Raw genomic sequence first — 57,671 nt, forward strand, 5'->3', positions numbered from 1 at the left:
TCATCCTTGCCTTATTTGCCCAGAAAATGAATGTGGCATTTCTTGTGGCCCTCGCCTTCGCTGTCGCAGCAAGTGCGAACCTGCCGATTATTCTGCTCACGATTTTCTGGAAAAGGTTTAATACGGCAGGAGCCGTTTCCGGGATGTTAACCGGGCTATTAAGCTCTCTCATTCTTGTAGCCGTCAGTCCGAATTTATGGTCACCGGAAGCAGGAGCGGCCATTTTCACCGGCACTCCGCTGATCACTCTGACGAATCCTGGTATTATCTCGATTCCATTAGGCTTCATCGGCGCTTTCCTCGGAACCGTCATTTCGCGCAAAAAAGAATCGGAGCGGAAGTTCGATGAAATTGTCGTGAGGGCTAATACTGGTATTAAAGGAGACTATAATTAACCGTCAAAAACCCCCTCGCGCTCTTTCGCGAGGGGGTTTTCTTGCTAATAGGGCTGCTCTTTTTCTAATGGCCTCCTAAATACGCCATTTTCACCTGTTCGCTTGCATTCAGCTCATCCGGATGACCGGAAATCACGACTTTTCCTGTTTCCAATACATAAGCCATATTAGCAATAGAGAGGGCCATATTGGCGTTTTGCTCGACAAGCAGGATGGTCGTTCCGCTTTTATTAATCTCTTCAATGATCCGGAAAATCGTTTTGACAAGCAATGGCGCGAGACCCATGGAGGGTTCATCAAGAAGCAGGAGTCTTGGGCGGGCCATTAATGCCCGTCCCATAGCAAGCATTTGCTGCTCCCCTCCGGACAGTGTTCCGGCCTGCTGCTTAATCCGTTCCTGAAGACGGGGAAACAGGTCATAAACCATGTCAAAATCGTCTTTAATTCCCTTTTTATCTTTTCTAAGGTAAGCTCCAAGCTCGAGGTTTTCTTCAACAGACATGTTAGCAAAGATCCTTCTGCCTTCAGGAACATGGGATATTCCCTGTTTTACGATGGTCTGTGCGGCTTTTCCGTTAATATTCTTTCCTTCAAACTGGACCTCGCCATTTTTAGCTTTTAAAAGCCCTGAAATGGTTTTGAGAAGCGTGCTTTTTCCGGCTCCGTTTGCTCCGATCAGTGTCACAATCTCTCCCTGGCGGATTTCAAGCGAAACCTCCTTCAGAGCCTGAATGTGGCCATAATACACGTTGATTCCTTCTACCTTCAGCATTATGAAACCTCCTCGCCCAGATAAGCCTCGATGACTTTAGGATTGTTCCGAACTTCTTCCGGGCTTCCTGATGCAATCATTTGACCGTGATCCAGCACGTAAATACGCTCGCAAACTCCCATTACAAGCGGCATATCATGCTCAATTAATAAAACAGTCAGGTTAAATTCTGTTCGGATAAACCGGATCAGCTCCATCAAATCTCTCGTTTCCTGCGGATTCATTCCGGCAGCCGGCTCATCGAGCAAAAGAAGCTTTGGGCGGGCTGCAAGGGCTCTGGCAATCTCCAGCCTCCGCTGCTGTCCATATGGAAGGTTTTTAGCCTTTTCATCCCGGTAACCATCTAATTTAAATATCTTCAAAAACTCCAGTGCTTTTTCTTCCATTTCCTTCTCGCCGCTGAAATGGCGCGGCAGTCTGAATATCGATTCAGCAATGGAGTGCTTTGATAAAGAATGATAGGCCACCTTTACGTTATCAATTACAGATAGTTCCCCGAACAGACGGATGTTCTGGAAGGTACGGCTGATTCCTTTTTTCGTAATTTTATAAGGTGCCAGATTTTTCAGCACCTTTCCCTCTAAAGAAATGCTTCCCTCTGTCGGGACATATACACCTGTAAGCAGGTTGAAAAACGTCGTTTTCCCCGCTCCATTCGGACCGATTAAGCCTGCCAGCTCTCCTTCGTGAAGCTCCATATTTACTCCTGACACCGCCTTCAGGCCTCCGAATTGGATGCTCACTGAATCTACCTTAAGCAGAGGTGTTGTGTTTTTCATCTGATTGGCCTCCTTGTGCAGGTTTCTGCTTTTTGAAGAAGGATGTAATTTCTTTTGTTCCCATTACTCCTTGCGGGCGATAGAGCATCATCACAATCAGCACAAGGCTGTAAATAATCATCCTTGTTTCCGGATAATCCTGAAGGAAGGTCGATACAATCGTCAGAAGGATTGCGGCAATTACAGCCCCCGACATGCTTCCCAAGCCGCCAAGTACAACAAAAATCAGAATATCAAAGGATTTCAGGAATCCGAAATTTGACGGCTGAATGATGTAGAAATTATGGGCAAACAAGCCCCCGGCGATTCCTGCGAAGAATGACCCGATGACAAATGCCATTACTTTGTAATAAGTCGTGTTGATGCCCATTGCATCCGCGGCCGTTTCATCTTCCCTGATCGAAATACAGGCTCTTCCGTGAGTAGAATTTGTAAAATTGCGGATGACGATAATCGTTAGAAGGAGACAGCCGAAAATCCATGGCCAGGTCGTCAAATTGGAAACCTGCATCCCGCTTGCGCCGCCTACATAATCCATGTTCAAAAGCATGATTCTCACAATTTCCCCAAACCCGAGTGTCGCGATGGCCAGGTAATCCCCCCTTAGCCTCAGAGTCGGGATCCCGATAATTAAACCGGCAACAGCAGCGGCCAGTCCTCCAGCCAGCAGAGCTAAACCGAACGGAAGCTGCAAATTCATTGAAAAGATCGCGGATGCATAAGCACCAACTGCGAGGAACCCGGCATGTCCAATGGAAAACTGTCCGGTAATCCCGATAATCAAGTGCAGGCTGACTGCAAGAATGATATTGATAGCAATGGTGTAGATGGCATTCACGTAAAACGGATTTAATATTCCCCCGGAAATAAGAATTTGAAAGATGACAAAACCTGCGAGTGCACTTCCTATAGAAAGCCAGAAGCCTAATCTGTTTTTAAATTTAGCCATGGCTTACCCCTACACTTTCTCTCTCATATTTTTTCCGAACAATCCTGATGGACGGAAAATGAGAATCAGAATAAGAACGATAAAGGCTACTCCATCGCGCCAAAGCGAGAAGCCCATCGCACTGACTAAGGATTCAATAACCCCCAGAGCTAATCCGCCGACCATCGCCCCGGGAATAATGCCGATCCCCCCGAGAACAGCTGCCACGAATGCCTTAAGCCCAGGGATGATCCCCATTAATGGTTCGATCTTTATGTAATACACTCCAAAAATGACACCGGCTGCTCCCGCGAGTGCGGAGCCAATGGCAAAAGTGGCGGAAATCGTATTATCAACGTTGATCCCCATTAGCTTTGCTGCTTCCGCATCATGGGACACGGCTCGCATCGCTTTGCCGATTTTCGTACGATGCACGATAAATTGAAGCAAAATCATCAAAAGAACGGAAATACCTAAAATAAACAATGATTGCGAACTCACGTTTAACCCAAATAGATCAATTGTTTCCTTCGGCAGCACAGTACCGGGATAAGCTTCCGGCTGGGCACCTCGGACATAAATCATTCCATATTCAATAAATAGCGATACTCCAATAGCTGTAATCAGGGCCGCTATCCTGGTTGCATTTCTAAGAGGTTTGTACGCAATTCTTTCAATCATCATTCCGAACAAGGCACATACCGTCATAGCGAGAATCAGAGCAGGGAAAAACGGAAGCTTTAAAACCGTAATCGAATAAAAACCGACAAACGCTCCAACCATGAAAACATCACCATGCGCGAAGTTAATCAATTTAACAATTCCGTAAACCATCGTATAGCCTAAAGCGATTAAAGCGTATATACTGCCAAGCGATATGCCGTTGATCAGCTGCTGGATAAATTCCATCGCTAACTCTCCTTATCGTGCTTCTTATTTTGTTGGGATTAAAGCGAAAAAAGGAAAGGGGGAATAGCCCCCCGTTCCATAATGGAACTTTTTATTCCGGTTCTACGTTCGTTTTAAACTGCTGCTCTCCATTTTTGTATTCAAGGATAGCAGCCGATTTAACCGGATCATGATTTTTATCCAGCGTCAGTTTTCCGGAGATAAGCGCCAAATCTTTCGTTTCTGCCAGTGCCTTTTGAATTTTCACAGGATCACTGCTTCCGGCACGCTTAATGGCATCTGCCAGGTAGTAAGCTGTATCATATCCAAGTGCAGCAAATGCATCAGGAGATTTGTCGCTGTACTTCGCTTTAAATGCTTTAACGAATGCTTGAATTTTTTCATCCGGATCTCCAGCTGAGTAGTGATTTGTGATGAACGTATTGTTCAATGCATCGCCGCCCGCAATTTCAGCAAGCTTTGGTGAATCCCAGCCGTCGCCGCCCATAAATGGCACATCAATGCCGAGCTCACGGCCCTGCTTGATGATCAGACCCACTTCTTCGTAATAACCCGGCAGGAAAACAAAGTCCGGCTTCGATGACTTTATTCTTGTAAGAGTAGCGCGGAAATCTGTATCTTTCGCAATGTACGCTTCCTCAATCACGATTTTTCCGCCCGCTTTTGTGAAGGATTCTTTAAATGCAGCAGCCAATCCTTTAGAATAGTCACTGGCTGAATCGATGTATACTGCCGCTGTTTTCGCTTTCAGTTCATCTGCTGCGAAGTTAGCAGCCACCGTTCCTTGGAATGGGTCGATGAAACATGTTCTGAACGCGTATTCATTGACCTTGCCATCTTTATTTGTGATGGCCGGATTCGTACCGGTAGGAGTGATGAGAGGAACCTTATTTTTCGCAAGAATCTCTACCTGGGCCAGTGTATTTGTGCTTGTAGCAGCTCCTACCACAGCAGCTACCTTATCCTGGCTCACAAGTTTAAGGGCTCCTGAAGTTGCTTCTGCTGCTTCAGATTTATTATCAACTTTAACAAGCTCCAGTTTTTTCCCGTCAATGCCTTCTTTATTGATTTCTTCCAATGCGAGCTCCAGTCCCTCCGAAACAGACTGACCATAGGATGCCACCCCGCCTGAAAGCTCAAGATTCGCTCCAATCTTAATGGTATCCCCAGCAGATCCGCTGCTTTGCGCCCCGCATCCTGCTGCTATTCCAGTTAATAATGATAAAGATAGAAAAATTCCAGTTAATTTTTTCTTTTTCATCAGTCATTGCCCCCCGTTTTTACTTGCTTAGTATGATAGATTCTTTCCCTCTCTGTCAGTTTTTCGAATAATTACAATAAAATTAATATTCTGAAAATATTTTACATAATAGATTCTATTCCGTCTAGTAGTTTTGGTCGCCTTTCCTCCACTTTATTACTACAAAATCCGACATAATATTTAGGTATAATTGCCTGTTTTGCACGTATTTTCACTTTATTTCTACGAATATGACCTATTCTACTGGAAAAACATGTTATTAAAAGACCGTTTTTAGCACAATAAAATAGACGAAAATAAAGAATCCTTGTCTATATTTCATAGAATTATAGATTTTTGAACTTTTTTGTCTTCTAATCGTATAGGAAGTATAGAGGTGGTTATCATTTACCTAGTATTTATTTCACTGCTCATGTCGGGGATTCTATTATTTGCTGCTGGATGCTCTTCATCCGTCTTCTGCATTTTAAGTTCCAGACGTCACCGCTATATTTACAGGACCCAATTCAAAGCATTGATTCTAAAGAAAACATTTATGATTCTAAAGCGATTGTCCTTTACGGAAAAAAGGAACTGCCGAAGTTTCAGGCGGTGGTAATTTTAACGAGGAAGGAGAGGTAACTGGTATTTCATACAACGGGGATGGCGGATTATCAAAAGAGCTGAAAGATTAACTGGACAGGAAAAAGCCCGGAAAACCGAGCTTTTTCCTGCAGATTCTCTCTAGATTCTTCTTTGAGCCTGAGGCGGCTGTTCAAGCCAGCCCCGGTCAATCATGAGCTTAGCCCCTTCTTCCACAAACAGAAGGATGTCTTTCATGATAAGCATATAGTGCGCAGTGAGGTCCTTTCTCATTGAAGCAGAGAGAGATCTTCCCATAAGCCATATGGCCGTTGAAGTAGATGTGGTAATCATAAACATGTTAAGTTTGTCTGAAAACGGATTGACCGTTGTATCCGTCACCTCTAATGAAACAGGCAGCGTTCCTAAATGGCCTTCTTTTTTAAGCAAATCATTAAAGGTATCAATCTGTTTCTGGGCAAGCTTCCGGCCTTTTATGAAAAATTGCTTTACATCATGATCCTTGCACGTTTGGATAAGACCAATCAGATGAATCATTCCAATGTAATTACGCTCAATAATGAAGAATGCCTCTCCTAGCTCGAAAGCGTTTAACGGCCTTTCCTTCAGCCATCCGTTCATAAACGAATTCTTTTGAACAAACTCAACCTGTTCAGGATACGGAATTTTGGGAGGGCGGTCATATATTCCCTTTGAAAGCATCAAGTCAACTGCTTTTCTGTAAATCTTTGTGGCAGCTTCTTTTGTTTGTTCAAAGAAATCAAGCAAATCCTTCCGGGCCACTGTAATAAATGAATACGCATACCCCATCATTCCAAGCTGGCTGACACGGTATACATAGCTGAGGGCATATAGATCCGTAAACAGAGGAAGTGCCTGTTCATCCAAATCTCCCTCACCGAAACCAAATGGAATGGGGAAATTCTCTTTTTTGAACGTATTTTTCAATTTATTGATGGAGGAAACAGATAAATCATAGGCTTCCTGCACGATTGGCTTTACCTGTTCATCCTCCATATAACTCAGGAAATGCTTCAGCAAACAAGAGGAGGCAGTCTCCTGCATATAGGCCGTCCACAGAGCAGATATCTCCGGAGTGGTTAAATTGATATTATGCTGGACCAAACGAATGTACCTCCACCCAATTTTTTCTTACTATGTGCAATAGACCAATTTTTATACAGCAGCATAGGTGTTAATTGTGGATATCATTTTCATCTTTGTTTAGAATTTTACTCAAGAAAGGGCTCTGTCAAATTTGGCTGTTGATTGCAGCTAGCAGACACTCGCTTATCCTCGGGCTGGCGGTGAGCCTCCTCAGCGCCAGGCGCTTGCGGGGTCTCAATGTCCAACTGCTCACGCTGGAATCCGCTTCAATCAACAGGTGTTAAAAAACAACACCAGGCTTTAACATAGCTTAAGAAAAAAGGAGGAAAGACTGTTGAAGATTACGGTATTTGGAGCAAGCGGAGGAACCGGAAAAGAATTTGTGAGGCAGGCGGCAGAACAGGGACATGCCATCAAAGCTTTCGTAAGAACACCTTCCAAATTCCCCTTTCAGGATACACCGAATATCACGATGATGACCGGGGATGCCCTGCAGTTTTCCAGTGTTGCGGAAGCCGTGAAGGGCAGTGATGCGGTTGTATCCTGTCTTGGTGCGGATGGCTTGGGGAAAACCACCTTACTTTCAGAAATGACCGGTCATATCATTAGGGCAATGGAACAGAATGGAGTAAAACGCCTGGGGTACGTGGCATCGGCTGGAATACACAGGGAAATTCCCGGTTTAAGAGGGAAAATGGCTAACATGGTTCTTCGAAATGTTCTGGACGATCACCTTAGAGCTGCCGAGCTCATGAAAGAGTCGGATTTGGAATGGACCATAGCCCGTCCGATGCGATTGATGGACGAACCGCTTACTGGAACGTACCGCACATCTATGGACAGCGTGCCGAAGAACGGCAAAAAGATCAGCCGGGCAGATGTCGCTCATTTCATCCTCTCCTCAATTGATAATCGTACCTGCATTCGTGAATCAGCAGGGCTTGCTTATTTAAACGGGAATGTTTCACATGGAACAAAAAAAGAAGCGTATCATCGAACGCTTCTTTTTCGTTTATTCATCATTTTCTTTACAATCGGGTAGATAATGGGGGCCCATTTCATTAATCGTCTAATTAGTTTACCCATGTGGATCCCTCCTCATTTATCTATACCATTCCCAACTGCTCTTCTCCATAAACTTGTGTGTTCATTTCGATACTCACATCATTATTTAACGATGCCTATTTTTTTATAATCGGGACCCATAACTCTGACCTGTAGTCAGCGGCATAGGGATTTCCATCCTTAGGGTAAACTTCCATTTCAGGACCTGCTGCATGCTCGTATCCAGTGGAGGGGAACCATTCCGTGTAAATTCTCGACCAAACCTCCTGAATGGCCTCTGGCATCGGTCCGATCGATTCAAACACTGCCCATGTGAGAGAAGGAATCGTACGGACCTCTAAATCCTCCGCTACAGCATGCGACGGATTCTCCGCTCCAATCATGTATCTCATTTCTTCTTTTTCCTGGTCAAAATCCATGCAAATACCTAGAAAGCCCATAGGACCGGTTAATGGAGCCAGTCTCTCACTCAGCCCGTTGATTTGATTGGATTCTTCCCAAAAGCGGCTGATAGCCCCATGCTGCTCTCCATTTACCATTGATGCCATTATTGATTTTCCAATTACGGAAAAGCTGTCTTTGCTTACAATATGATAATTCATTTCTTTTTCTCCCTTCAGCTGAATTTGAAACGAAAGCCGGGGATAGGCTTTCAGGATACGGCCGGTCTGTCTAGCTTCAGTGGGACTCATTCCATGCGCTTTCCGGAACGCTTTTGAGAACGATTCTGGCGTTTCGTAGCCGTATTTCAAGGCAATATTTATGACCTTCGCTTGAGAATGGGTAAGCTCCTGTGCAGCCAGTGTCAATCTTCGCTTTCTTACGTATTCACCCGGGGTAACCCCTGTAACCATTTGAAACATCCGGTGAAAATGAAATTTGGACATGCAGGCAGCAGCTGCCGCTTCTTCCATACTGATAACGGAATCCAATCTCTTTTCCAGATAATCGATACTGTCGTTCATTCGGCTCAATGCTTCCATCCCCGTACCTCCTTCTCTCTATTGACTTTATCAGCCGGGAATTGTTCCTGCCTGTCATTTCTTGCTCTTTAGTAACCGATCCAGCTTCTTATACATTCGTTCTTTAAGAAAAAGACCCTTTCCTTCTCAAATGAAAAATTACAAACGCAAAAAAGACCAGCCTTTTCGCTGATCTATTTTTCGGCAGATAATATTTTTGATAATGGCTTAAACACTTCATCCTCCAGGCGCAGGTCATTTATGCTTCTCTTCATATGCTGATCGATCAGAATGTGAAGGTCTTCTGCATTTTTGTCTTCCATCGCCTGAACCATTTTTTCATGCTCGGCAGCCCGCGCATTGTGTTCCGTCTCAACCTGATAAAACACATCAAATAAAAATAAGTAAACGTTGTTTTGATTTAGCAGCTGTTCCATGTAGCGAATGAGAAACCTGTTTCCGCTTTTTCTTGCCAAATACAAATGAAACTCTTTATTTAAATGAACATATCCGTTCAGGTCCTTGCTTTTATAAGTTTCTTGTTCTTTTTCAAGCAGACTTTTCAAATTTTCAATATCAGCAGCTTCCAGTTTATCGAGACCGTACTTCACAGCCATATGCTCAAATTCTCTTCTCATATCAAAAAAAGACAGGATCTCATCCTTGGTTGGATGGACGACATAGGATCCTTTATTGGGGATGATTTCAATTAACCCTTCTGCCTCGAGCTTTTGGAATGCCTGTCTGATAGGCGTTCTGCTTACTTTCAAAGTCTCCGAAATCGTCTGTTCCACAAGCTGGGTTCCGGGGGCAATTTTTCTGGCCAATAGCGCTTCTTTGAGATTGTTGTAAACTCGCTGCTCTGTTGTTTGTTTTTCTTTCAAATCCCTCACCCTTCAGCCATAATTACCGCACATAGAATATTTTTCCTTCTTTTTATCATAAACGAAAAAACGATGCGGCAAAAGAGTTCCGTAAAAATTAAGCAAACGATTTGAAATTCCGGCCCATGATTTCATTCATGTTATGGATCGTAACAAAAGCATCCTCGTCAACTGATTGAATATACACTTTCAAACGATGGAACTCTCTTCTGGCCAGGATCGTCGTGATGACTTCCTTTTCATCGTTTGAGAAAGCCCCTTTTGCTGTATGCACAGTCGCTCCTTTGTTCAGGTTCAGGAGAATAAACTGCTTAATCTTTTCACTTTCCGCACTGATAATCACCACTTCTTTATTTTCGTTCATCATCTGCATGGCATAGTCGATTAAAAATCCTTTTATTAAAAGGCCCAGCAAGGCATACATCCCGGTCTGAATCCCAAAAACGGCCGCTGATGAGGCAACAATCGAAATATCTGCAAGCAGAACAGCCCTGCCCATCTCCATATAAGTAAATTTATTTATGATCCTGGCAACAATGTCTGTTCCCCCGGTGGATGCGTTTTGGCTGAAAACAAGAGCGCTTCCGAATGAACCGATAATCATGCCAATAATCAGCTCAATCAAAGCATCATCGCTCATTGGCTGGCCCATCGGGAACAATATACTGAACCCCCAAACGAGCAGGCTCAAGGTAATACTGGAGTAAAGGGATACGGCTCCGAATGCAGACCCAATAATGAGAAACCCAATCACAAACAGAATGCCATCCAGCATCAGCATAATTTGGCCCACAGGAAGCGGCAGGAAGTGCTGAATGACAATCGATAAACCGCCTGTCCCTCCAGCGGCAATATTGTTGGCAGACAAAAAGAAATGAATATTAATGGCTACAAAGATCAATCCGATATTTATTTTCAAAAATGATAAGATTTTTGGACTCATTCGGAGACCTCCTTTTCGAATATATTGTCGTTCAAAATTGTTCAACAATCCAGATTATATCGGCCTGAAACCAGGATGTAAATGATAATTTCCCGGTTAAGCCCTTACATTTGGATTTTTTTTTGTAATCGCTCTGTTAAACTTTGCAGTTGATTTACGCTGCAGGCGTTCGCTTTCCGCGGGGCGGGCGGTGAGCCTCCTCGGCGCAAGCGCCTGCGGGGTCTCACCTGTCCCGCTGCTCCCGCAGGAGTCTCACGCCTTCCGCTCCAATCAACAGGTGTTAAAAATCAGCACCAGGATTTAACACAGCCTTTGTAAAAGAAAAAAAGGAACCGTTCACCGCCTGACGAATGGTACTAGTAGAAAATGGAGGCTATATTTTTATAAAAATAAATGCTGCAATGATTCAATTTGCCCCTTCCTTTGCTCCGGCAGAAAATTTAAATAAGATGACGGAGTTTATCCATTCCCTACATGAGGTTGAATTGGCGGTTATGCCCGAAGGCTGTTTATCCGGATTTGACCATGACCTATCATTTCTTCTCAAAAGGCTGTTGAAGTAGATGATGCATTAGTGAAGCTACAGGCCCTGGCAGCTAAGAAAAGTGTACATTTACTTTTTGGCACCTTGCTTTACGACCAGAATGAGTGGTACCACGCAGGAATTTACCTCTCTCCAGGCGGCGCTATGCACATCTATAAGAAAGTAAACTTAGCCTGGCATGAAAGAGGAATTTTGAAGCCCGGCAGCAAACTGGAATGCTTTTCGATTGAAACAAATACAGGATCTTTCCTGGCTTCAATTCAGCTTTGCAGAGAGATCCGTTTCCCTGAACAATGGACAGCTTTGGCTGATGACGGTTCCCAGATTTTTTTTTATTTGACGAACACAATAAATGCAGATGCAAAGGCAGTCTGGGATGCACATCTAATAAGCAGAGCTGCAGAAAACCAGCGATTCGTCCTATCTTCCAATGTCGCACACCATGACCAAGGCTGCTCTACACTTGCCATTGATCCTGAAGAGAATGTTCTGCATGCAATCCCATCAGCCGATGAAGCCATGATCAAAGTTCAGTTTGATTTATCACAGAATTCCAGCTGGTATTTGAATCAGCGCAGGACAGACCTTATGGATTGCCGGCTGCGCTAACATAACAGGCCAATATGAGGGGATTAATTTGCAGGATGACATCAATCAAGAAGTTTTAAGTGAATTAAAGAGTATGAATGAGAGGATTAAGAAGCTGGAAAGAGAAAAAGGATTATCCGCTCCTATGAAAATACTCGCTCTCATTCTCGGTTTTATGATCATTGGCCCGCTGGCTGTTTCTTTTATTGGACTTTTATTTAATTAAAAAAGCCGCCCATCACATAACGGGTTCTGTTTTGAAGTACAAACTTCTAATAAACAAACAAAATAGTAGAGGTATTTGTAGCAGAAAAAACAATTATATTTGCATTAAAAATGGTCAGTGGCTGATATGCCTCTGACCATTTTTTATAGCGATTCTTCAATTAAAGCCCCCAATAATTGAATAAAGCAGTTAATAATCGGTTTCCCAAAATTTATCCTTTTTTATATCTCCAACTACCTTTTCAAACACATTCTCAAAACAAAAAATCATTCGAACAGGTGATTCAGTTCGACTTCCACCAAATTTAGAACAAGGAAAAACTCGCACTTGAAAAACGTTATCAATTTTCCAATAATACACATCTAAAAACCAATGTGAAGCATTTGGATAGTCAAGAGTTATTTCATCGTTTGACAAAGCAATTTTATCACCTTTTCCCATTGGTAAAAGTTTATACTCTAGGCACCTTATTCCCTTTCGTTTATGATGCTGACGTTTTGCCTCTTTTAAAATATTATATTTATTTTCTAATTTCTTTTTTAATCTTCTTTTCAATTTTAATCACACCTAAGAGTCATTTTTCAATTTATAAGTTCTTCCACTAACCTGCCCATTAATGGAATAACAGATATTTCTATTTTATCATTCCATACTGCCCTCAGTTCTTTTTTGTGTGCCTTAAAGTGTATAAGAAATCGCATCACATAATTTGAGGAACAGAAAGTTCTGTCATCTACATTTTAGGGTGCATTTTGTATTACAAATTATGAAGATTTATCGGCAAAAACGCCGGTAAATCAAGAAAGAAGGAGTTACAAAATCAATACGATTTGGCTCTCCTTTTGATGTGTAATTTTTAGTTTTGTATTCGAAAACCGAACCCGTTACCCATCACAGGCAGCTTCTTACGCTTGCATCTTTTTCAAAATGTACCCGATCAATTCCTCCATCGGTCCATCATCCATTGTCTGAATGATCTCCGGCTTAATCAGCTGGATTTTTTTCATTTCGTAATAATCATACAAGGCTTTCTTGACGGATAATCCTTCTTCCATTAGAAAAACTGGATTGAGCAGGCGTTTAAAGGCTGTTTCATCCTGCATAATGAGAAGCGCAGGATTGATGGAATGGAAAACACATTCCTTTATTCCCTCCTCGTAAAATTCCTTTATGTGCCCCTGTCTCCGTTTTCTTCCCGCTGTAATCTCCTCATAAATATCCGGACAGCTTTGTCTTAAATCCCTCATGAAGATTCCGGAAGTATAAATAGCAGAAAGTGCTCCCTGCTGAAATACTTTCTGAAACCGGTATGTGTAGCTGAACTCTATATTTAGAAGGGTTTCATCCACCTCTTGCATATAATCGGTGAACACTTCCCCTACCTTTTGAATAATTTCTTCCTTTGATGAGAAATAATTGTACAAAGTGGCTTTGCTGACATTCATGAGCTGAGCCATATCCTGGATGGTCATCTTGCTGAAGCCTTGTGTCCGCATCACGTTCATCAGCTTCTTTGCATAAGACGTTCTCATTACATCGCGCTGTTCGTCATCTATTTTTCGCATTCTTCCTCACGCCTTTCTGTAAAAGTGAGCTGTTCCTATTACAACATTTTAGACCATATAAGTCTAGTTAGTTTACAATGTTTCCTCATCAATGGTAGAGTGAGGGCATCAACATTTTAGACTAGTTTCAAAAAAATAGTACAAAATAAAGGAGCGGTTTTAGATGAATACAGATTTCAGCAAAATTTATATCAATGGAGCATGGAAATCAGGTTCCGGCGACCGGTCGATTAAAAATATAAATCCTTTCAATCAAGAGGACATTTTAGAGATTAAGCCAGCTTTAAAACAGGATTTGGACGATGCGTATAAAGCGGCAGAGCAGGCTCAAGTAAAATGGGCTAAAGAATTGCCGCAAGTGAAACGGGCTTTGCTTGAAAAGGCTGTCCAAATTATGGATGAACAAAAGGAGATCTTCACAGATTGGCTTGTTAAAGAATCCGGCAGCACTGTTTTTAAAGCAGAAGCAGAATACCGTGCAGCCATGAACGTACTGAAGGAAGCCGCGACCTTCCCTTACAGAATGGAAGGCAAAATTCTCCCTTCACAAACGCCTGGCAAGGAGAACCGGGTGTATCGCGAACCGCTTGGTGTAGTCGGAGTGATCAGCCCTTGGAATTTCCCGCTTCACTTAGCGATGAGATCCATCGCTTCTGCCATTGCTACTGGCAATAGTGTGGTCATTAAACCGGCTACTGAAACCCCCGTTACAGGAGGGCTTATATTCGCAAGTCTCTTTGAAGCGGCTGGTGCGCCTAAAGGATTGGTTAACACGGTTGTTGGACGCGGATCAGAAATCGGGGATGATATGGTGACACATAAAACACCCCGCCTCATTTCATTCACCGGTTCCACAGAAGTAGGGCGCCGGATCGGCAAGCTTGCTGGCGGAGAATTGAAAAAAACAGCTCTTGAGCTTGGCGGAAACAACGTATTTATCGTGCTTGAAGATGCGGACATTGAACAGGCAGCAGAGTCGGCTGTCTTCGGAAAATTTTATCACCAAGGTCAGATTTGCATGGCCATCAACCGCATTTTTGTTCACAGCAGCATTTATGATCAATTTGCTGAGCGTTTCATTGAAAAAGCAAAAGAATTAAAATATGGAAACCCTGCTGAAGCCGATACAAAAGTAGGTCCGCTGATTAACCGCGGCCAGGTTGACCGCATTTTAGAAGATGTAAACGAGAGCGTGAAACAAGGTGCAGAATTGCGTCTTGGCGGTAAAGCGGAAGGAAATGTTCTTGAACCTACCGTTTTGACCGGCGTTACAAATGATATGCCGATTGCCGTGAACGAAATTTTCGGACCGGCAGCCGCATTAATTTCCTTTGATTCCGAGGAGGAAGTAATCGAAATGGCAAATGCGATGCCATACGGATTAAGCGGTGCTGTGCACTCTGCTTCCATCGAGCATGCAACACTTGTTGCCCATGAAATTCACACTGGCATGATTCACGTCAATGACCAGCCTGTAAATGAAGAACCGCACATGCCGTTCGGAGGAGAGAAGGATTCCGGGATTGGCCGATTCAATGGCGAATGGGCTTTGGAAGAATTCACAACGGTTAAATGGGTATCCGTGCAGCATAACCGCAGAAACTATGGTCCATTCTTTAAATCATAATAGAAATGAACCGGGTACCGGCTCCTTAGTGGAGCCGGTATTTTCTATAAGTCTAATAATTGACAATTTTCCAAATACATGTTTCTCTAAAGTTAGATTGTAAGCGATTACAGTCTGTTGAACTACATACACGGGAGGAGAAATGAAGCATGTACAAATTTCCAAATTCGGAAGGCTCCATTATTCAGTTCAAAGACCGTTATGACAACTTTATCGGAGGAAAATGGACACCTCCTGTAAAGGGGGAGTACTTTGAAAATATTACTCCTGTAACCGGCAAGGTATTTTGTCAGGTTGCCCGGTCAACGGAAGAGGATATTGAACTTGCTCTCGACGCCGCCCACAAAGCCAAGGATTCATGGGGCAGAACGTCTGTAACAGAGCGCTCTCTCATTCTTAACCGGATTGCAGACCGCATGGAAGAAAATCTTGAAAAACTTGCCCTTGCGGAAACGTGGGAAAACGGAAAAGCGGTTAGAGAAACATTAAACGCCGACATTCCATTAGCCGTGGACCACTTCCGTTATTTCGCTTCCGTCATCCGAGCCCAGGAAGGCAGCATCGGCCAGATTGATCAGGATACGGTTGCCTATCATTTTTACGAGCCGCTCGGTGTTGTCGGACAAATTATCCCCTGGAACTTCCCTATTCTAATGGCTGCTTGGAAGATTGCTCCTGCACTTGCTGCCGGAAACACCATTGTCTTAAAACCTGCCGAACAAACTCCTGCCTCACTCATGTTTATGCTGGACCTGATCGGTGATCTTCTGCCTGATGGAGTATTGAACGTTGTGAACGGCTATGGACTGGAAGCAGGCAAGCCGCTTGCATCTAACCCCAGAATCAGCAAAATCGCCTTTACCGGTGAAACCACTACAGGCCGCTTAATCATGCAGTACGCTTCCCAAAATATTATTCCGGTTACACTCGAGCTTGGAGGAAAGTCTCCAAACATCTTCTTTGAAGACGTCATGAGGGAAGATGATGCTTTCCTCGATAAAGCCGTAGAGGGCTTCGTCATGTTTGCCCTGAATCAGGGTGAAGTGTGTACATGCCCTTCACGCGCCCTCATACAGGAATCGATCTATGATCAATTCATTGAACGCGCCATTGAGCGGGTTAAAGCGATTAAAACGGGCAACCCTCTCGATCCAAACGTTATGATGGGAGCCCAGGCCTCATCAGAACAAATGGAAAAAATCCTTTCTTATTTGGAAATCGGGAAGTCGGAGGGAGCCAAGTGCCTGGTCGGGGGCGAACGGAATCAGTTGGATGGCGACCTTTCTGAGGGGTACTATATTCAGCCGACAATTTTTGAAGGAAATAATAAAATGAGAATTTTTCAGGAAGAGATCTTCGGACCGGTCCTATCCGTCACTACGTTTAAGGACGCAGATGATGCCCTGTCCATGGCGAACGACACATTATACGGCCTTGGGGCTGGTGTCTGGACCCGGGATATGAACACTGCCTTCCATTTTGGCCGTTCCATTGAAGCCGGCCGCGTTTGGACAAACTGCTACCATCAGTATCCGGCACATGCTGCCTTCGGAGGGTACAAGATGTCCGGAATCGGACGGGAAAATCACAAAATGATGCTCAGCCACTACCAGCAGGTTAAAAATCTGCTCGTCAGCTACAGCACAAACAAACTTGGTTTCTTTTAAAAACGGAGGTGCATAACAAAATGGCCGACCGCGTTACTGCGACAGAAACGGCGATCGCATTAATCGAAAAGCTGAAGGAGAAGCACGGTCAAATCATGTTTCACCAATCAGGCGGCTGCTGTGACGGCAGTTCGCCGATGTGCTACCCCGAGGGGGATCTTCTCATCGGAAGCCAGGACATTCTGCTTGGAGAAATTGGCGGCAGCCCCTTCTATATTCATAAAAAACAATACGAATACTGGAAGCATACTCAGGTCATCATTGACGTGGTCGATGGCAGAGGCGGCATGTTCTCGCTCGAAGGAGTGGAAGGAGTTCGATTCCTGAGCCGGTCCCGCCCGTTTACAGCGGAGGAAATCCGGGAGCTGGATGCTGAGGAAGAAGCTGGCCGGCGGTAAGTGCTGATAAATGGTATATGTGGTTCGCCCGTTCGTTTCTGGTGAGGGTCGAATTCAGTCGAAAAGTCGATATAATTTTATTTCGGTCGATATATCCCAATAATAGCCGATATATCCCTATTTCGGTCGATTTATCCAAATAACAGCCGATATATCCCTATTTCGGTCGATATATACTAATTGGCCACCGATTTACTCTCTTTTCAACACGAACTAACCGGATGTCAAAAACACAAAACTGCTAAACCACCAAAAAACCCAGCTCCTTATCGCCAGGAGCTGGGTTTTTCATTAATTATTTATATATTTCTCAAACACATAGCCAAAATCTCTGATGCTGTATTGCTTTTTCGTATCCATGAGCCAGTTGAAGGCGGTTTGGTTTACTTTTTTGAACTCTTCGGACAGGCTGCCTTCTGTGCTTCTCATATTGCCTAGGGTAGAGGATGCCATTTGAAGGCTTTGCTTTGCATACTCCAGCGCCTGGTGGCTTTCGCGGTTGATTTCAGCAATCTTGATTAAGACTTTGTATAAATCTTTCAGCTCTTCCAGATGCTTTTTATGTACATCGATTGAGAACGCGGTATTCCCCAGCTTAAATTTAATCTCTACATCCAAATCTACCGTTCCTGCCGTTTCGAGAAAGACCTCTGAGATTTTATTTGCACGGTATTCATATCTCTTCAGTGTCCGCTTTTTGCTTGCAGCGCTTGCTCCGTCCAAATGAACAAGGGCGCGGTTTGTGAAGCAATACTCATCGGCTTTGGATTTGATCAGAAAAAAGATCCGTTCGTTCTCTTCGTGCAGGATGTAATCATCTGCGTCCACCTTGTCATAATCGGCAGGCTTGATGACGCTCCCAATATCACTGAGTCCCAGCATATCTGATGCTACTTTTCCAAACATGTACATCTTCCTTTCAACTGTTTATGGTTCTATTTTAACATAGAGGGTCTGCTATTCTGCTAGATGAGTTTCCAAAAATTTTGTAATTTCCAGATCTCCTTTTGCCATCCGATCGGCAACGTCCTTCTTCCATTTTTCCGGATCGTCTGCATACTTGGATAAATCTTCACCAAAAAGGGACTGAAGCTCATCTTTTGTCACTTTTAATAACATAGGCTTCTTGGTTTCGATTTTCAATTCAGCCCATTCTGCATTTTCAATTAAAATGAGCAGGGAGGCTGCGTTGTTCAGCAGAACCTTTTCACTGTTTTCCGCATCCCAGCTGCTTTCAAATGAAGTTTCATTTTGACCATTATTCAGCCCGTAGGTGACCGTCAGACCATAAGGCTTTTCCTTCGTATGAAGCTGCAGTGTTTTTACATACTGGCTGCCTGGAAGCTGGCTTAACATCCCGCCTACTGCGCTATTGTCTCCAACGAATGTGTGTCTCCCATCTGCAAGAACTCTCTGGGCTGCGGCTTCCCCAGATTCTCCAGATTGGCAGCCTGCAGAAAGAGTTACAGCACCTGTTAAAAATAAAAACGCCAGCCATCTTTTCAAAAAACCGCCTCCCATATGCTATACGATCCAAAAGGAAATAAGTTCCCATTCAGCGCGGTTTTGCCACAATCCCATTATGAACTTTAATGAAGCCATGACGGAGAATCTCAAAGCCTCCTTCATACACATAGAGCCCCATCTGCCGGATATCCATGAGCTCGCGGTACGTATGGTTCATTACATCGGCCATGATGGTGTAGAACAGCTTGGATTTCATTTGCAGCCTCGGTGTTGTCATAATGACATAGCCTCCCGGCTTTAAAAATTTGCGGTGCCAATCCAGCGCCTCATGCTTCAGCTCATCCGGAAAATGCTCTAACAAACCGACGCTTAAGACAATGTCGAATTCTTTTCCGAAATGTAAATTCCTGATATCTTCAACTAAATAGGTGATATTCATCTGATCCTTATACCATACCTTCATGTAACCGGTCTCAGGATTTGTTCCCAGGAAGGGATATGTATCAGGAAAATGGCCGAATCGGTCGGTTTTGCAGAATTCATCATAGTCGGCCATCACAATCTCACCGCCCGGGTACATAGCATACAGCTGCATCGCCTCATACCCTTCTGCAGCGCCAAGAAAGAGGATTCTCGGTTTATGGACGGCCAGTCCTTCAAACAGCGCGCGCTTGCCACGTGGATCCCAGACCCCATCCTCGATTCGGTGTGCATAGTTCCATAAGGACAAGCGAACCGTTTCGCCCAATGCTTCTTTAACTTCTGAAAAACGGAATCTGGAAAGATGCTGCTTCAGCTCGCGTTTGCTTTGAGTCAATTCATCCGGCACATCCTTCACAAACCATTCGTGAAAGGACCGGTTGAAGAATTCCCAGGAAGCTTTTACGGACATCTCCCCGTTCTCACGTTCATACTCGCGTTTGGATTTGGCGGCGGTTTTCACTTCATACGGCTTCCCGGCTTCTTTCCAGGTCAAATTTGACCAATCGCTAACAAGCCCCGCATTAAAAAACTTTTCATTTTCCTTTGCATGTCGCATATCCACCCGGTAGCTTGGCAGCAGCTCCGTTATACCTGCATCATCTTCCGTATACCGTAAAGAATTTCGAACAGGATTGACCAATTCCATACAAACAACGCTCCCTTCCAATTTACGCGTAGCAGAATAATTGCTGACAAAAGGGGGAATAGTTAGCAGATGCGTTTTCTATATACTAGTTCCACAATTTTTTTTCATACCCTCCTAAAAAAAACACTTTTGATATTCGAGAAACAGTGGTAACATTATAAATGTTTTTTTACTATAACTATAGGTGGCGAGTAAATTGTCAGATGATTCGAAACAACGTGATAAATTTGTCCCTTACGTTCCTTCTTCTAAATCTTTGCCCGAACTGACTGTAACCGCTATTGTTCTTGGTATTATTTTAGCGGTCGTGTTTGGTGCAGCGAATGCTTACTTGGGACTTCGGATTGGCTTAACGGTATCAGCATCTATTCCTGCTGCGGTTATTTCAATGGCGATTCTAAGAGGGTTATTCAGAAGGAATTCGATTCTGGAAAACAACATCGTACAAACGATGACCACAGCAGGAGAGGCTGTTGGAGCCGGAGCGGTATTCACCCTCCCTGCATTATTTCTTTGGGATGTGGATGTCAGCCAGGGGCTGATTATCTTTGTTGTCCTTACCGGGGGATTTCTTGGTGTATTTATGATGGTGCCTCTTCGCCAGCTTTTAATTGTCAGAGAGCATGAAATCCTGCCTTATCCGGAAGGGACAGCCTGTGCTGAAGTGCTTAAATCCGGTGAAGAAGGCGGAAACAGTGCGAAGCTGATTGGAATCGGCCTGTTAATCGGCGGAGGGTTTAAAGCACTTGGCGATGGGTTTAAACTGTTCAAAACGGAAGTGGAAACCGGCATTACAAACTTTAAAAATGCCGTAGTCGGGATTGATACACTTCCTGCCCTTCTCGGTGTCGGCTATATTATCGGACCGAGAGTTGCCGGGCAAATGCTTGGCGGCGGACTTCTTGCCTGGATCGTTCTGATTCCGGCAATCGGCTTCTTCGGAGGCGGTTCTGACGCCGCGATCTTCCCTGCTGATGCCCCGATCAGCGAATTGGATGCATGGGGTATTTGGGAAGGCTATATCCGCTATATTGGTGCAGGAGCAGTTGCAGTAGCCGGTTTGATTACCTTGGTTAAATCTATTCCAACCCTTTTCGGTTCTGCATTCGCAACCTTCAAAGGCGTTCGTGATAACAAAGGACAGCTCCAGGCTGCGCCAATCCGGACAGAGCAGGACATTCCGATGAAATATGTATTGATCGGTATCCTTGCCCTTGTTTTGATTATCGCGTTCGTTCCTGTTACTCAAATCGGAATCATTGGCGCCATTGCCATTGCGATTTTCGGATTTCTATTTGTTTCCGTTGCTTCCCGTATTGTCGGTGTCGTTGGAAGCTCTTCTTCTCCTGTTTCAGGAATGACGATCGCGACACTGCTTATCGTTACGGTTGTGTATAAAGCGACCGGATTCTCCGGCATGGAAGGAATGGTTGCTGCCCTGCTCGTAGCTGCAATCATCTGTACAGCCCTTGCTGTTGCAGGGGATATTTCTCAGGATTTAAAAACCGGCTACATTGTCGGAGGAACCCCTTGGAAGCAGCAAGTTGCGATGATGATTGGTGTCGTTGCATCCGGTTCCCTGATCGGATTTATTCTGATCTTGATGGATAATGCGTACACAATGGGTTCAGCGGATCTTCCAGCACCAAAAGCAGCCCTGATGAAAATTTTGGCTGAAGGGGTTCTTGGCGGAGATCTTCCATGGGATCTGATTTTTATCGGTGCGGCAATTGCCGTAACACTTGAGTTCTTTGGAATGAATTCTCTTGTCGTAGCGGTTGGTATTTACCTGCCTGTTCACGTAAGCACACCGATTATGATTGGCGGATTTGTCCGCTTCTTCATTGAGAAATTCTCGAAAACCAAAGAAGCTCTTGCTGAACGTACAGACCGCGGAACCCTGTTTGCATCCGGTCTGATTGCAGGAGAGGCTCTTATTGGAGTTGTCATTGCGATCCTGCTGTATTTCGAAGTAAACATTCCGGAAAATGCCTTATTCCCTAGTGCATTGCTTCCGTTTATCCTCTTCCTTCTTTTAGCGGTACTGCTTGGGTATGTATCTTTTAAAGGCAGCAAAAAACGTGTTTAATAAGAAAAAAGAGAGGAACCTGCTTGAACTGGTTCCTCTTCTTGCTAATCATGTTGAACTGCAGATGAAGGACGGCGGTAAAGGGGTTCTAATCGTTCAGCGGACGAACTGGGCTGAACGATTCTCGATCCGTTTCCTGAAACAGCCTGCCTTCAGAACGATTCAGATGGACGAGTATGGAACATATGTCCTCTCACAAATGAAGGATGATTCCACCGTGGCGGATCTGGCCGAGAGCATGAGTACCCATTTCGGAGAAGATGCCGAGCCAGTTCTACCCCGGCTTACAAAATTCATTCAAATCCTGGAATCGCAGGAATGGCTAATTTGGAAAAATGAATGAACAAGAGGCTGTCCAAAAAGCATCTTAGATATACCACTTGCTATTTAACTTAGATTTGTTTGGGCTGATTTCCGCTGCAGGACTCCCTCATCCAGGGGCGGGCGGTGAGCCTCCTCCTCGCTTCGCGACTGCGGGGTCTCACCTGTCCCGCTGCTCCCGCCGGAGTGTCGCCCTTCCGCTTCAATCAGCCTGACTCAAATTTTAAAATAAAACAGGGGAACGCTAAAATGCGTCACCCTGTTTTTGTTAATGTTACTTTCCTGACGTAATTTCCCTTGTTTCACCATATAGCTTCTCAAATAAAGTAAGCATCTCATTGTCCGTAAGCTGCCTCCATGCCCCAAGCTCAATCCCTTCAAGATTTATGTTCATAATCCGGATTCTTTCAAGCCTGGTTACATAGAAGCCGAGCTCCTTGCACATTCTTCTGATTTGTCTGTTCAGCCCTTGAGTTAAAATAATCCGGAACGTGTCAGAGGATACTCGGCTTACTTGGCACGGATTGGTCACCGTCCCAAGAATGGCAACACCCGCTCCCATCATTTCCAGAAATTCATCCCCGAAAGGATTGCTGACGGTCACCACATATTCCTTCTCGTGACTGTTCTCAGAGCGAAGGATCCGATTCGAAATATCGCCATCGTTTGTCATGATCAAAAGTCCCTGGGAATCCTTATCCAGACGTCCGACAGGAAAAATCCTTACCGGATAATTCATGTATTCGATAAGGTTATTGCGCACGTCCCTTACAGCTGTGCACACAATGCCTGGAGGCTTATTTAAAGCGATATAGACGGGCTTGGGTTTTTCAGGAATGGGCTTCCCCTTCACAAGAACAACATCTTCCTCTGAAATGTCCTGACCGGGCATACAAACACTGCCATTTACCGTAATACAGCCTTCTTCAATGAAATGGTCTATTTCTCTTCTGGACCAGTGCCCTGGGAGACTCATATATTTATTAATTCTCAAACTTCCGCCTGCTTTCGTTTTCTTCCATTCTCTTATTAAACGATTTTTTCAGTGGAAGGGCAACGCTCATTTGTTACCTGTTCAGAAGATTATAGATCCACTCTTCCTGTGAGGCTTCGCCGGCGTATTCCTCTTTCGCCTCAAGCGCCGTTCCAATAAAAGAAAACTGCCCATCCTTTAAAACGCCAATTCTGCTGAACAAAGTCATAATTTCGTTTAGATCATGGGTCGTATAAACGATTGTTTTTCCTTCATCAGCAAGCCTTTTAACGAGACGGTTAATCTCAAGCTTCGATTGAAGGTCGATTCCGACAGTCGGCTCATCCATCAGTAAAATATCCGGCTGATGAATGAGCGCTGCGGCAATATTGAGCTTTCGTTTCATGCCCCCAGAGAGTCTGCTTACCTTCTCATCCCACTGATCCTCGAGCTGAACATCCGAACAGAGCTTCTTTAAGCTCTCTTCTGATGCCTTGATTTTGGCCAGCTTGCTGAATACGATCATGTTTTCCTTCACGGTATTTTGCTCCCAAAGAGCAATTTCCTGTGGTACATAGCCGATGCATTCCCTGACCTTTCTTTTCTGTTTCCTGCTGTCCATGCCGTTAATATGAGCCGTTCCGGAATCCGGATAAGCAATCGCCGCGAGAATGGAGAGTAGTGTAGACTTACCAGCTCCGTTCTTGCCAAGGAGTCCAAATACCTCGCCTTTGGAGATCGTGAGAGACACCTCTTTAAGGGGATGCTTTTTTCCATATGTTTTCGTGACCTTATCAATATCAATCATCGGGTACTCCTTAAGCGAGACATTGAAATAAAGATGAGCAGACTGCTCAGGGCTGCTGTTAGAACCAGCTTCAGCCAGATAGAGGCATTTTTAAGCTCCCAGTTCAGCACGGGTTCCTGCGGCAGCCATTCCTGCAGGGTTTTCAGCTGCGGCAGAATTTCACCAGCAGGGACCACGCTTCCTCCAAGCAGACTGACTGTAAAAATCCACACGGTACTTGCCGTGTAATAATTACCTGTATGCGGTGAGATGCTTGCGAGAAAAAAACTGACAGATAAGCCAAGCATCATAAAGAATACCATTGGAATGAGCAGCGTAATCGAAGTTCCGCTTTCAAGTCTGCTGATCATCCACCAGCTGACTGCAGCCTGGATCACGTTCAGAGCCAGGTACGCGATGAAGGATTGCAAAATATAAGCATTAAGCCCTGCCGGTGTAGTCTGGATGCGTTTATAAAGAACGTCCTTTTCCTTTGGAATCCAGTCACACGTGAACATGCATAAGAGCAAGGCTGCTATCGTCCATATTCTAGCTGGAGATTCAAGCATCCCCGATCCGGAATCGGACTCCCTGTCTGCATTCTTTTTCTCTTCTGCAGGGACATAACGGATCGTCATGAGCGGCTTTGGCTCCCATTGCTGATCTGCGTAATGATAAGCCTCCTGCCAGATTTCCTCCGGAGATCTAAAATTTCCTTTGTATTTCTCTGCGATTTTTTCCACCCGTTTTGCAGCCTTAGCGCTGGATGTGAAACGGATCACTTCACTTGCAGCTACCTCCCTAACCACACCTGAAGCTACCGATAAAGGGGAGGTCCGCATTTCAATAATGCCTTCCCTCTCACCTTCCGTAATTGATTGTTTGAAGCCGTGTTTAATAATGAAAACCGTATCCGTTTCTTCTCTTAGCAATAAGTCCTTAGCAACCGATTCGGTCGTTTGAGAAACCTTGATCCGTTCCTGTTTTTTCAGCCTGCTTATAAAGGTTTTTGAAAAATCAGTCCGGTCCTGATCCACAATAGCTACCGGTACACTCAAATCCTTCTCCACATTTCCTGTAAATTCACTCAAACCGTATATTGCGGCAGCCGGCAAAAAGAGAAGGAGAAGAAGCAGGAATGGCTTTTTCAGTAGTTGCATGAATGTATGCTGCGCTATTCTCATCCCCTCGCCTCCAATCTCTTTTCTCTTAGAATCGCACCCATTCCAATCAGAGCGATTAAGGCGCATAACAGAAAAAGGAGAGGGCTGAAATCAGTATTTCCGCCACTGAAAAGAGAGTAAGCCAGATCCAGGGTGTAGGTATTGATTGAGAATAAGGAGTATGGCTCAAGCCAGGCTGGCAAATAGAAGGATGGAATAAAATGCCCGCCCAGTACACACCCGGTGGAGATGAATACGGTGGATACAACTTGAAACAGCCGGTCGCTTGTGAAAATTGATGATATAAAACCGAATAGCGCCGTAAAAATCAGTAAAATAAGGATCGTTCCTGCCCCCGTTTCAAGCAGGCGTTCTCCGTCCCAAATATGACCTGCTTTTAAGGCATACACCCCTGCCGCAAGCAAAGGAATCAGGAAAACGCTCGCAGCCAGCCATTCTGAAAGGCTCAATCTCCAAGCACTCATTTTGTAAAGCAGCAAACGCGTCCGTATTCCGGAAGTAATCTGCCCCCGCATAAACAATAAGATTTGATAGGCCCAAACCATAAGCAGCAGTGTGAAAATTGATATTCCGTAGTAGGAAAGGATATTTTCAAGAAACAAACTGCCTTCTTCCGTTTCCTCGAATACTTCATTTCTTCCAAGAGCATGCAAGGAAAAGGATAGGACATCCTTTTTATATTCTGTCTTCCTGACTTCATTTGAAAGATCCGCCTGAAGCATAAAATCATAGACGGTGTTAATTCCGCTTTGAGCAGCCGATGTATAATCTGCCGCACTTTCCATGACCTGGCGGAATAAATAGGCCTGAAGAGGCTTATTTTCGTTTCCAATCACCGTAAGCGGAACATTTTCGCCATTCATAATAGTTTGGCTGAAGTTTTCAGGCAAAATAGCCATGCCGGCGATTTTATTTTCTTTCAGCAGCTTTCTTGCGTTCGCTTCCGTTGTTACAACCGGCTTTACTACACGAGTCAGTTCCTCATTGTCCGTCAGCTGTTTGATCACATATCCTGTCTGAAAGGTCTCATCCTGGTCCACTATCGCGGCTTTAAACGGGTCAAGGCGTTCCTTATCCGTGAACGCCTTTGCCGCAATATAAGCTGAACCGCCCATAAGGATGAGCGGGACAGCGAACAGAAGAATAAGAGTTTTCCATTTTCGGACGACGCCTTTCAGAAAGAACAGCGCCATATAAAGGAAAGATCGCATTGCTTAACTTAAATGACTCCAAGCTGCAGCATAAGATCCTGCAGTTTAGTGCCGGCTTTTATTTGGATGTCTGTCATTTGAGCAGGTGTGATGTTATTGATATTGACTTCACTGTCCAGATTCACTTCAGGGATATCGGCATTTTTCTTAAGCTTTGTCTTCGTATCAATCTTTAAAGAAACGGATCCTTCTGCCATATCTGCACCACCATTGAGTTTAATTTCAAAAAGCTGGTTGCTGTAGTTGTCCTTCACACTTACATCCTGCTTTTGTGTTACATTACCCTCAATTTTCAGCGGAGAATCCAATCCTTCTTCAGAACCTAATGAAAAGTCGCGTGAAATGGTTTGCTTTGCAGGATCTTTTCCGGAAAAATCAGATTTCATGGAGAAATCAAAGGATCCTTCAGCTGCAGGATCGTTGCTGCTGATTTTGCCTTTCAGTCTCTCTGTCCGGTTTGCATCATCTGTTTTTGAAATCTTGTTCGTTAACAGGATCGACGCGCCCTCATCCTCATTATCAGAGACTAAATCCAGTTTAAATTCCTGGTCTCTTTTCTTATCCCCATCATAAGGGACGTCCATCGTGTGAATGGATATAGTATTTTCCGATCCGCTTTCCGTGTCCGTTACGGCCAGGTCCATTTTGCGGTCAATGACCAGTTCATCGCCGTTTACCATCAGCACGGATGTAAATCCTTTAGGGATTTTTGCATCCTTCAAGCCCTCTTTTGCATCTTTCAACGCATCCACGAAATCAGATTTTACTGTTTCAGGGTCCATCATATCCATTTGGCTGGCGCCCGTATTCCCGATTTTCACTACTCTGTTCGCTATAATAGTATGAAGCTCTTTATCTTTAATCATCTGATCCAGTAAACGAGTAATCAGCGTTTTCGTTTCTTTTTCTGATAGCTTCATAGTAACCTGGGTTACACTCAGCTTTTCGCCGTTATGCTCATAAGAAACATTATCCTTTTTCGTGAAAAATTCATCCTTCAGCTGTTCATTTAAGAAGGATGCATAGGTATCCTGAAGGTGTTTCTGTTCCTTTTCATTCAGTTCAAAATCTTTGATCGTAAGCGGCTGGAAGTTCAGCTTTTCAGGTCCGGCATATGCTGGGTCTACCTGCCTCATGAACTGGCCGTATTCATCTGAATTCAGATAGAGGTACTTTTCATAAATTGAAGGTATTTTTGCAGCAACCTGTTCAGGCGATTGGTAAATTTCCATATCAAGAAGATTTTCTCCCTGAATGGCAATGCCTGCTTTAGTGAAGCTCTTATCTGATTTTGGATCCTGCTCAACATCCGTTGTAATGGCAGCCTCATTTATAATTTCCTGGATCATTTCAAATTCGGGAGGCAATACTCCTTCGGCCTCAACACCGCCTGTTACTTTTGTTTTTGTGCTGGAGGCCATTTCTGCAAACTTTTCCTGAAAATCAGCAAGTTCGCCATTCTGATCTTCAAAATCCTCTGCTGCCTTTTGGAAAGTCTTTAATTCCGAGAATAAATAAAGCTGTTTAGGTGACTTGCTAAAAATTAGTGCGTAGGCCGCTGTTCCTCCGATAACTAAAAAAGCGACGATTCCCGCAATGACCCATTTCAGCGGAAATTTCCCCATTTGTCTGCTTGTAACGGTCTCAGTTGCAGCAGCGGTTTCAGATCTTCCTGTTCGATTATCATTGTTATTCATGAAACTCAATACCCCCTGTATTATGTAAGTTTTTACTAAATCGTGGAAATCACCTAACCATCATAAGTAAACACAAAGATGAATACTATACGTTCGACAATCTTTGCTAACAATAAGCAATTAGTGCTGCAACTTTAGTTCTGTTTATGAAGGCGGATGAGGTCTGATATACCTATACCCAGGAAAAGGGAAATAAAACTAAAATAACCTTCTTTTTACATATTTTTTTACCGCAGCCCATGAGTGTTCAATAACCTTCGAGCCGTTATCAATCATACCAGTGTGTGAAAATTAACAAAAAAAAGACAGGCAATATGCCAGTCTAAACTTACTTCGCAGTTACTTTTATAAAATAAACCTTTAAATAATTTCCCTGCTTGTATTGAGGACTAGTCCGAAAGTCTTTTGGAAGCTTATAGTTTTCCAGAATGCTGTACTTTGCATTTGATTCTTTAAAGGCTTGATCGATAAAACCTTTGAATTTCTCATCACTCACATTGCTGGCATTTGTTGAGGCAACAATCACACCATTTCGTGCAGTCAGGCTGATTGTATCCTTTAGCAGGTTTTTATAATCCTTCGCTGCACTGAATGTATGCTTTTTGGATTTTGCAAAGCTTGGAGGGTCAAGGATGACCAGATCATAGATTTTTTCTTTCTTGGCTGCGTATTTAAAATATTTAAAAACATCCTCTACGATTATCTCCTGTGCTTCATGGTCAATTCCATTGATGCTGAATTGCTCAATAGTTTTTGGAAGGCTGCGATTTGCCACATCGACACTCACCGTCCTAGAAGCCCCTCCCAGCGCAGCAAACACAGAGAATGCTCCAGTGTAGGAAAACATATTCAAAACCGTCTTATCCTTCGAATAGGCATCTCTAATGGCCTTGCGAACGTCGCGCTGATCCAAAAACACGCCGACCATTGCACCTTCGTTCAAATAAACCGCAAATTTTGCCCCGTTTTCTTTCACCAGAAGAGGATATGGTGCCTCCTCGCCGGTGACAAAATCATCCTCTTCAATGTATTGGCCTTTTTCGTCAAACCGTTTCTTTTGATAAATTCCCTTTGGATTGATTGATTTCTGAAGAGCGGCCAGCACCTGCTCTTTAAACGCGTAAATTCCCTTGCTGTACCAATTGATGAGGCAGTAGCCTTCAAAATAATCTATGGTTAGACCGCCAATTCCGTCCCCTTCGCCGTTAAACAGGCGAAAAGCTGTAGTATCTTCACTCTTCAGCATGGAAGACCTATAGTCTGAAGCAGCCTTTATTTTTTTATCAAAGAAAGACTGATCGATTGATTCATCTCTCCTGAAGGACAAAATCCAGCCGATTCCTTTATTTTGTTTACCATAATAGCCTGTCCCTATAAATGTCCCTTTTGGGTCCGTCAGCGTAAAAATCTCCCCTTCTTCCTGCAGGACGCCCGGATTCGCCACTGCTTCTTTTTCAACAAGGGGATACCCTTTTTGGAAGAGCTTGGCTGAAGCAGGTTTTGTTTGAAGTTTTATTTGCAATGAAATCACTCCGTGTCATGTAATAGCTTTTTCAGCTTCTCTAATTGCAAAGTATAACATATTATCCTGTGTCCGCTCTTTCTGCTACACTATTGCTGTAAACGTTTTACCACTAGACGGAGGGCTGAATATGACGCTTAAAATGGGTTTTATCGGATTCGGGAAAAGCACCACGATTTTTCATTTGCCATATGTATTAATCCGAAATCAGTATGAAGTAAAAAAAATTTACAGCCGTACAGCAAAACCGGATATGGAGAAGCCATATAGAGAAAAAAACATTGAGTTTGTTTATGAACTGGCCCAGCTTCTAGATGATAAAGAAATCTCCCTTATCACTATTTGCACTTCACATGATACCCATTATGAGTTTGCAAAAGCATGCCTTCAGCACGGAAAAAATGTGCTGGTTGAAAAGCCATTCTGTTTTACAGGGGATGCAGCCAAAGAGCTGCTGGAACTTGCCGCAGTCAAAGGCCTTGTTATCATGCCATATCAGAACAGGAGATTTGATTCGGACTTCCTTGCACTCCAGGAAGTCATGGACAGCGGCCGATTAGGGAAAGTGACAGAGATTGAATCCCACTTTGATTATTATAATCCCGATGCACCTGATGCAAACAGCAGCAGCCGCTATAATGGAGCGGTCTATGGTCTCGGCGTCCACCTTATTGATCAGGCAGTATCATTATTCGGGAGACCTGAAAAGGTCTATTATGATATCCGGTCTGTCCGGAATTCTAATAATGCCGATGATTACTTTCACATTGAATTGTTTTATAGCCAACTAAAATTCATTTTAAAAATGAGCCATCTTGTGAAAGCCCCATACCCTAAATTTTTGGCGCATGGGACAAACGGAAGCTTTATGAAATACGGCATTGACCAGCAGGAAAAAGACCTTTTCGCCGGAAGAACCCCTGATGAATCCGGATTTGGAGAAGACCCGCAAAATGCTTACGCTAAAATTGCATATTCCGAAAATGGGAATGATCATCAAGAATCATGGACAACACCTAAAGGGGATTACGGCAGAATTTACGATTTGCTTTACGAGACAATCGTTCACCACCAGCCAAAACCTGTTACAGACGAAGAGATCCTCACTGTAATCGAAATAATGGAACGCGGTGTAAACGGGGAAAATCCTAAGGTTCTGAATTTGCAGAGGGAATTTCCTAGGCAATAATGAGTTGAAATCTCTAAATTAAAAAGGCTCCCATCATGGGAGCCTTATTTATTCATACTCGACAGGAAATCTCCAAGAAGATCCTCTGCGCTCTCTTCCTTTTCTTCCTCAGGTTCTTGATTTCGAATCTGGTCTTGCATTTGATCGAAGCTGAAGCTTTCCAGATCATCATCTCCGGAATCTGCATCTTCAAAGGAATATTCTTCAGCAGGAACGGCCTTAATTTCAGGCTCCTCCTGTTCCAGCGCTGCCCCTGTCTGATCCTCAAACATAATCAGTTCATCAGGATCCAGCGTATGGCTGTTCATTGAGGCAAGAAGCGCAGTCGCTCTCACCGGATTGGCAAGCAGCTGATGAATCATACTTCCGAGAAGAGCTTCTGAATGCTCATGCTTCAGCCAGTTTCTTTGTTCCTTCGTAAGCTGGCGGGGAAGGGGGATTGTAAGAGTTTGCCTTTCTTTAGAGAGGGATTCGCTCACTCCCTTCATGACAAACTCTCCAATTCTGCTGGAAAAATTGCGCTTTTCCATTTCCTTCAGCTTTGATAGCTGTTTCAGAAGGTGATCGGGAGTATCAGAGGGGACCCTGAACGTGATCGCCTGGCCCCGCTCAATACGTTTATCCGACGGTTTCATCTAGTCATCACCTTATTTGGATGAGGAAGCCGGCTGCTTTTCATCCTTTTTTTCTGGTTTAGCTGTTTTGCGGACAAAATCCGAAATCAGTTTGTAGTAAGCATTGGACATCATCCAGATGCTTTCTTTTTCATCTTCAAAAAACTCAATATTATAGCCATCAAGATTGTTATTGAGCGCTTTGAGGTAATCCTTCAATACAGATGCCCCGCCTCCTACAAAGTAGCAGATCTCCGTTTGAGAATTGCGCTGCCAAACATTGCGCAGGAAGCGATATTGTTTCTTCGCTAATTCTAAAAGAATACGGTCTGTAATATCATGTACGCTTGTACGGCTTCCTTTTACCATGATGTGGTTGCGGTCATTCTTGCGGGTGATGATTTCAACCACGTCTCTGCGGCTATCAAGCTCCACACCATGCTTCGTAAGAATTTCTTCTCTGATTGCCTCAAGAGATTCTGAAACTCCCAAGTTAAAACCTTGCGCTTTATCATCATCCACATTACGGTTGCGGATTACAGCGATATCTGTCGAAAGCCCGCCGATGTCCTGGATGAGGATCCGCTTATCAATCAAATCTTTATTAATAATGTTCAAGTCATTATCCATGACAAGATTAACGTACGCTGCAAATCCCTCCGGATAAACTTTCACTTCATCAAACTTGATATTAACTTTCAGTCCTTGATACTTCGGTGTTACCAGGAATTCTACTTGATGAACAGAACCAAGCAGCTGGGAGCGGTACCCGACATCTTTTCCTTCTTTTACTTCTCTCAAAGGAAGACCGGTTCCAAGCGTATAATTTGCATCAATTACCTGATTGTTTTTCTTAAAGCCTTTTTCCACTGTGCCGTTAACTGCATCAAGAGCTAATGAAGCAAACAGCATAACAAGCGTCTGATCCTCTTCGGATTTGCTGCTTCCAGGGTCCAGCTCCGTGGAATTATTGCTCTTCGCAGCAAGGCTTCCTACTCGATAAATTACGTTGTTTTCTTTCAGGGCAGGGGAGTGCACACGGATGTGAATGTTCTCCAGAGGGTCTTTTTCGTTTAATTCTTCAATTCCAATAACCGGACGATCTTCTAAATCTCTTGCAATCACATTTGGTATGTATAGTTCTGAGTCTAGTTTTCCGAACAATGCTTTAACTGCGTCATTCCCGACATCGACTGCTGCAATTCTAGAAAGATTCATAGTCAACTTTCCCTTCTTCATTAAAGTTCCATATACCATTCGCTTACATGGTCTACTTTAAAGGTAATACATAAAAGGCTTTCTTTCAATACAGGTTTTAACGTTTTCATTTTTGTGTACATGCATACTTTTCCGTATACAATTCTACTTATTTTGTAAACAAGTATACTTTATTGTACACATACTGTTAAATCAACATGTATACCTCTTTGTTTACATGTATACAATAAAGTACACAAAAGAAAACACTTTGTATACAAGTAAACAATAGTGTAAACATCGTGTTTTTTCCAAAAATAATGAATAAAAAAATCTTTTTATCCACTATTTATCTATGCCAATAAGAGAGAAGTGTATATTTTTGGAATGTGACAAAATATAAAATGCATCAAGATATGGAAATTCCGATTGATCGAAAACGCATCTGAATGAGAAGGGAAAATAGAAGATAAAGAGGAAGGAAAAAGAAGAGAACCCTCACAATGGGCAAAACTTGAAAGATATGAAAGAAAACTGTCGAAAATGAGGGAGAAGATTTGGCAGTAGCAGGAAAACATTAAAAGAAACGAAGGCCCTAACAGCCTTCGTTCCTACAATTAGAATGAATTTACCCATTCGCAAAAGAGGGCATAATCCGCATTCACCCGTCGCTTATACGTCATCGCTGCAAATGAAAGCTGATCCGTAAACCGGCCGGTATCAGGTCCAATCGCTTTAGCAATCTCGATTTCACTGTGGTGACAAATAAACGAATCTTCTAAATCTGCATCCGCTCTGGCGTGGATTTTTGCTGTTATTTTTCCCATCGTATCTAGCGCTTCATCCATAGCCTGAGGGCCCTCAATATGCTTAGCTTTCAGCTTCTTTTTAACAGGAGACCGTTCACGAATATAGAAATGGCGGCCATCCATCGTAACATACCCTAGAAACGGATCCTCATGATGATGCATCGCCTTTTGTGTAGCAATAACTCTTTCTCCTTGATGGAAATGTTCTTCCCAAAAATCATTCCCTGCAGGAAGGAAGAAGCCTGGGATCGGAGCACGAACCTCTTTTACTTCTAAAACCAGGTCATCCAGATCCTGCTCCCCCTTTTCCCCTTCAATCAATACATAGAAGCGGTCAAGTCCGATCGAAGCTGTACCTGATCCCTGTTTTCTTGCTATATCTTTGATGTGATAAAATGCTAAATCTTTTTGGTCTGCTTCATCAAGGGTCCGGATGTAATCCTCCCACACATTCTGAATCATTACCCGTTCTGCTTCATCTGCTGACAAAATCTCCTCAGACCACTTAAATCGTCTGATGCCATCCACATTCATTTCTGTAAAATCATCAAGCAATTTATTCATTCTTCTTTTCTTCAGCTTTTTCAGCAATTTACGAACCGGATTTTTCGTGTTATCTGCCGTAAAATAGAGGGTCACAGGGTCATCTTTGCCTTTTGCAAAGCGTTTCATCTGCTGACAGTATGCATTTAAGTAAGTTCGTATCCGCTCTTCCTGCTCCTGATCATCGTATCCCTCTGCTTGACAAAACAAGGCTATGCTGACCGACATCCGAAGCACGTCATATAGATAGGAACCCATTGTCCCTTCATCAAAATCGTTTACATCGTAGACAAAGTCACCCTTCTCATTCTGAAAGGCACCGAAATTCTCAATATGCAGATCTCCCTGAATCCAAATTGGTTTGTCTTCCGGGGTGTGAAAAGAAAAAGGGATTTTCGTTACATCAAAATAAAATAAATAAGCGCTGCCCCTGTAAAAACGAAATGGACTCTCTGCCATTTTTCGATATTTTTCGGCTCTCATTTCACGGTTAAGGCCCATTATTTCCCCGTCAAATTCATTTAAAATCGTGTCGATTGTTTGATAGCGCAGCTTTCTTCTCGTAGTATTTGCACGGTCTGCGATATTTTCCATGTTCATTTTTTCCTCACCGCTTTCCAATCATTATGAAGCGAAACTTTTAATAGCAAATTTCATTGAGCACCTGAACGAATCGAGGTTTCCAGTGCAGGACAAAATTAGTATATTCCTATTTTTTCAATCCTGCAAAAACCTTTGTGAAGAAGGAAGCAATCTTTGCTAAGATTAAAGAAGAACGGAAAAGAGGGTGAAGAACATGGATATCAAGCATCTGCAATATTTTATTGAAGTCGTTAAATTCAAAAGCTTTACACGAGCGGCCAATCACTTGTTCATCACCCAGCCAACCATCAGCAAGATGATCAAAAATCTTGAGGAGGATTTGGGAGTAACGCTATTTGAGCGTTCCCGCAAAAAACTCGTTTTGACGGATGCCGGTCAGGTCATTTATGAGCAGGCGAAGTCGATTGATCAAGCTTTCCGCAATCTTCAGCTGGAGCTTGACGATTTGCTCAACCTGAAAAAAGGAGTCATCCGGCTCGGCCTTCCACCCATTATTGACACTGGCTTTTTCCCTAAAATGATCGGATCTTTTCATGAAAAATACCCGAATATCACCTTCCACCTTGTGGAGGATGGCTCTAAAAAAATCGAAGAAGAGGTAGCAGCCGGAGGTCTCCATGCAGGGGTCGTTGTCCTGCCGGCAAATGAAGATGAATTTGAGTGTCTATCCTATATGAAAGAGGATTTCCGGGTCGTTCTGCACCCTGATCACCCGCTTGCTGCCCGGGATGAAATTGAGCTTTCAGAGCTTGCAATTGAACCCTTTATACTTTTTAATAAGGATTTTGTTCTTCATGACCGCATCCTTTCTGCATGCAATCGTGCGGGCTTCCATCCAAAGGTTGTATCGGAGAGCTCCCAGTGGGAGTTTATTGAGGAGATGGCTGCCTGCAAGCTTGGAGTTGCCTTATTTCCCGAGAGTATTTGCTGTCACCTCTCAGACAAAGTACGTTCTGTAAAAATCGTAAACCCATCAATGGGCTGGCACCTTGCAGTTATTTGGAGAAAAGACCACTATCTTCCCTATGCAGCAAGAGAATGGCTGCAATACGCCCAGAAGCAATTAAATCAGCATTAAATTTGCGGTTCCTCGACAATAAAAGAGGGCCGCTTTTTGACGTTAATATCCATACAAATCAACTTATATAAAGGCTATGTTAAAGCATGGTGTTGATTATTAACACCTGTTGATTGGTGCGGAAGGAGTGAGACTCCGCAGTGGCGAAGCCATGAGGAGGCCCACCGCCCGCCCAAGGATAAGCGAGCGACTGCTAGCTGCAATCAACAGCCAAGTTTAATAGAGCTTATATAAAAAAAGAGGATCAGATAAAAAATCGAAGCGTTTACATAGACAAACTGAATAGTCAGAATAAAAAATAACCATTTTACTTACAATTTTTCTCATACTACACTAGCCGTATAAACAACAGAGTGCTTTAGAAGGAAAGGATCTGACGACATGGAAGCAAAACGAGCGAAAGAAAGCCGCATCGTAAATACAGATCAAGTATTAACGTGCGATTTAAATAACTACAACACGTTATTCGGCGGTGTACTGATGAAAAAGCTGGATAGCTGTGCCACCTTATCAGCAAGACGGCACGCACGGGCAAAAGAGTGTGTGACCGCCTCAACAGACTCGATCGATTTTCTGTGCCCTATTCATCAAACCGATTCGGTCTGCATTGAGTCTTTTGTTTCCTATACAGGAAAAACATCAATGGAAATCTTCTGCAAGGTGATCGCCGAGGATATGATTAAAGGAGAACGCCGTATCGCAGCGACTGCGTTTCTAACCTTCGTTGCTTTGGATGAAAACAAGCGGCCCCTTGAAGTACCCGCTGTTATTCCGGAAACAGAAGAAGAGACTTTCCTTTATGAAACCGCGAATGAACGGGCTGAAATGAGAAAGCTAAGAAGAACGAAGAGCAGGGAGCTTGCCAAAAATATTACCCTTAGCAAGCCATGGGATCATTAATTTCAGAAAGGCAGGGATTCAAATGGTAGCCATCTCGAGCATAGAACAATTAAAGACACTGCAGGCAGATCTTGAAAAGATGAAAGAGGAGCACCCGGGCCTATTCACGCAGTGGATTCATCTTGTGAACTTAACTAGGCAGCTTCAATTTAAGCACCATTTTATGGGCAGCCTTCTGCTTGATGAAGAACCAGGCAGATATTTTCCGAGCAGTGCCAAAAAATCAGTCATTCTTCTTTATCAAAAAGAAGCCGAGAAGCTAAAGGATGATCCTGATTTTCCAGAATTGAAAAGAATTCTGTCTCATTATCATGATACTGGCTTTTCAAAAATAAGCCGCTTATCTTTAGGCCATCCGCCAGAATCACTTGTCGGCGTTTCAATCGCATAAGCCAGAATCCTGTGTTTTTAAGGCACAGGATTTTTTCTTTTGATTTCCTATTGATTTTCATTGTAAATCCAGATATTCTTCACCTATATGGTAATAAATTGATGGAGGAATTACAGTGGAAAGAACTTTTCGCACAGCTGCAGATTTAGTATACAGACAGCCTGAATTTATTCGATATAGCCTATTTATCTTCCTTGGAGCAGCAATCTTAATGAGCGGATATGGCCTTGGATGCTTAGCGGGAATTCTCCTTTTCTAAATTAGATGGAGAGTGATGGAATTCTTGAGCTTGAGCGTATCGCAGATCAGCTTGAGAGGGCGTACAAAGGAAGCGCCTGGCACGGGCCTTCCTTGTTGGAATCACTGGAAGATGTTGATTTTGCTAAAGCTTATGAACACCCTTTGCCTGATGCACTCTCGATTTGGGAAATTGTTCTTCATGTGGCTGCAACAAATGAAACCGTCACGAAGAGATTGCATGGAGTCCCTGCCACTATGACACCTGAGGAGGACTGGGCGTCTATTGAAACCGCCGATGCCGGCAGCTGGCAAACTGCCCCTTGACCTGCTAAGCCAGTCTCATGAGAAACTCGGCAGATGCACTTAAGACAGTGAGTGGAGATCGCTTGGATGATCCCATTATAGAGGATTTTTCACCTATCTATATTACGGTTCATGGCAAAATCCAGCATGTAATCTATCATGCTGGTCAAATCATGCTCCTTAAAAAGCAATAGAGCCCCTTCCGGTATCGGAAGGAGCTCTTTTTTTAGCTGACTTGTTTATGAGGATTCGGATGATTCCGCTTGTGGAAGCCTTTTGCGTAATAGACGGCAAGCAGGATTCCAAACCAAATTGGTCCGACAATCAATGCGATTCTTGTGTCGGCACTAAATGCCATCAGGACAATTACGAGTCCAAGGAATGCCAATGCCAGATAGTTTGCATATGGGAAAAGCGGCATTTTGTACTTCAGATTTTTTATTTGCTCCAGGTTTAAGCTTCTGCGGTAGCGCATTTGTGAAAGCAGGATGATTCCCCATGTCCAGATTGCTCCGAATGTAGAAATACTCGTAACATAGACAAAAGCTTTTTCAGGAACGAAATAATTGAGCACAACACCAATCAGCAAAGCCGCTGCAGATGTTAGGATGGCTACCCCCGGCACTCCGTTTTTCGTCACTTTTCCATAGGATTTTGGTGCTTCATCCTGCTGGGCAAGGTTGAAAAGCATCCGGCCGGTACTGAAAATTCCGCTGTTGCATGATGATAAGGCTGCCGTCAGAACAACAAAGTTAATAATTCCTGCGGCACCAGGTATTCCAAGCTTCTCAAAGGTAAGAACGAATGGACTTCCTTGCGTTCCGATTTGATCCCAAGGATAAATGGACATGATGACAAACAGGGCGCCGACGTAGAATATCAAGATACGCCAGAATACGGTATCAATCGCTTTCGCGAGTGTTTTTTCAGGATTTTTCACTTCTCCTGCCGTTACCCCGATTAATTCAATTCCAAGGAAAGCGAACATAACCATGGATAGGGAAAGAAGCACCCCTTCAATTCCATTCGGGAAGAAGCCGCCGTTGCTCCATAGGTTTGAGATTCCTGTTGCAATCCCTCCATTGCCGATTCCGAAGAAAATAATTCCGGCCCCGATAATGATCATTCCGATAATGGTTACGATTTTAATGAGGGCGAACCAAAACTCCAATTCTCCGTATGCTTTAACTGCGAGAAAGTTCACGAGTGTCATAATGATGAGAGCGAGAAGTGCCCAAATCCATGGTGCGACCTGCTCTGCAGGCACCCACATCGTCATATATTTCGCGACGGCTGTAATTTCAGCCATACAGGTTACAACCCACAAAAACCAATAATTCCAGCCTGTTAAAAAGCCAGGCAGAGGACCAAGATAATCTCTTGCATAGCGGCTGAAGGAACCGGCTACCGGTTTTTGTATCGCCATTTCGCCAAGTGCTCTCATAATGAAGAACATGATCATTCCTGCAAACGCGTAAGCAAGCAGGATTCCAGGTCCGGCTAGGTCAATCGCCGCAGCCGAGCCCAGAAACAGGCCTACTCCGATGGCAGCACCCAGTGACATGAGCGTTATATGACGCTGCTCCAGTCCGCGTTTCAGTTCATTGTTCTGCTGATTTTGCATAAATATTTCTCCCTTCCTGAGACAGACATTTCCTGGACATTTGCTCCTGTATATCCCTATACTGACAGAATGATTGAGTGAGATGCATCCAAATGGAACAAAATCTCACAAACTTACGATAAATTGTGCCATTAGTAGGGTGTTTATACAATAGCCGTCAAAACTGATACCGCTTACAATAGAAATTAGCTAAAAAATTTCTTTTTTACTAATAGTCAGATATTATCTCACTATGAAATCCTACCATGATTTATTAGTGAAAGCCAGTGTCAGTTTTTGGTCCTTTTGATCGAAATAGGACACCTGTGCATGAAAAACTTCCCAGTGGAAGGTTTACCCACCCCCCTTTATGGCTATTTATCTTTAGATGAGCTAAATACAGGAGGAATGGATATGCCGCAGAATCACACAATGATGCAATTTTTCGAATGGCATCTGAAAGCAGATGGGGAGCACTGGAAGAACCTAAGCAAAATGGCTCCTAAATTAAAAGAAATGTGCATTGATTCAGTTTGGATTCCCCCTGTTACGAAAGGACAGTCAGCTGAAGATACTGGCTATGGAATATATGATCTATATGATTTAGGAGAGTTTGATCAAAAGGGAACCGTCCGCACGAAATATGGCACGAAGGATGAGCTTCTTGCAGCCATCAAGGTTTGCCAAGACAATGGCATTCAGGTTTATGCTGACATCGTTATGAATCATAAAGCTGCAGCGGATGAGACGGAAACATTTAAAGTAGTGGAGGTCGATCCGGAAAACCGCGAAAACGTCATTTCCGAGCCATTTGATATTGAAGGCTGGACGAAATTCACCTTCCCGGGACGCGGAGACAAATATTCGGCATTCAAATGGAATTTCGGACATTTTAATGGAACAGACTACGACGCAAAAACCGGGAAATCAGGGATTTTCCGTATACTCGGCAAAAATAAAGACTGGAACGAAAATGTGGATGACGAATTTGGAAACTACGATTATCTCATGTTTGCCAATATTGATTACGACCATCCAGATGTACAGCAGGAAATGATTGAATGGGGCAAGTGGCTTGCCGATACGCTGAATTGCGATGGGTACAGATTGGATGCGATTAAGCATATCAACCATGAATTCATCAAAAACTTTGCGAAGGAAGCTTCCAGCCATCGCGGAGATAACTTCTACATGGTTGGAGAATTCTGGAACTCCGAGCTGGCCGCCTGCCAGGAATTTTTGGATCAGATTGATTATCAAATGGACCTGTTTGACGTTTCCCTCCATTACAAGCTTCATGAAGCATCTTTGGCGGGACGCGACTTTGACCTTACAACGATTTTTGACGACACGCTTGTCCAATCCCATCCGATGAATGCTGTTACCTTTGTCGATAACCATGATTCACAGCCGAACGAAGCCCTTGAATCATGGGTTGGTGATTGGTTTAAGCAGAGCGCCTATGCATTAATTCTGCTTAGAAAAGACGGGTATCCTTGTGTATTCTATGGAGATTACTTCGGCATTGGCGGAGAAGAACCGGTTGATGGCAAGCAAATCGCCATTGATCCTTTGCTTAAAGCGCGCTGCAACAAAGCATACGGCGAGCAGGATGACTATTTTGACCATCCGAATACCATTGGCTGGGTCCGCAAGGGCGTCGATGAAATTGAACGCTCCGGCTTGGCTGTTGTGATCTCCAATGGAGATGAAGGAGAGAAAAGAATGTTCGTCGGCGAACACCGGGCCGGCGAGGTTTGGGTGGATTTAACCAATACTAGAGAAGATTCGGTCGAAATTGAAGAGGACGGGTTCGGGGTATTTCCTGTAAACGGAGAAAGTGTTTCCGTTTGGGCTCTGCCGGATGAAGATACGAATTAACTTGAAACAGCCTTTCTGAAAGGAAAGGTATTCTTTAAAACCCCCGAAATGCACAGCGTTTCGGGGTTTTTTTGGCTAAGCTGATTGGGGCGGAAATCAGTAGCGGAGGGGCTGTCCAGTAAGTCCGATTTAAAGTTTCTCGCCCTTTTACTTATGTTTGTTTTGCTGATTTCCGCTCCAGGTTGCTCAGCGACCAGCGGGGCAGGCGGTGAGCCTCCTCATGGCTGCGCCACTGCGGGGTCTCACCTGTCCCGCTGCTCTCAGCACGGAGTCAAGCACCTTCCGCTCCAATCAGCCATACCAGGATTTTTTAGAAATACATGTAAAAAAACCCCTTGGATGCTCCATTAACGAAGCACTCAGGGGGCTTTTGGTTTCCATTATTTCCTCTCTTCTATTCCGCTCTAATCCATTTAAAAGACATCGGCTCCATTGTAAGAGTGTGACCTCCGGAGATTTTTTCTCCAGTGAACAGTTCTGTACCTGAAATCGGGATTGTTACTTCCGCTGCGGAATCTCCATTATTAAAGGCGGCTGCAAAACGTTCCTTCCCCCATTCCCGGATGAGCATGTAGACATTTTCTTTTGCATAAAGCGTTTTATAGCTTCCCTGAGTAAGAGCCTTGCTTGATTTACGAATGGAAATCAGCTTTTTAAAGAATTCAAGCAGGCTGTTATTCCATTCTTTTTTGTCCCAAACCATGCAATTCCTTGATTGCGGCTCTTCACCGCCACTTAAGCCGATTTCGTCTCCGTAATAAATATAAGGAACACCAATGTACGCAAATTGAAAAGCAGCAGCAAGCCTTACCGCTTCTTCCCTCTCACCGCACTCCGTCAGGAACCGTTTCGTATCGTGGCTGCCCACAAGGTTCCACATTTGTCTTGTTACAGGCTCCATATAAATCGTCCGGTTAAAGGTTAAAATATCGTCAAATTGTTCAGCCGTTATTTCCTGCTTAGCAAAAAAGTCCGCCACCGCGCCTTTAAAAGGATAATTCATGATACTGTCCATTTGATCTCCCTTTAAAAAGGCGCTGGCCTCGTGCATGATTTCCCCGATAATAACCGCATCGGGATTAGCTGCTTTGACCGTTTTCTTAAATGCCCGCCAAAATTCATGATCGACCTCATCACTGACATCCAGTCTCCACCCGTCAATACCTGCTTCCTTGATCCAGAATTCAGCTACCTTCAGCAAGTATTCACGCACTTCCGGATTTGACGTATTCAGCTTGGGCATTTCCATGATGTTGTCTGCGAATGTATAATAATTTACCTTTTCTTCGCTTACAGGATAGCTATCTGCAAAATACCAATCTTTATATTTTGATTGCTCCTGATTTTTCAGCAGATCCTGAAAAGCAAAGAAGTCATTTCCCGTGTGATTGAAAACCGCATCAAAAATAACCTTAATTCCTTTTTCATGACACTTCCTGATCAGTTCCTTGGCTGTATCCAGTGTGCCAAACTGCTGATCTATCGAGAAGTAGTCTGCTGTGTTGTATTTATGATTGGAGGAAGACGGGAAAACAGGTGTCATATAAATCACATTTACCCCCAGTTCTTCAATATAGCCGAGTTTATCCAGGATTCCCTTAAGGTCTCCGCCAAACATGGAGGAAGCGCTAATTTCCGTTCCCCATTCCTTTGTGCCAGGGGGATTAATAGACGGATTTCCATTGCAGAAACGATCGGGGAAAATCTGATAGACAATCGCTTCCTTATGCCACTCTGCCAGCTCATACACATCTGCTTCTGCTATGTACGCATACTGAAAGGCTGTCGCCTCGTTTTGTCTCAAATCGCTCTCTCTAAATCCTCTTTCATCATAAAAGACTGAAGCGCCCTTCTGATCAATCAGCTCAAAATAATAGCGATAGCGGTTCCGGTTCAGTGAAAGGCCCGTTTCATAGAAAGAGAACAGCTCCGTTTCCTCGTTCTTTTCCATCTCCTTCACATGGAAGGGAGAAGTCCAATCATACCGGTCTTTGTAATAAATTTTGCATGTTCCCAAGTCTTGGTTTGCTGCTCTAAGCCTTACAGTTAAGGTCTCGTTATTTTTTGGATACGCATATGGCACATCCGGTATATGATAGATTGCATGTTTGTTCAATGAACTCTCTCCTTATTAAACATTTTTTTCTTGCACTTCCATAGAATGGACTATAATAGAGGTAGATCGATCATGATTTCCGAGGTGTATGTGCTATGCATGAAACGTATCAATCCGATTCCTACCTGTTTACCTTTGACGCCGCGTACCTCATTGAATCAAGGGACAAGCCGAAGATGCTGGAGATTATCACAGCCAAGCACAAAGAAGAAAACGAACAATTTCATCCCCCTGCTGCAAAGAAAATCGACCTCTATATCTGGAATGCCGTCTACACAAGGGAAATCATGAAGCTTGGCGTCACAAAGCACTACCTTCACAGCCTGTACAACCGGTTTTACACATCCATTCCAAGGCAGCCCAGTCTCTTAGCCCTTCAATCGCTTGAAGTAGAAATGACCTCCGCTTACTTTGATCTGGTGATTTACGACATGGAAGTGACGGAAAGCTTTGTAACCAACAAAATACTTCCTTACCTGCACATGAACATTGAAAACCATCTTTCCATTAAAAAACTCTCCGAAGATCTTGAGATCTCGGCAGGCTATGCCTCCTCCTGCTTTAAAAAGGAGATGGGCGTCAGCATTATGAAATACGCGAAAAAGATTAAAATTGAACGGGCAAAAATTCTTCTTTCCACTACAAACAAAAGCATCTTTGAAATCAGCATGATTCTCTGCTTTCATGATCAGGGACATTTCAGCAAAACGTTTAAATCATTAACCGGCATGTCTCCAACTCAATACCGGAGAAAGCTGCCAGCATCGCAATTATAATTTTAATTATAAGAAAAATGGATATCCTAATTTGTACATTTATATGATTATATGTATATACCAACTGTTAATTTAGTTAAGGCCCTAAAACCGGGGCCTTTTTTTAATGGCTCTGTTAAAGCCTGATGTTGATTTTTAACACCTGTTGATTGGAGTGGAAGGCGCGAGACTTGAGCTTTAGAGCAGCGGGCCAGGTGAGACCCCGCAGGCGCAAAGCGGCGAGGAGGCTCACCGCCCGCCCAAGGATAAGCGAGCGCCTGCTAACTGCAATCAACAGCCAAGTTTAACAGAGCCTTTTTAATAGAATCAGATTGTTTTCATAAGACTCCAAGGCTTGTTATGATGAAAGCAGACTTACAAGAGGAGTTGAAAAAATTGACTAATAGAATCGCGCTTGGAAAATCTGACTTGCTTGTACATCCAATAGGACTCGGCACGAATGCAGTAGGCGGGCATAACCTGTATCCGAATTTGAATGAGGAAACAGGAAAAGAATTAGTTCGGACTGCACTCGATTCCGGCATGAATTTTCTAGATACCGCTTTTATCTATGGGCCGGAGCGCTCAGAGGAACTGATCGGCGAAGTATTGAAGGAACGCGGAAGCCGCGATGATATCGTGATTGCAACAAAAGGCGCACACAAATTTGTCAATGGCGAAGTGAAACTCGATAACTCCCCGGCTTTTTTAAGAGAGGCAGTTGAAGGCAGTCTAAAAAGGCTCCAAACGGATTATATCGACCTGTACTATATTCATTTTCCTGATGAACAAACGCCTAAGGACGAGGCGGTTGGGGAATTAAAGAGGCTGAAGGATGAAGGAAAAATCAAAGCAATCGGCGTTTCCAACTTTTCAATTGATCAGCTGAAGGAAGCCAACATTGACGGCTATGTAGATGTCCTTCAATCAGAATACAACCTGTTTCAGCGCGACGCAGAAAAGGATCTCCTTCCCTACACAGCTGAAAATCAAATTTCATTCATCCCTTACTTCCCGCTAGCATCCGGACTGCTCGCAGGGAAGTACTCGAAGGATACGAAGTTCGATGACATCCGTGCGGAAAATCCTTTATTCAAGGGAGAAGCGTTCGAGCGGAATTTGGAGAAGGTGGAAAAACTCCGCGAAATCGCAGATTCTCATCACGCAGACTTGGCCCACATCGTATTGGCGTGGTATTTGACCCGCGACTCGATTGACGCTCTCATACCAGGGGCAAAAAGACCGGATCAGGTACTGGACAATCTTAAAACACTGGATGTAAAGCTGACGACAGGAGAAATTGAGCGGATTGACTCGATTTTCAGATAGCAAATATACCCCCGGCTATTATTTAAGCCGGGTTCCCTTATTAAGGACCATTCCCTTTGGCCTATCTCCTTGTTTCTGCATTTACAAACAATATACGACACTTTAACATGTTCGTAATAAAGAATACACATTTTCCTCTTATCATGTAATTAGATACATATTTTAATTTAGGAGGAATAAAAAATGAAGTTTCCTGCAATTATTAAATCCAAATTTGTCCCGATCGCTGCCATCTCCGCACTTGCTCTTGGTACGCTAATTGGTGCATCTGCCATTCCTCAAGGTGTACAAGCTGAGAAGACCCCTTCCAAAGAAGAACTGGCAAAAATGATTAAAGAAAAGAATCCTGAAATAAAAAATGTTATTTTCCTGATCGGAGACGGAATGGGTGTTCCTTACACATCCGCCCATCGTTATATGAAGGACAATCCCCGCACGAAAGATATTGAGCTAACTGAATTTGATAAGCATCTTGTTGGAATGCAAACCACTCACCCGGATGATCCTGCACAGAACATTACAGATTCTGCTTCCGCGGCTACTGCCATGTCAGGCGGAGTTAAGACATACAATAACGCAATCGCTGTAGACAATGACCTTACAGAAGTGAAAACAGTCCTGGAGCAAGCAAAATCACAAGGCAAATCGACTGGTCTTGTTGCTACTTCCGAAATTACACATGCAACGCCTGCTTCATTCGGTGCACATGATGAATCCCGCAAGAATATGAACCAGATTGCTGATGACTATTACGATGAAATGGTTAAAGGCAGTCATAAAATTGACGTTATGCTGGGTGGAGGAAAATCGAACTTCGTCCGCAGCGACCGCGATTTAACCAAACTGTTTACAAAGGACGGATATAGCTACGTAACTAACCGTGATGATCTTATGAAAAACAGAAACTCTAAAGTTCTTGGTCTATTTGCGGACGGCGGAATGGATAAAATGATTGACCGAAAGAAAGAAACACCTTCACTTGAAGAGATGACGAAGGTTGCTTTAAACAAATTGAACAGCAACAAGAACGGTTTCTTCCTTATGGTTGAAGGAAGCCAAATTGACTGGGCAGGCCACGACAACGACGTCGTTGCAGCGATGAGCGAAATGGAAGATTTCGAAATGGCTTTCAAAGCAGCTATTGATTTTGCTAAAAAAGACAAGCATACATTGGTCGTTGCTACGGCTGACCACTCCACTGGCGGATTTTCAATGGGTGCCGGCGGAGAGTACAATTTCAAAGTAGAACCAATCCTTGCTGCAAAGAAAACTCCTGACTACATGGCTGCAAGAATCATGGAAGGCATGGACACAGAAAAAGTATTAAAAGACAACATTAAGCTTGATCTAACTCAAGCAGAGATTGATAGTGTCAAAGCGGCGGCAGCTAAAAAGAATCTAACTGAAATTGATAATGCAATCGAACAAATTTTTAACAAGCGCTCCTTTACTGGCTGGACAACCTCTGGCCACACTGGAGAAGAAGTACAGGTTTATGCCTTCGGACCGGGTAAAGAAAATTTCTCAGGATTGATTGACAACACAGATCAAGCGAAGAAAATGTTTAAGATTTTGAAGGAAAATAAATAATCATATGAAAAAGGGCCAGAAATTTGGCCCTTTTTTTAATAGGTTTACGACTGGTAAAGGTTTCTTCAACACGGCCTGTTTACAGACATAACCCCTCAGTTTCACTCACCGGGACCAATCCGCATCTGATTTTATCCGATTTCTTCTGTTTTGATTCCTTTTTTCTGCTGTTGTAATCCTCTGCCAGCAGGTCCGTCGCCTGCTCTTCCCGCCCAATAGCTCGCGAGCAGCGGTCCGGAAACGTTGTGCCAGAAGCTGAAAATCGCACTCGGCACGGCAGCAACTGGACTAAAATGGCTGATGGCGAGTGAAGCTCCAAGTCCCGAGTTTTGCATACCGACCTCGAACGTAATCGCTTTTTGCGCCTCGAAGCTGAGACCCAGCAGCCTCGCTGCCAGAAAACCGAGCCCAAATCCTGCCAGGTTGTGAAGCACCACGACAAGAAGCACGATCCAGCCAGATTCCACAATTAAATCCCGGCTTGCTGCTATGACCGTGGATAAAATCGCGGTGATGGCCACAACGGAAACGAGCGGCATTGCTTTGGCCGCGCCTTCAGCCTGCTTTTTAAAAAAGAACTGGACGAGTATTCCAAGGATAACCGGTATCAGGATGACGAGCATGACATCAGCAAACATTTTTCCTGCATCGACCTCAATCCAGGAGCTGGCTAGAAGATAAATAATGGCCGGTGTCAAAAGAGGGGCCAGCAAGGTTGAAACGGAGGCCACTGCCACAGCTAATGCTGTGTCTCCCTTAGCTAAAAAGGTCATTACGTTGGATGCGCTCCCGCTCGGACAGCATCCCACTAAGATGACTCCTACTGCAAGCTCAGGCGGCAGTTTAAAAATTAAAACAAGCAAGTACGCAAGCCCCGGCATGATGACGTAGTGTGCAGCGACCCCTGCTAATACACTTTTCGGTTTTCTCCCAACTTCCTGGAAATCCTTTATCGATAACGTCATTCCCATACCGAACATAACCACTCCAAGCAAAATAGATACATAGGGCTTAATCCACAAAAAGCCCTGTGGAGCTGTAAAGCTTATTACGCCGAATAAGAGAATCCAAATAATGAATGTCTTCCCTGCAAAGTCGCTGATTTTATTTAAAACATTCATATGATCCTCTCCCTTGTCAGATAATGTTCCGATTATAACGCTGACGCACAAATTTTTCAATAGATTCTGACAATTAAGAGTATTCCGTACTGTTATAGGAATCCTTCCATGAATGGTGGTAAAATAGATATATGAAATATAGAGGGGGCTTCCACACATGAAACAGGAATTGATTAATCGGTTTGTCTCATATGTAAAAGTAGAAACTCAATCCAATGAAGAAAGCGAAACTTGCCCTTCCACACCCGGCCAGCTCGTCCTTGCCCGGATGCTAACGGAGGAATTAAGAAAAATCGGTATGAAAGACGTTACGATGGATGAGAATGGGTACGTAATGGCTACATTGCCCGCTAATACGGATAAAGAGGTCCCTGTTATCGGATTCCTCGCCCATGTTGACACGGCCACTGACTTTACCGGAACCGATGTAAAACCTCAAATCCGCGAAAACTATGATGGAGAAGATATTCTATTAAATAAAGAATTGAACATTATTCTGTCTCCATCTGATTTTCCCAATTTAAAGAACTACATAGGACACACCTTGATTACAACAGACGGCACTACACTTCTAGGTGCAGATAATAAAGCCGGTGTTGCAGAAATAATGACAGCAATGGATTATTTAATTAATCATCCTGAAATCAAACACGGCAAAATCCGCGTAGCCTTCACTCCTGATGAAGAAATCGGCCGCGGACCTCATCGCTTTGATGTGGAAGCCTTTGGCGCCTCCTATGCTTATACGGTGGACGGCGGTCCCCTTGGAGAATTGGAGTATGAAAGCTTTAATGCTGCAGGCGCAAAGATTACCATTAAAGGGAAAAACGTTCATCCTGGTACAGCGAAAAACAAAATGATTCACTCTGCGAAAATTGCGATGGAATTCAACAGCTTGCTTCCGGCAGAGGAAGCACCTGAATCAACCGAAGGGTATGAAGGATTTTTTCACCTTACCTCTATGACTGGAGATGTGGAGGAAACGAAGCTTTCATACATCATCCGTGATCATGACAAAAACAAGTTTTCTGATCGAAAAGTACTCATGGAACAGACGGTTGCCGAGCTTCAGAAAAAATATGGAGAAGACCGCATTCATCTCGAAATGAACGATCAGTATTACAACATGCGCGAGAAAATCGAGCCAGTAAAAGAAATCGTTGATATTGCCTATGACGCTATGAAAAGTTTAGAAATTGAGCCCCTCGTATCCCCAATCCGCGGCGGAACGGACGGCTCCCAGCTTTCCTACATGGGACTGCCAACACCAAATATCTTCACCGGGGGCGAGAATTTCCACGGCCGCTATGAATTTGCATCTGTTGATAATATGCTGAAATCGGTTCAGGTGATTGCTAAGATTACGGAACTGTTTGAAGAACGGGCTTAAGCATAAAGATTCTCATCTTAAAAACAGGATTTCTGCATCAGTCTTGTTAAAGCGAACCCAAGAAGCTGTTGATCAGCATCTTGGGTTTTTGACGTTAAAATAGTTTTTTTAGACAGCACTTTTTTCCTGGCCCCAGCCAAGCGCCCTTCTGCCATTCCGTTCTTTTAAAAATGGCCGGTCCAGTTCAAACAAACGCCGGTACCTCACTTCTTTATCCAGAAGCTCTCTATGCGTCCCTTCCATCACAATCCTGCCTTCATCCAGGAACAGGATCTGGTCCGCTGCTTCTGCTCCCGTTACGTGATGGGTAATCCATAAAACGGTTTTTCCTTTTAACACCTTGAAAATCGTGTCCAGAAGATCGCGTTCTGTCCGCGGGTCGAGTCCCACCGTTGGTTCATCGAGGACGATAATCGGGGTATCCTGCAGAAGGATCCGCGCCAGAGCGATCCGCTGGCGTTCTCCCCCCGAGAAACGCATGCCAGTTTCATGCATAGAAGTGCTGAATCCATTTGGCAGTGTATCAATATAATCATGGAGCTGAACCATTTTCGCTGCTTCCATCACCTCTTCATCCGCTGCATCAGGCCGCCCGAGCCGGATATTGTTTAAGACAGATGTATCAAAAAGGTGAGGCTGCTGGTTCAGGACGGCTAGATACTTCGGGATTTCTTCTCCAAAAAGAAAGCTATCTGCACCGTTAATGGTTACTCTTCCTTCAGATGGGAGCTGTACCCCTTCCAGCAGCTTCATAATTGTAGATTTTCCTGAGCCGCTCGGACCGAGAAGAGCGGTAATCCGGCCTGGTTTCAGTGTAAACGACAGCTGCTGCAAAACTTGTTCCTGCTGGGCGTAAGCAAAAGAAACATTCTCAAAGCAAACGGCCGTTTTTTCCAAAATAGGGAGGGACTTTTTACTGCCTGCTAATTTAATAGATTCTGTGTCCAGGGATTCCAGCCGTTTCACTGAATCCCGGTATCCCGGAATACTTCCAGCTGAATCTGATAGAGGGAGCAGGGCTTCAGTCAGAGGAAAGAGGACGAGTACAAATGCTGCAATCATCGTCCTCGCCATATCGCCGTCCGCGTTTTCTCCGCCCGCCCATACAAGCATGCTGACTATCATAACCCCGGCAACAAGCTGAGCCGCAAAGTCCCGGTTTCTTTTGAATCTTTGCTCCTGGCGTTCCAGTTCTAAAAGCTTCTTCTCCTGTTCTTCATACTCTTTTACAAATTCTTTCTGACGGCCGCTGAACATCCAATCACTGATTCCCATGACGGCATCGGTCAACTTCCCATACAGATGGCTGCGGCCTGCTTTAAGACGGGTAATCCGCCCTTTTGCAGCGAGAAGTGAAACAAGAGGAAGCAGCACCGTTAGAATCAATCCGTAAAAACCCATTAATCCTGCAAACGGCACAGAAAAGAAACCAAGAGCTGAAACGGACACCCCATATAGCAGAAGCGCTGCCGCTCCCGGGAAAACGGTTTTCAAATAGACATCCTGAAGGTGTTCAATGTCTTCAGCCAGCAGGCCGAGAATATCTCCTGTTTTACTGCGTGCCGGCTGTTTTAATATGGATTGATCCATGATTCCGTAAAGTCTGAGTCTCATTTCGGAGAGGATCTTCAGGATGGCGTGGTGGCCGGCCAATCTCTCGATGTACCGTGAAACCGACCTCGCCACCCCGAATGTCCGTACAGCCACAATCGGCACATAAATCATCAGGATATTCTCAGGTCTTGTTGCCGCCTTGGAAATAAGGAATCCGGAGGTGAACATAAGAAAGGCAGCAGAAAAAACCGTTACAGATCCGAGAAGGATGACCGCCGCAAATAACCGGCGATTTTCTTTTATATACGGCATGATCCATCCTTGTTTTTTCATGATACCTGTTCCCCCCATTGAATGCTGACGAGTTTATAATATTCGCCCTTAGCCTCCATCAATTCCTGATGAGTGCCTGTCTCCGCGATTTCCCCATCCTTTATAACCATAACCAAGTCCATTTCCTGCATCCAGTGAAGACGATGAGTAGCCAAAAATACGAGTTTATTTTTAAATAACGCCGTCATGGTTTGCTTTAAATAAAACTCTGTTTCTACGTCCAGATGACTGGCGGGTTCATCCAGCAAGAGGATTGGCCGGTTTTCCAAAAAGGCACGCGCGAGCGCAACACGCTGGCTTTGCCCGCCGCTTAGATTCCTTCCGCCTTCGCCGATCATTGCATCAAATCCGATCGCCTCTTCTAAATCAGACAATCCTGCTTTTTCAGCTGCTTCTTTAACCTCGCTCATAGAAGCTTCGGGATGATAAAATCGAATATTCTCCGCAAGCGTATCCGCAAAAATATAAGGATGCTGGGGAATGTAAAGAAGCTGCTTTTGCCACCCTGGCAGCTGGAGATGGGAAACAACCGTACCATCAAGACTGGCTGTTCCTTCAGAGGGTTCAAGAAACCCTCCCAGTATATCGATTAAAGTTGATTTTCCTGAGCCGCTTTCTCCGACAATCCCGATTTTCTGATAGCCCATTGCGGATAAATGAATGTGCTTTAAGCCCCCGGGTCCATGTTCGTCATGCCTTATAGACACATTCTCTAACTCAAGCGTACTGTTTTCGTTCCATGTGTGAATTTCTGCTGCCTGAGGTTTGAACTCCTGCTCGTCAAGGAGCATTTTCATCGTCTTTCCCGCTTCCTGTCCATTGAGCGTTGCATGATAGTCACTTCCGGCTTCACGCACCGGCAGAAAAAATTCAGGTGCGAGAATGAGAGCTGTAAGGGCCGGACCAAGCATCATGTCCCCTTCAATCAGTCTTAGTCCAAGAAATACAGCCACCGTTGCAATCGAAAGCATGGTGAAAAAGTCCAGCGCAAACGAAGAAAGAAATGCAACCTTCAGCGTACTCAGGGTTGCTTTCCGGTATCGTTCACTGACGCCTTTAATATTCATGGTGTGAGATTGGCTGAGTCCCAAATATTTCAGGGTTTCAAGACCTCTTAATGAATCGGTAAAATGATTGGAAAGCACCCGATAGGTACTCCACTGACGATCCGCCTTTCCTTTCGCTGCCAATCCAAGAATAATCATAAACACAATCAAAATCGGAAAGGTTACAGCTAAAATGACGGCAGAGGTCCGGTCGATAAAAAATACATAAAGCAAAACAGCCGGTGTGATAACGGCCATATTCATCATTTTCGGCAAGAAAAGCTCTAAATAGCTCCTTAGCTGGGCGACCCCTTCCGCCACAAGGGTTACCGTGTGCCCTGTTCCCGCTTTCGCGGCAAAGCGGGGCCCCAGCAAAAACAGCTTATCAAGCACTTTTTTACGCATAGATGCACCTGTTTCTTGCGCAAAACGCTGCGCCTTTTTTTGCTTCAGCGCTCCCATAAGATGGCGGAGAGCAAGAGCTAGGAAAAACAAAGCCGCCGCCTGCATAAAAGAACGGTCCATCTTCCCATTAAAGAGACGAACTGCCGATTCGGCCAGCATAACCGCCTGCAAAATAATTGCTGCAGACTGCACAACGGTCATAAATCCAAGACCAGCAAGAACCCTTCGGACACCACGGTATTGAAGAAGGTCTTTTCCCATTAGTACGTCAAATCCTTTTCATCCACACGTTTGCGGAATACATAATAGCTCCAAATCTGATAGCCGATCACAAACGGAAGCAGCGAGACTGCCACGATCGTCATCACTTTCATTGAATAATCTCCTGATGATGCATTATAAACCGTAAGATCGTATGCACTTTGAATGGAGCTGACCATGACACGCGGGAATAATGCTGTGAAAATCATACCGATGGTAAGCGCGATTCCTGCTCCTGTCATCGCAAAAGACCACCCATCCCGTTTTTTTGATATAAAAAATACGGCTAATCCATATGATGCTACAATCAATCCGACAAGAGGAAGGGTGATGTTTCCCCTTACTGTAAACAAATCGGTTTCAAAAGCAGACAGCGAAACAAACGCCGTCAGCGAAGCAAGAACAACCCATATGAGTCTACCGGCAAATCCACGGGCGCGCTTTCTTATTTCCGATGTCGTTTTCAGGGTGAGAAACAACGCGCCATGGAGCAGACAGAGCAGGGTAACCGTAATCCCGCCTGTCACCGAATAGACGTTTACAAAATCGGAAAAACCTGCAGATAGGTTCATATTCTTATCGATTGGCATTCCTCTCAGAATACTTGAAAATAATACCCCGAACAGAAACGGCGGAAGGAGGCTGCCGAAGAAAATAACCCAGTCCCATGTTTTTGCCCACTTCCTACTGTCAACTTTCCCCCGAAACTCAAAAGCGACTCCACGGCCGATCAACGCAATCAGGACGAAGACAAAAGGGATGTAATAGCCGCTGAACATGGTCGCATACCAATGAGGAAAAGCTGCAAAAATGGCTCCTCCCGCTGTAATCAGCCACACTTCATTCGCATCCCAGAAAGGGCCAATTGTGTTAATCATAATTCTGCGTTCCACATCATCTCTTGCCAGCAAGCGTACCGACATACCTACTCCAAAATCAAAGCCCTCCAGGAAAAAGAATCCGATAAACAGAACTGCCACCAGGACAAACCATAATTCGCTTAGCACGATCATAGATTGTACGCCTCCTTATCAAACGGATCGACGGAGGCCGAATGCCCGATGACCGAATCGTGATCCGCTCCTTTTTTAATTTCCTTCACGAAAAGATAAATCAAGACACCGGCTAAAACAGCATACATCGTGGTGAAGATGATGAGCGAGAAGAGAAGAGAGCCTTTTGAAACATTAGGCGATACAGAAGCGGCTGTTGTCATCAATCCAAACACTGTCCACGGCTGGCGCCCAATCTCCGTCATAATCCATCCAGCCGTGTTAGCCAAAAACGGAAAGGCAATCAAAACCGTCATTCCTTTTAAAAACCATCGATTTGCATCCAATTTTTCTCTAAAGCTGTAAAACAAACCAAGTGCAGCGGCAAAGATCATCGCTATTCCCGTTCCTGCCATAATCCGAAAGCTCCAGAACGTTGTGTTTACAGGGGGGATATAGTTTCCCTCTCCGTATTTTTCTTCGTATTGAGCTTGAAGTGTATTCATACCCGGCACCTCTCCCTTGAATTTTTCATAGGCAAGGTAACTTAGGGCGTACGGAATTTTTATTTCAAAGGAATTTTCCTTGTTTTCCGAATCAATAAGAGCAAACATGGTCCAGGCAGCCGGATCTCCGCTGTCTTCCCATAACCCTTCGCTTGCGGCCATTTTCATCGGCTGTGATTCCATTAAGTGCTTTGCCTGAGCATGACCGCTGAATGCTACACCCATTCCAGCAATAAGTGCAACCACCATCGCAATATCAAATGATTTTTTAAAAATATGAACCTCTTGTTTTTTCATGATTTTATAAGTGCTTACTCCCCCAATAAAAAAGGCACCTGTAGCCAATGCTCCAAAAATAGTGTGAGGAAATTCAACAAGCAGCTGCGGATTCGTCAGCAAAGCGAACAAATCATTCATTTCAGCTCTTCCATTATTGATTACAAACCCCACGGGCTCCTGCATAAAAGAGTTCGCAGCCAAAATCCAGAATGCGGAGAGAACGGTTCCGAGAGACACAAGCCAAATGCATGCAAGATGAACCTTTTTGGATAAACGATCCCACCCGAAGATCCAGATCCCAAGGAAGGTTGATTCCATAAAAAATGCGAGCAGTGCTTCAATAGCAAGCGGCGCTCCGAATACATCTCCGACAAACCGGGAGTACTCTGACCAGTTCATCCCAAATTGAAATTCCTGAAGAATTCCGGTTACGACCCCAATCGCGAAGTTAATTAAAAATAAATGCCCCCAAAATTTCGCCATCTTTTTGTAGACTTCCTGATTTTTCACTACGTACATCGTTTCCATTACGGCTACCATGAAAACAAGGCCGATGGAAAGAGGCACAAACAGGAAATGAAAAATTGTGGTTGAACCAAATTGCAGCCTTGCCAATACTAGTTCACTCATTCCAAACTCTCCCCCTTTAAACGATTTAAATGGTTCTGGAAGAAAAGGCGATAGTTTGCTCAATGTTTCACAATATAAGCAAAATTTTTTTTGACCCTTTCCTTCTGTACTTTATCTGTTCCTTACATTCATAGTTTACGCCTCTAAAAGTTTAGGGAGTAAGGCTTTCGTTGACTGTTTTGTGACGGCCTTTTGAACTATTTGTGACATTGTTTACATATTGAATGTTACTTGTAAAACAAAAAGCCTCGACATTAAGTCGAGGCTGCACTCAGCATATACACGTCTTCCTCTTCTTCCCAACCGAATCCCGCTGTTCCATTTTTTCAATATAGGCTTCTGCGAGCGGAACCTTACATGCTGTGTTTCCGACATTCACATGAACCTTCCCAATCGCCGCAGCCACTCGTTTTACTTCCTCATGAAGCGGCAGGTAATAGCCGCCGACTGAAATAACAAAGCCGTTCATGACATAACGGACGCGGTTCCGTTCCTGATGGATCCCTGTTTCCACTTTATGGAGCAGTTCTTTGACCTCTTGCTTATCAATGGATTCATCGGGAGCGATCGAAAGAAAATTGGAATAAGTACTCCATCCAGCGCAAGCTGTCATTTCCTGCTCTGACCCGATCCATTCGCGGGCAAGCTCAAGTGCATACGGAGACTCCGCTGCAACCTGCGCCACCGTATATTCACTTAGCATGGACCAGTATGCTCCCTGCGCCCATTTATGCAGCTGCTCCTTTGTCATTAGCTTTGGATTGACAGAAAGACCAGCTAAATACATCGCATCGCTATTTCCTGAATCATACAGTTTAAGAGCCAGATCCTGATCCTTTTTCACCGTTTTCACTAAGTGCTTTTTCATGTCGCCTACTTTTACTCCATACAATGGCTCCTGTGCTCCGTGGTTAAAAAAGGTCTTTTTTGTCTGCTCTGATCCGAGCTCTTCCAGTTTTTCCATGACTTCCTGATACGTTGCCATTTCATCACCTTCCGCATGAGTTCTTTCTTTTTCCATTCTGCGCTATGTATTAAATCTCCTGTTTTCCCTGCAGAAATTCGGCATACATCCTCCTAAAGGCAAAAGGGCGGAACATATTGGCCGCATGCCCGGTATGGGGAATTTCTTTATAGAAAGCATGCGGAATGACCTCATCCAAGTCTGTAATACTGGATTTAAACAAGTTATCATGGTCCCCCATAATCCATAAAACAGGGACACCCACTTGTTTCAGGTCTGCTTTTAAATCGTAATCGAGTCTATGTTCAATGGCTTTTTTGAGCACATCCTCGTGCAATTCCAATCCGTATTTGTAATAAAGCTTTGTTGAGATGAGAGCGTAGGGATCCACGACTCCGCTTTTCGGAAACAAATCTTTTGAATAGCGCCTAAGCCAATCTGGATAATCATTGTAGCGGTTGTCATGAAAATGCTGAAGTACATAGGTGAGCGGGGAGTCTGAGTTATAATGGCCGCCGATATAGCAAAGGCTTGAAACCTTTTCTTTATACTTGCTTGCAAAGATTGTGCTCGGATAACATCCGTAGCTGATGGAGCAGAGGTGTGCTTTTTCAATTCCTTCCCGCTCATACAGCTCCTCCAGCTGTGCAACTAGCCCATCCAGAGAAAAATCTGTTTTTTTGCCTCGGTCCTCGCCATGGCCAAGCAGATCGTAGGCATATGTATTGTACTTGCGGCTAAAATAGTCTATTTGTTTTTTGAACGCTCTTCTTGAACCCGTCAAACCATGGATAAAAACGATGTTTTCCATCATAGGCCCTCCAGTTGAAGATAGATGATACGTTTAGAATAGCATAAAAAACCTCATCTTCGTGATGAGGTTTTAGTCCTTAGGTTCTTCCACTTCTAAATCATTTTCCACTGCGTAAGCCTCTAAATCCTTATGAAAGGATTCCATTTCGGTGTAGTTTTTATCGAGCAGGTCACTTGCTTCATTAAACATTTCATCGTTTTGCTGAGCAATGGAATCTGCAACCATTGTAAATCCCTCAATTTGCTGATTTACCGCATCGGTGTAGCGTTTATGCAATTTTTGAAGTTCTTCGTCCGTAATGGATATACCGTCTGCTTCTTCAGCAATTTTCGTGTAAGCTGGAATTACGCTGCTTTTTATGGCATCTGCAATCTTTTGCTCATCATTCGTATTCGCAGCTTCTTCATATTTCTTCATTGCGCTCTCTTCCATTTCCCCAAGCTTTGGAAGCTTTTCGTTGGCATATGTCAGAAGTTCCTCTTGAAGAGGACTCGAGCAGGCAGCCAGAAAAACTATTAAAACCAGTGACAAAACACCTAACATTTTTTTCATTCGTACGTCTCCTTAGACTTTATCATTTTCTAATTCCTAGTTCTTTTACCACATATCCAAATTTCCAAAACTTTATTTTTACATAATTGGTAAAAACTTTA

At 43.9% G+C, this 57,671-nt stretch carries 53 protein-coding genes and 1 pseudogene (1 of these 54 only partly in view); 20 read left to right on the plus strand and 34 right to left on the minus strand.

Annotated elements, in window-relative coordinates:
* Positions 1–395 carry the end of a solute symporter family protein gene (locus J9317_RS19615; protein ID WP_211561737.1) on the plus strand. The gene continues 1,147 nt to the left of window position 1, outside the view, so only the last 395 of its 1,542 coding nucleotides appear in the window; its start codon lies off the left edge, out of view; it ends in the stop codon at positions 393–395.
* A 64-nt stretch (positions 396–459) separates the two neighbouring features.
* Here J9317_RS19615 and J9317_RS19620 read toward each other — a convergent pair whose 3' ends face one another.
* The 6 genes from J9317_RS19620 to J9317_RS19645 all read right to left on the minus strand — a co-directional run bounded on the left by J9317_RS19620 (position 460) and on the right by J9317_RS19645 (position 6,751).
* Positions 460–1,167 (minus strand): ABC transporter ATP-binding protein, encoded by a 708-nt coding sequence (locus J9317_RS19620; RefSeq protein ID WP_211561739.1) that lies wholly within the window; start codon positions 1,165–1,167, stop codon positions 460–462.
* Complete coding sequence (locus J9317_RS19625; RefSeq protein ID WP_211561740.1) at positions 1,167–1,946, minus strand: ABC transporter ATP-binding protein; 780 nt, start codon at positions 1,944–1,946, stop codon at positions 1,167–1,169. Before J9317_RS19625 ends, J9317_RS19620 begins: the two co-directional genes overlap by 1 nt.
* Entirely contained in the window at positions 1,921–2,895 is a 975-nt protein-coding gene (locus tag J9317_RS19630) for a branched-chain amino acid ABC transporter permease (RefSeq protein WP_211561742.1), read from the minus strand. Before J9317_RS19630 ends, J9317_RS19625 begins: the two co-directional genes overlap by 26 nt.
* Positions 2,896–2,904: 9 nt before the next feature.
* Entirely contained in the window at positions 2,905–3,783 is an 879-nt protein-coding gene (locus tag J9317_RS19635) for a branched-chain amino acid ABC transporter permease (RefSeq protein ID WP_211561744.1), read from the minus strand.
* Positions 3,784–3,874: 91 nt separating this feature from the next.
* Positions 3,875–5,044, minus strand: a complete 1,170-nt coding sequence (locus J9317_RS19640; RefSeq protein ID WP_211561746.1) for an ABC transporter substrate-binding protein — start codon at positions 5,042–5,044, stop codon at positions 3,875–3,877.
* Positions 5,045–5,767: 723 nt separating this feature from the next.
* Entirely contained in the window at positions 5,768–6,751 is a 984-nt protein-coding gene (locus J9317_RS19645; RefSeq protein WP_211561748.1) for a DUF3231 family protein, read from the minus strand.
* Between the two features lie 316 nt (positions 6,752–7,067).
* On the opposite strand from J9317_RS19645, the gene J9317_RS19650 reads away from it, so the two are divergent.
* Positions 7,068–7,775, plus strand: coding sequence for an NAD(P)-dependent oxidoreductase (locus J9317_RS19650; RefSeq protein ID WP_211561749.1), 708 nt, complete (start codon positions 7,068–7,070; stop codon positions 7,773–7,775).
* On the opposite strand, the pseudogene J9317_RS21145 reads toward J9317_RS19650, so the two are convergent.
* The 4 genes and pseudogenes from J9317_RS21145 to J9317_RS19665 all read right to left on the minus strand — a co-directional run.
* Positions 7,775–7,819, minus strand: a pseudogene (locus tag J9317_RS21145) (hypothetical protein); the annotation flags it as partial. The gene J9317_RS19650 and the pseudogene J9317_RS21145 overlap by 1 nt on opposite strands.
* A 95-nt stretch (positions 7,820–7,914) precedes the next feature.
* Entirely contained in the window at positions 7,915–8,781 is an 867-nt protein-coding gene (locus J9317_RS19655) for an AraC family transcriptional regulator (RefSeq protein WP_211561750.1), read from the minus strand.
* A 173-nt stretch (positions 8,782–8,954) separates the two neighbouring features.
* Positions 8,955–9,644 carry a GntR family transcriptional regulator gene (locus J9317_RS19660; RefSeq protein WP_211561751.1) on the minus strand — a complete coding sequence of 230 codons (690 nt, stop codon included), beginning with the start codon at positions 9,642–9,644 and terminating at the stop codon, positions 8,955–8,957.
* A 97-nt stretch (positions 9,645–9,741) separates the two neighbouring features.
* Positions 9,742–10,587, minus strand: a complete 846-nt coding sequence (locus tag J9317_RS19665; protein WP_211561752.1) for a YitT family protein — start codon at positions 10,585–10,587, stop codon at positions 9,742–9,744.
* Positions 10,588–11,161: 574 nt separating this feature from the next.
* Here J9317_RS19665 and J9317_RS19670 point away from each other — a divergent pair.
* On the plus strand, positions 11,162–11,740 hold the full coding sequence (locus J9317_RS19670) for a carbon-nitrogen hydrolase family protein (RefSeq protein ID WP_211561753.1): 579 nt from the start codon (positions 11,162–11,164) through the stop codon (positions 11,738–11,740).
* Between the two features lie 28 nt (positions 11,741–11,768).
* Positions 11,769–11,945 (plus strand): hypothetical protein, encoded by a 177-nt coding sequence (locus J9317_RS19675; RefSeq protein ID WP_211561755.1) that lies wholly within the window; start codon positions 11,769–11,771, stop codon positions 11,943–11,945.
* A 189-nt stretch (positions 11,946–12,134) separates the two neighbouring features.
* On the opposite strand, the gene J9317_RS19680 is transcribed toward J9317_RS19675, so the two are convergent.
* Positions 12,135–12,500, minus strand: a complete 366-nt coding sequence (locus tag J9317_RS19680; RefSeq protein WP_211561757.1) for a hypothetical protein — start codon at positions 12,498–12,500, stop codon at positions 12,135–12,137.
* Between the two features lie 350 nt (positions 12,501–12,850).
* A complete protein-coding gene (locus tag J9317_RS19685) occupies positions 12,851–13,510 on the minus strand; it encodes a TetR/AcrR family transcriptional regulator (protein WP_211561759.1) in 660 nt (219 codons plus the stop codon).
* Between the two features lie 163 nt (positions 13,511–13,673).
* Here J9317_RS19685 and J9317_RS19690 point away from each other — a divergent pair, with 163 nt between their 5' ends.
* The 3 genes from J9317_RS19690 (at position 13,674) to J9317_RS19700 (ending at position 17,202) form a co-directional block, all read left to right on the plus strand.
* Positions 13,674–15,137 (plus strand): aldehyde dehydrogenase family protein, encoded by a 1,464-nt coding sequence (locus J9317_RS19690; protein WP_211561761.1) that lies wholly within the window; start codon positions 13,674–13,676, stop codon positions 15,135–15,137.
* Between the two features lie 149 nt (positions 15,138–15,286).
* On the plus strand, positions 15,287–16,804 hold the full coding sequence (adh, locus tag J9317_RS19695; protein ID WP_211561763.1) for an aldehyde dehydrogenase: 1,518 nt from the start codon (positions 15,287–15,289) through the stop codon (positions 16,802–16,804).
* A 20-nt stretch (positions 16,805–16,824) separates the two neighbouring features.
* Positions 16,825–17,202, plus strand: a complete 378-nt coding sequence (locus J9317_RS19700; RefSeq protein ID WP_211561765.1) for a DUF779 domain-containing protein — start codon at positions 16,825–16,827, stop codon at positions 17,200–17,202.
* 291 nt (positions 17,203–17,493) lie between these two features.
* On the opposite strand, the gene J9317_RS19705 is transcribed toward J9317_RS19700, so the two are convergent.
* Genes J9317_RS19705 through J9317_RS19715 form a run of 3 tightly spaced genes read right to left on the minus strand, consistent with a single transcriptional unit; the run spans position 17,494 to position 19,798 of the window.
* Positions 17,494–18,108, minus strand: a complete 615-nt coding sequence (locus J9317_RS19705; RefSeq protein WP_211561767.1) for a PH domain-containing protein — start codon at positions 18,106–18,108, stop codon at positions 17,494–17,496.
* A 51-nt stretch (positions 18,109–18,159) separates the two neighbouring features.
* Positions 18,160–18,708, minus strand: a complete 549-nt coding sequence (locus J9317_RS19710) for a DUF4825 domain-containing protein (protein WP_211561769.1) — start codon at positions 18,706–18,708, stop codon at positions 18,160–18,162.
* Positions 18,709–18,757: 49 nt separating this feature from the next.
* Complete coding sequence (locus tag J9317_RS19715) at positions 18,758–19,798, minus strand: class I SAM-dependent methyltransferase (RefSeq protein WP_211561771.1); 1,041 nt, start codon at positions 19,796–19,798, stop codon at positions 18,758–18,760.
* A gap of 196 nt (positions 19,799–19,994) precedes the next feature.
* Between J9317_RS19715 and J9317_RS19720 the strand changes: the two genes are divergently transcribed.
* Both J9317_RS19720 and J9317_RS20960 read left to right on the plus strand, forming a co-directional pair.
* Positions 19,995–21,887 (plus strand): OPT family oligopeptide transporter, encoded by a 1,893-nt coding sequence (locus J9317_RS19720; protein WP_211561773.1) that lies wholly within the window; start codon positions 19,995–19,997, stop codon positions 21,885–21,887.
* On the plus strand, positions 21,880–22,230 hold the full coding sequence (locus tag J9317_RS20960) for a PqqD family peptide modification chaperone (RefSeq protein ID WP_211561777.1): 351 nt from the start codon (positions 21,880–21,882) through the stop codon (positions 22,228–22,230). Before J9317_RS19720 ends, J9317_RS20960 begins: the two co-directional genes overlap by 8 nt.
* 252 nt (positions 22,231–22,482) lie before the next feature.
* Here the strand turns inward: J9317_RS20960 and J9317_RS19730 are convergent, their stop codons facing one another.
* The 6 genes from J9317_RS19730 to J9317_RS19755 form a co-directional block, all read right to left on the minus strand.
* Entirely contained in the window at positions 22,483–23,202 is a 720-nt protein-coding gene (locus J9317_RS19730) for a pseudouridine synthase (protein ID WP_211561779.1), read from the minus strand.
* Positions 23,203–23,275: 73 nt separating this feature from the next.
* Positions 23,276–23,989: an ABC transporter ATP-binding protein gene (locus J9317_RS19735; RefSeq protein WP_211561780.1), complete on the minus strand. Its 714-nt coding sequence runs from the start codon at positions 23,987–23,989 to the stop codon at positions 23,276–23,278.
* On the minus strand, positions 23,986–25,152 hold the full coding sequence (locus tag J9317_RS19740) for an ABC transporter permease (protein ID WP_211561781.1): 1,167 nt from the start codon (positions 25,150–25,152) through the stop codon (positions 23,986–23,988). Before J9317_RS19740 ends, J9317_RS19735 begins: the two co-directional genes overlap by 4 nt.
* Complete coding sequence (locus J9317_RS19745; protein WP_211561782.1) at positions 25,149–26,363, minus strand: ABC transporter permease; 1,215 nt, start codon at positions 26,361–26,363, stop codon at positions 25,149–25,151. The genes J9317_RS19740 and J9317_RS19745 overlap by 4 nt, the downstream gene beginning before the upstream one ends.
* 8 nt (positions 26,364–26,371) lie before the next feature.
* Positions 26,372–28,060, minus strand: coding sequence for a DUF6583 family protein (locus J9317_RS19750; RefSeq protein ID WP_211561783.1), 1,689 nt, complete (start codon positions 28,058–28,060; stop codon positions 26,372–26,374).
* A gap of 328 nt (positions 28,061–28,388) precedes the next feature.
* A complete protein-coding gene (locus J9317_RS19755) occupies positions 28,389–29,588 on the minus strand; it encodes a class I SAM-dependent rRNA methyltransferase (RefSeq protein ID WP_211562524.1) in 1,200 nt (399 codons plus the stop codon).
* Positions 29,589–29,712: 124 nt separating this feature from the next.
* Here J9317_RS19755 and J9317_RS19760 point away from each other — a divergent pair, with 124 nt between their 5' ends.
* A complete protein-coding gene (locus tag J9317_RS19760; protein WP_211561784.1) occupies positions 29,713–30,771 on the plus strand; it encodes an oxidoreductase in 1,059 nt (352 codons plus the stop codon).
* A 44-nt stretch (positions 30,772–30,815) separates the two neighbouring features.
* Here the strand turns inward: J9317_RS19760 and J9317_RS19765 are convergent, their stop codons facing one another.
* The 3 genes from J9317_RS19765 to J9317_RS19775 all read right to left on the minus strand — a co-directional run bounded on the left by J9317_RS19765 (position 30,816) and on the right by J9317_RS19775 (position 34,528).
* Positions 30,816–31,406 (minus strand): hypothetical protein, encoded by a 591-nt coding sequence (locus tag J9317_RS19765; protein WP_211561786.1) that lies wholly within the window; start codon positions 31,404–31,406, stop codon positions 30,816–30,818.
* Positions 31,407–31,418: 12 nt separating this feature from the next.
* Positions 31,419–32,603: a ParM/StbA family protein gene (locus tag J9317_RS19770; protein WP_211561788.1), complete on the minus strand. Its 1,185-nt coding sequence runs from the start codon at positions 32,601–32,603 to the stop codon at positions 31,419–31,421.
* Between the two features lie 596 nt (positions 32,604–33,199).
* Positions 33,200–34,528 carry a DUF2252 domain-containing protein gene (locus tag J9317_RS19775; protein ID WP_347880542.1) on the minus strand — a complete coding sequence of 443 codons (1,329 nt, stop codon included), beginning with the start codon at positions 34,526–34,528 and terminating at the stop codon, positions 33,200–33,202.
* A 202-nt stretch (positions 34,529–34,730) separates the two neighbouring features.
* Between J9317_RS19775 and cidR the strand changes: the two genes are divergently transcribed.
* The 5 genes from cidR (at position 34,731) to J9317_RS19800 (ending at position 37,470) form a co-directional block, all read left to right on the plus strand.
* Positions 34,731–35,615, plus strand: coding sequence for a cidABC operon transcriptional activator CidR (gene cidR, locus J9317_RS19780; RefSeq protein WP_211561792.1), 885 nt, complete (start codon positions 34,731–34,733; stop codon positions 35,613–35,615).
* A 381-nt stretch (positions 35,616–35,996) separates the two neighbouring features.
* Positions 35,997–36,515 (plus strand): acyl-CoA thioesterase, encoded by a 519-nt coding sequence (locus tag J9317_RS19785; protein WP_211561794.1) that lies wholly within the window; start codon positions 35,997–35,999, stop codon positions 36,513–36,515.
* Positions 36,516–36,537: 22 nt separating this feature from the next.
* Positions 36,538–36,906, plus strand: a complete 369-nt coding sequence (locus J9317_RS19790) for a hypothetical protein (RefSeq protein ID WP_211561796.1) — start codon at positions 36,538–36,540, stop codon at positions 36,904–36,906.
* A gap of 115 nt (positions 36,907–37,021) precedes the next feature.
* Positions 37,022–37,165: a hypothetical protein gene (locus tag J9317_RS19795; protein WP_211561798.1), complete on the plus strand. Its 144-nt coding sequence runs from the start codon at positions 37,022–37,024 to the stop codon at positions 37,163–37,165.
* A 95-nt stretch (positions 37,166–37,260) separates the two neighbouring features.
* Positions 37,261–37,470, plus strand: coding sequence for a hypothetical protein (locus J9317_RS19800; protein WP_211561800.1), 210 nt, complete (start codon positions 37,261–37,263; stop codon positions 37,468–37,470).
* Positions 37,471–37,675: 205 nt separating this feature from the next.
* On the opposite strand, the gene J9317_RS19805 is transcribed toward J9317_RS19800, so the two are convergent.
* Positions 37,676–39,073 carry an amino acid permease gene (locus J9317_RS19805; RefSeq protein ID WP_211561802.1) on the minus strand — a complete coding sequence of 466 codons (1,398 nt, stop codon included), beginning with the start codon at positions 39,071–39,073 and terminating at the stop codon, positions 37,676–37,678.
* Between the two features lie 393 nt (positions 39,074–39,466).
* On the opposite strand from J9317_RS19805, the gene J9317_RS19810 reads away from it, so the two are divergent.
* The gene (locus tag J9317_RS19810) at positions 39,467–40,933 is read left to right on the plus strand and encodes an alpha-amylase (protein WP_211561803.1); all 1,467 of its coding nucleotides are present in this window, start codon (positions 39,467–39,469) and stop codon (positions 40,931–40,933) included.
* A gap of 394 nt (positions 40,934–41,327) precedes the next feature.
* Here the strand turns inward: J9317_RS19810 and J9317_RS19815 are convergent, their stop codons facing one another.
* Entirely contained in the window at positions 41,328–43,049 is a 1,722-nt protein-coding gene (locus J9317_RS19815; RefSeq protein ID WP_211561805.1) for an alpha-glycosidase, read from the minus strand.
* Between the two features lie 95 nt (positions 43,050–43,144).
* Between J9317_RS19815 and J9317_RS19820 the strand changes: the two genes are divergently transcribed.
* From J9317_RS19820 to J9317_RS19830, 3 genes are all read left to right on the plus strand, one after another.
* The gene (locus J9317_RS19820; RefSeq protein WP_211561807.1) at positions 43,145–43,825 is read left to right on the plus strand and encodes a helix-turn-helix transcriptional regulator; all 681 of its coding nucleotides are present in this window, start codon (positions 43,145–43,147) and stop codon (positions 43,823–43,825) included.
* 375 nt (positions 43,826–44,200) lie between these two features.
* Positions 44,201–45,133 carry an aldo/keto reductase gene (locus J9317_RS19825; protein WP_211561809.1) on the plus strand — a complete coding sequence of 311 codons (933 nt, stop codon included), beginning with the start codon at positions 44,201–44,203 and terminating at the stop codon, positions 45,131–45,133.
* Between the two features lie 183 nt (positions 45,134–45,316).
* Positions 45,317–46,723 carry an alkaline phosphatase gene (locus J9317_RS19830; RefSeq protein WP_211561811.1) on the plus strand — a complete coding sequence of 469 codons (1,407 nt, stop codon included), beginning with the start codon at positions 45,317–45,319 and terminating at the stop codon, positions 46,721–46,723.
* Between the two features lie 131 nt (positions 46,724–46,854).
* Here the strand turns inward: J9317_RS19830 and J9317_RS19835 are convergent, their stop codons facing one another.
* On the minus strand, positions 46,855–47,844 hold the full coding sequence (locus J9317_RS19835; RefSeq protein WP_211561813.1) for a bile acid:sodium symporter family protein: 990 nt from the start codon (positions 47,842–47,844) through the stop codon (positions 46,855–46,857).
* Positions 47,845–48,001: 157 nt separating this feature from the next.
* Here J9317_RS19835 and pepT point away from each other — a divergent pair, with 157 nt between their 5' ends.
* Complete coding sequence (gene pepT / locus J9317_RS19840) at positions 48,002–49,234, plus strand: peptidase T (protein ID WP_211561815.1); 1,233 nt, start codon at positions 48,002–48,004, stop codon at positions 49,232–49,234.
* 108 nt (positions 49,235–49,342) lie between these two features.
* Here pepT and cydC read toward each other — a convergent pair whose 3' ends face one another.
* From cydC to J9317_RS19875, 7 genes are all read right to left on the minus strand, one after another.
* Entirely contained in the window at positions 49,343–51,121 is a 1,779-nt protein-coding gene (gene cydC / locus J9317_RS19845) for a thiol reductant ABC exporter subunit CydC (protein WP_211561817.1), read from the minus strand.
* Positions 51,118–52,833 (minus strand): thiol reductant ABC exporter subunit CydD, encoded by a 1,716-nt coding sequence (gene cydD / locus J9317_RS19850; protein ID WP_211561819.1) that lies wholly within the window; start codon positions 52,831–52,833, stop codon positions 51,118–51,120. Before cydD ends, cydC begins: the two co-directional genes overlap by 4 nt.
* On the minus strand, positions 52,833–53,846 hold the full coding sequence (gene cydB, locus J9317_RS19855; protein WP_211561821.1) for a cytochrome d ubiquinol oxidase subunit II: 1,014 nt from the start codon (positions 53,844–53,846) through the stop codon (positions 52,833–52,835). Before cydB ends, cydD begins: the two co-directional genes overlap by 1 nt.
* Positions 53,843–55,240: a cytochrome ubiquinol oxidase subunit I gene (locus J9317_RS19860; RefSeq protein ID WP_211561823.1), complete on the minus strand. Its 1,398-nt coding sequence runs from the start codon at positions 55,238–55,240 to the stop codon at positions 53,843–53,845. Before J9317_RS19860 ends, cydB begins: the two co-directional genes overlap by 4 nt.
* A 271-nt stretch (positions 55,241–55,511) precedes the next feature.
* The gene (locus J9317_RS19865) at positions 55,512–56,225 is read right to left on the minus strand and encodes a DNA alkylation repair protein (RefSeq protein ID WP_211561825.1); all 714 of its coding nucleotides are present in this window, start codon (positions 56,223–56,225) and stop codon (positions 55,512–55,514) included.
* 49 nt (positions 56,226–56,274) lie between these two features.
* Positions 56,275–57,018, minus strand: coding sequence for an alpha/beta fold hydrolase (locus tag J9317_RS19870; RefSeq protein WP_211561827.1), 744 nt, complete (start codon positions 57,016–57,018; stop codon positions 56,275–56,277).
* A gap of 69 nt (positions 57,019–57,087) precedes the next feature.
* Positions 57,088–57,570 carry a hypothetical protein gene (locus J9317_RS19875; RefSeq protein ID WP_211561829.1) on the minus strand — a complete coding sequence of 161 codons (483 nt, stop codon included), beginning with the start codon at positions 57,568–57,570 and terminating at the stop codon, positions 57,088–57,090.
* Positions 57,571–57,671 lie beyond the last annotated feature (101 nt).

The sequence above is a fragment of the Metabacillus flavus genome (assembly GCF_018283675.1).
Classification (GTDB): domain Bacteria; phylum Bacillota; class Bacilli; order Bacillales; family Bacillaceae; genus Metabacillus_B; species Metabacillus_B flavus.

Coding starts and splice junctions, on each gene's coding strand:
- J9317_RS19770 (WP_211561788.1), bottom strand. CDS start 32,603: ATGAATCTTTCTAGAATTGCAGCAGTCGATGTCGGGAATGACGCAGTT.
- J9317_RS19635 (WP_211561744.1), bottom strand. CDS start 3,783: ATGGAATTTATCCAGCAGCTGATCAACGGCATATCGCTTGGCAGTATA.
- J9317_RS19775 (WP_347880542.1), bottom strand. CDS start 34,528: ATGGAAAATATCGCAGACCGTGCAAATACTACGAGAAGAAAGCTGCGC.
- J9317_RS19805 (WP_211561802.1), bottom strand. CDS start 39,073: ATGCAAAATCAGCAGAACAATGAACTGAAACGCGGACTGGAGCAGCGT.
- J9317_RS19875 (WP_211561829.1), bottom strand. CDS start 57,570: ATGAAAAAAATGTTAGGTGTTTTGTCACTGGTTTTAATAGTTTTTCTG.
- J9317_RS19640 (WP_211561746.1), bottom strand. CDS start 5,044: ATGAAAAAGAAAAAATTAACTGGAATTTTTCTATCTTTATCATTATTA.
- J9317_RS19700 (WP_211561765.1), top strand. CDS start 16,825: ATGGCCGACCGCGTTACTGCGACAGAAACGGCGATCGCATTAATCGAA.
- J9317_RS19685 (WP_211561759.1), bottom strand. CDS start 13,510: ATGCGAAAAATAGATGACGAACAGCGCGATGTAATGAGAACGTCTTAT.
- J9317_RS19820 (WP_211561807.1), top strand. CDS start 43,145: ATGCATGAAACGTATCAATCCGATTCCTACCTGTTTACCTTTGACGCC.
- J9317_RS19620 (WP_211561739.1), bottom strand. CDS start 1,167: ATGCTGAAGGTAGAAGGAATCAACGTGTATTATGGCCACATTCAGGCT.
- J9317_RS19765 (WP_211561786.1), bottom strand. CDS start 31,406: ATGAAACCGTCGGATAAACGTATTGAGCGGGGCCAGGCGATCACGTTC.
- J9317_RS19835 (WP_211561813.1), bottom strand. CDS start 47,844: ATGAATGTTTTAAATAAAATCAGCGACTTTGCAGGGAAGACATTCATT.
- J9317_RS19740 (WP_211561781.1), bottom strand. CDS start 25,152: ATGAGAATAGCGCAGCATACATTCATGCAACTACTGAAAAAGCCATTC.
- J9317_RS19865 (WP_211561825.1), bottom strand. CDS start 56,225: ATGGCAACGTATCAGGAAGTCATGGAAAAACTGGAAGAGCTCGGATCA.
- J9317_RS19790 (WP_211561796.1), top strand. CDS start 36,538: ATGGTAGCCATCTCGAGCATAGAACAATTAAAGACACTGCAGGCAGAT.
- cydD (WP_211561819.1), bottom strand. CDS start 52,833: ATGGGAAAAGACCTTCTTCAATACCGTGGTGTCCGAAGGGTTCTTGCT.
- cydC (WP_211561817.1), bottom strand. CDS start 51,121: ATGAAAAAACAAGGATGGATCATGCCGTATATAAAAGAAAATCGCCGG.
- J9317_RS19785 (WP_211561794.1), top strand. CDS start 35,997: ATGGAAGCAAAACGAGCGAAAGAAAGCCGCATCGTAAATACAGATCAA.
- J9317_RS19625 (WP_211561740.1), bottom strand. CDS start 1,946: ATGAAAAACACAACACCTCTGCTTAAGGTAGATTCAGTGAGCATCCAA.
- cydB (WP_211561821.1), bottom strand. CDS start 53,846: ATGATCGTGCTAAGCGAATTATGGTTTGTCCTGGTGGCAGTTCTGTTT.
- J9317_RS19665 (WP_211561752.1), bottom strand. CDS start 10,587: ATGAGTCCAAAAATCTTATCATTTTTGAAAATAAATATCGGATTGATC.
- J9317_RS19750 (WP_211561783.1), bottom strand. CDS start 28,060: ATGAATAACAATGATAATCGAACAGGAAGATCTGAAACCGCTGCTGCA.
- cidR (WP_211561792.1), top strand. CDS start 34,731: ATGGATATCAAGCATCTGCAATATTTTATTGAAGTCGTTAAATTCAAA.
- J9317_RS19830 (WP_211561811.1), top strand. CDS start 45,317: ATGAAGTTTCCTGCAATTATTAAATCCAAATTTGTCCCGATCGCTGCC.
- J9317_RS19745 (WP_211561782.1), bottom strand. CDS start 26,363: ATGCGATCTTTCCTTTATATGGCGCTGTTCTTTCTGAAAGGCGTCGTC.
- pepT (WP_211561815.1), top strand. CDS start 48,002: ATGAAACAGGAATTGATTAATCGGTTTGTCTCATATGTAAAAGTAGAA.
- J9317_RS19760 (WP_211561784.1), top strand. CDS start 29,713: ATGACGCTTAAAATGGGTTTTATCGGATTCGGGAAAAGCACCACGATT.
- J9317_RS19655 (WP_211561750.1), bottom strand. CDS start 8,781: ATGGAAGCATTGAGCCGAATGAACGACAGTATCGATTATCTGGAAAAG.
- J9317_RS19860 (WP_211561823.1), bottom strand. CDS start 55,240: ATGAGTGAACTAGTATTGGCAAGGCTGCAATTTGGTTCAACCACAATT.
- J9317_RS19715 (WP_211561771.1), bottom strand. CDS start 19,798: ATGGAATTGGTCAATCCTGTTCGAAATTCTTTACGGTATACGGAAGAT.
- J9317_RS19735 (WP_211561780.1), bottom strand. CDS start 23,989: ATGATTGATATTGATAAGGTCACGAAAACATATGGAAAAAAGCATCCC.
- adh (WP_211561763.1), top strand. CDS start 15,287: ATGTACAAATTTCCAAATTCGGAAGGCTCCATTATTCAGTTCAAAGAC.
- J9317_RS19870 (WP_211561827.1), bottom strand. CDS start 57,018: ATGATGGAAAACATCGTTTTTATCCATGGTTTGACGGGTTCAAGAAGA.
- J9317_RS19630 (WP_211561742.1), bottom strand. CDS start 2,895: ATGGCTAAATTTAAAAACAGATTAGGCTTCTGGCTTTCTATAGGAAGT.
- J9317_RS19705 (WP_211561767.1), bottom strand. CDS start 18,108: ATGTTTGGAAAAGTAGCATCAGATATGCTGGGACTCAGTGATATTGGG.
- J9317_RS19810 (WP_211561803.1), top strand. CDS start 39,467: ATGCCGCAGAATCACACAATGATGCAATTTTTCGAATGGCATCTGAAA.
- J9317_RS19690 (WP_211561761.1), top strand. CDS start 13,674: ATGAATACAGATTTCAGCAAAATTTATATCAATGGAGCATGGAAATCA.